We start from the raw sequence: 42,864 nt of genomic DNA, 5'->3' as shown, positions 1-42,864 counted from the left end.
TGGCAGCGCCGTGTAGATCGAGGGGTCGGTCAGGTTTTCAAAGCTGTCGAAGACAGGCAGCCCCGCGTAGAAATTCGGCCGGGCCGCCTCCGTTGCGGCGGGCCGTCCCGCTCTCGCATCCGCGTTTATTGACACCATCGGTCCTCGCGGGTTCGGCGAACGAAACCCGCTTCGCATTATGACGCCGTCGGGCTCCTAGACAAGCCGCTCTCCCTCCGGCGCACCGCGCCCCAGTGCGTCGGGTAGGGGATCGCCCTCGGCCACGAAGCGCAAGGATACCGAATTCATGCAATAGCGCTCGCCGGTTGGCGGCGGGCCGTCATCGAACACGTGGCCGAGATGACCCTCGCAGCGCGCGCAGCGGATTTCCGTGCGCACCATGCCGTAGCCTTGGTCGGTCACAAATGCGAGATGATCCCGGTCGATCGGGTCGAAGAAGCTCGGCCAGCCGGTGCCCGACTCGAATTTCGTGCCCGATTTGAAGAGGGGCAGGCCGCAGAGCCGGCAGCCATAGGTTCCCTTGCCCTTGGCCTCGTTGAAGATGCCGCAGAATGGACGCTCGGTGCCGTGATCCAGAAGAATGCGGCGCTCCTCGTCGTCGAGATCGGCAACGAGCGCCGAATATTGCTCGGGAGAGGGCGGGGAGAGGTCGAAACCGGCCTTGGAGCGGTGGGGGGCGGCCACGGGAGTGGAGGTCATCGGAGAAGTCACTTTCACCAAAGGTGAGGGGTCGACGAAAGGGTCGGGCCGCAGCCGCGCTTTTTCAAGGGGCCAATCGCCCCGAGCGCGCTTTATTCTGCGGCGCGGCGCTGCTAAAAGGCAGCCCATGCCCCAGGCTTTTCATGCTTTACGTGCGGTTGGCGCGCGCATTCTGCGAATTACCGGCCCGGCCCTCGCTTGAGTGCGAAGTCCGGGATTTGAGCCGTGTCCTCAAGAAAAACGCCTGATTGCGCCGCGCTCCAGCGGAACGCCCGAGATCCATTGACCGCCATGACCGACAAGACAGAAACCCCGGCTCGCGACTATTCCGAGACGCTTTTCCTGCCCAAGACCGACTTTCCCATGCGGGCGGGTCTTCCCCAGAGAGAACCGCAGCTCCTCAAGCGTTGGGAAGAGACGAAGCTTTATGAGCGCCTGCGCGAGGTCCAGAAGGGCCGGCCCCGTTTCGTACTTCACGATGGCCCCCCCTATGCCAACGGCAACATCCATATCGGGCACGCCCTCAACAAGATCCTGAAGGATCTTGTGGTCCGTTCGCAGGGCATGCTCGGTTTCGATTCCAATTACGTTCCCGGCTGGGATTGCCACGGCCTTCCGATCGAGTGGAAGATCGAGGAGGAATATCGCGCGAAGGGCAAGAACAAGGACGACGTCCCGGTCGTCGAGTTCCGTCGCGAGTGCCGCGCCTTCGCGGAAAAATGGATCGACGTGCAGCGCCAGGAATTCAAGCGCCTCGCGGTCGAGGGCGATTGGGACAATCCCTACGCCACCATGTCGTTCAATGCCGAAGCCCAGATCGCGCGCGAAATCATGAGCTTTGCCATGAGCGACCAGCTCTATCGCGGCTCCAAGCCGGTAATGTGGTCGTCAGTGGAAAAGACCGCGCTCGCCGAGGCCGAGGTCGAATATCACGAGAAGACGTCGAGCACGATCTGGGTGAAATTTCCGATCACCGACACGATCGACGGCGATCTCGAGGGCGCCTCGGTGGTCATCTGGACGACGACCCCGTGGACGATTCCGGCAAATCGCGCCATCGCCTATGGCGAGAACATCGCCTATGGCCTCTACAAGGTCACCGAAGCCGCGGGCGACAACTGGGCCAAGGTCGGCGATCGCTATGTGCTGGCCGACAAACTCGCGGCCGATGTCTTCGCGGCGGCGCGTGTGACCGCCCATGAGCGCATCAAGGATGTGCTGCCGGTCATGATCGAACGCACGGCGCATCCGTTCCGCGGCCTCGATGGCGCGAATGGCTATTGGGATTTTGCCGTGCCGGTGCTGCCCGCCGATTATGTGACCGACGACGCGGGCACGGGCTTCGTGCACACGGCGCCCGGCCACGGGGCGGACGATTACAACACGTTCATCAAGCACAAGGCGGTGTTCGAGGAATGCGGCACGCCGCAAGTGCCGCACACGGTGTCGCCCGATTCCTCGTACTTCCCCGATATCCCGTTTTTTGCCGGCGAGCGGGTCTATGACGACAAGGGCAAGGATGGCGGCGCCAACGACGCGGTGATCAGGAAGATGGCGGAAGCCGGCGCACTCATCGCCCGCGGCCGGCTGAAGCACCAATACCCGCATTCCTGGCGCTCGAAGGCACCGCTCCTGTTCCGCAATACGCCGCAATGGTTCATTGCGATGGACAAGCCCCTCGACAATCACGGCGACACGCTGCGGCAGCGCGCCCTTCATGCGATCAAGACGGTCGAGTGGGTGCCGGAATCGGGCGAGAACCGGATCACCGGCATGATCGAGAACCGTCCCGATTGGGTCGTGTCGCGCCAGCGCGCCTGGGGCGTGCCGATCGCAGTTTTCGTGCGCAAGGGGACGAGCGAGATCCTGAAGGACGAGCGTGTGAATGCGGCGATTGCCGAAGCGTTCGAGACCGAGGGTGCTGATGCCTGGTACGTGGATGACGGCGCGCGGTTCCTCGCAGCCGGCGGGCACAAGGTCGAGGATTTCGACAAGATCGACGATATCCTCGATGTGTGGTTTGATTCCGGTTGCACCCACGCCTTTGCGCTGGAGAAGCGCGAGGATCTGAAGGTCACCCGCAAGGTCGATGGCGGTCCGGATCAGGTGATGTATCTCGAAGGCACCGACCAGCATCGCGGCTGGTTCCACTCGTCGCTGCTGGAGAGCTGCGGCACGCGCGGACGCGCGCCCTACGACATCGTTCTGACCCACGGCTTCGTGCTCGACGAGAAGGGGCAGAAGATGTCGAAGTCGATCGGCAACGTGGTGGCGCCGCAGAAAGTCATCCAGGATTCCGGCGCCGACATCCTGCGCCTGTGGGTGGCGGCGTCCGATTACTCGGACGATCTACGCATCGGTCCCGAGATCCTGAAGACCTTCGTCGAGACCTACCGCAAGCTCCGCAACACGATCCGCTGGATGCTCGGTTCGCTTGGACATTTCAGCGAGGCCGACAAGGTCGCGGTCGGCGACATGCCGGAGCTCGAACGGTTCGTGTTGCATCGTCTCGCCGAACTCGATGTCGACATGCGCGAAGCGTATCGCAGCTTCGACTACAAGCGCGTCATCGCGCTTCTGAACTCGTTCCTGACCAGCGACCTGTCGGCGTTCTATTTCGATATTCGCAAGGACGCGCTCTATTGCGATCCGTTGTCGAGCAACGAGCGCAAAAGCGCTCTGACCGTGATCGACATCACGTTCCGGGCGGTCGCCACCTGGATTGCGCCGATCCTCGCTTTCACGGCCGAAGAGGCATGGCTCGCTCGCTATCCGCAAGCCGAGTCAGTGCATCTCGAAACCTTCCCGGAAATTCCCGCCGCGTGGCGCGATGATGCACTGGCGGCGCGCTGGGCCAAGATCCGCCGCGTCCGCCGGGTCGTCACCGGAGCACTCGAGATCGAGCGCGCCCAAAAGCGCATCGGCGCGAGCCTCGAGGCGGCACCCGTCGTCTACCTGACCGACGGCAGCCTGCGCGAGGCGATCGAGGGACTCGATCTCGCGGAGATCTGCATCACGTCCGGCATCCGCATTGAAACGACGGAGGGACCCGCCGACGCCTTCCGCCTCGACGATGTGAAGGGCGTGACCGTCGTCTCCGCCCTTGCGGAGGGGCGCAAATGCGCCCGGTCGTGGAAGGTCTCGCCCGGGGTCGGGAGTGATCCCGAATACCCGGATGTGACGCCCAGAGACGCCGAGGCCTTGCGCGAGTGGGACCGGGCGAGGGCTGCCGCGTGACAGTTTCGCCCGCCCGCCTCGGCCTGATTGTGGCGCTTCTGACCCTGGTCCTCGATCAGGCGACGAAGCTCTACACATTGTTCATTTTCGACCTGCCGGTCCGTGAACCGGTGGCGTTGACGCCATTCCTCAACCTGATCGTGGTCTGGAACCGGGGGATTTCCTACGGCCTGTTCCAGCAGCATACGGATCTCGGACGCTGGATCCTCATCGGGGTCTCGATCGTCGCTGCCATCGCTCTCTCGGTGTGGATCCGCCGGACGACGGGTCGCCTTCTCGCGGCGTCCCTCGCCCTGATCGTCGGGGGCGCCATCGGCAACGTCATCGACCGGCTGGCCTATGGGGCCGTCTTCGATTTCATCCAATTCGGGCTCGGCGGCTGGTCCTGGTACGTGTTCAACGTGGCGGATGCGGCCATCGTTGCGGGGGTGGTCGGTTTGCTCTATGACTCCTTCGTGCTGGAACGGCGCCGGCTTGCCTGAGCGAGACGCCGGATCTCGGGGCCGCCTTATGTTCGCCCGAATAGGCGGGCAGGCGTTCAGCCAGAATGGGAATTTCAAGAAGGTGGGTGCCATGAGGGGATTGAAGGTCTTTGGTTGCGCGGGCGCGCTCGCGCTCATGGTCGCGGCCTCTGGCGCGTCGGCTCAGGAAGGCGAGGCCGTCAAGAGCCTCCTCGGCAGCATCGGCATCATCCCCAAGGAAAAGCCACCGATCAACTATAATGAGCGCCCGCCACTCGTCCTGCCGCCCAAGATGGAATTGCGCGCGCCTGCCCCTTCGCGCGGTGCCGAGGCAAACGCCAACTGGCCGAAGGACCCGGATGTGGCGGCGGCTCGCAGGGCCGCAGCGGATGCGCGTGCGCCGGCGACCAGCCGCGATACCTACCGGGCCAATCAGTCTGGAGTGCTTTCGGCCGAGGAAATGCGCGCTGGCCGCAACCCGAACAACTATATTCAATCGCCGCCGCCCCTGACGGGCGGACAGGCCGATAACAGCAAGATGAGCCCCGACGAGCTGCGCTCGTTCCAGGTCGGCCAGGACGTGAAGCTCTCCGGCGATGGCCTCGAGCGTCGCTATCTCACGGATCCTCCGGCGCCGCTTCTGAAGGCGCAGGGCGGGGCGCCGCTCAAGGCCTCCGTTGATGAAATGCCTGTTGTCGATCCCGACAGCCCGCTCGGCTTCATTCAGCAGCAGCAAAAGCGCTGATTTTTTCGATAGCCTGCCTTGTCCTTCGGGCGAACGGTTTTCCGCTTCGCCCGAAGGCGTTTTTGGACCCTGCACGGCCCTCCGAACTGCTTCGCCTGCACCCAAAGGTGCACTGCTTCGCTTGCTTGATCGTCGGATTGCAGTATCTCCCGTAGGAGAACCGCTCCAGCCGATCCGATTCCGCCAAGGTTGAACTGCTATGGATAATGTCCCCCGGCCCAATCGACGCACCGATGCTCCGCCTTTCGGACGCACGGATGGTGGTGGTCCAGAGGTCGCGTCGTTCACGCTTGCGAACGGGCTGGATGTAGTGGTGATCCCCGATCACCGCGTGCCGGTCGTGACGCACATGATCTGGTATCGCAACGGCTCGGCTGATGATCCGCTTGGACAATCCGGCATCGCGCATTTTCTCGAACACCTGATGTTCAAGGGAACGGCAAAACACCCGGCGGGCGAATTCTCCAAGGTCGTATCGAGCCTCGGCGGTCAGGAGAATGCCTTCACGTCGTTCGACTACACGGCCTATTTCCAGCGCGTCACCCGCGAACACCTCAAGACCATGATGGAGTTCGAATCCGACCGCATGACCAACCTGCTGCTCGACGAGAGCGTCATCGCGCCTGAGCGCGACGTGGTGCTGGAAGAGCGCCGCATGCGGGTCGAGACCGATCCGTCGGCGCAGCTTTCCGAGGCGATGGCTGCGGCGTTGTTCGTGCATCATCCCTACGGCATCCCGATTATCGGCTGGATGCATGAGATCGAGGGCCTGAACCGCCAGAACGCGCTCGACTACTACAACCGCTTCTATTCGCCGGAAAATGCGATTCTGGTCGTTGCCGGGGACGTGACGCCCGATGAAGTGCGCCGTCTCAGCGAAGAGACCTATGGTCGCGTTCCCGCACGGGGAGAGCGGCCCGTGCGCTTTCGTCCGCAAGAGCCCGAGCCTGTCGCTGCACGGCACATCACGGTTTCGGATCCGAAGGTCGAGCAGCCCACATTGCAGCGGCTTTACCTGGTTCCGTCCTGCCGCTCCGTCAACGAGGGCGATTGCTACGCGCTCGAACTCCTGGCGGAAGTGATCGGGGGCGGCCCGACATCCTATCTCTATCGCACGCTCGTTCTCGAGCAGGGCGTCGCCGTCAATGCGGGCGCCTGGTACATGTCGTCGGCGATGGAAGAGACACGTTTCAGCGTCTACGCTGTTCCGGCCGAGGGCGTATCGCTCGAGGCGCTCGAACAGGCGGTCGACGCCGCCCTGCGGACGATCTCCGCGGATGCACTCGACGTCGAGGCCATCGAGCGGGCCAAGATACGCCTCGTCGCCGAGACGATCTATTCGACCGACAGCCAGTCTTCGCTTGCGCGCATCTACGGCTCGGCGCTCGCCATCGGCGAGACCATCGACGATGTGCGGTGTTGGCCGGGACAGATCGAGGCGGTGTTGAAGGACGATCTCGCATCGGTTGCCGAGCGGTTCCTCATCCCGCGCCGATCCGTGACCGGATACCTGCAAAAGCCTGCCGCCTGATCGCCTGTTTTTGAGTGAGAGTCCCATGACACCCACCGTTGAAACCCGTTCCGCGTCGCCGACTGTCGTGAAGGCGCTGATATCCCCGGGGGGTGTCGAAGCGTGGCACGTCGAATCCGATGTCGTGCCGCTGATCGCCGTCGCCTTCACGTTCGAGGGCGGCGCCGCGCATGACCCCGTGGACAAGCCGGGCGTGGCGCAGATGCTCGGCCGCCTGCTCGACGAGGGCGCGGGGAATTATGATTCGGATGCGTTCCAGGAACGTCTCGCCGGACGCGCGATCGAACTCTCGTTCAACGCCGGGAACGATGCCATCGGCGGCTCGCTAAAAACCTTGGTGAAACACGCCGATGAGGCGTTCGAGCTGCTGCGCCTCGCCCTTGCGGAGCCGCGCTTTGATGCCGATGCCATCGAGCGCGTTCGCGCCCAGACGATTGCCGGTTTGCGCTACCAGCAGAACGACCCGGGCGTGATGGCCACGCGCCGGTTCTTCGAGGCAGGCTTTCCGGGGCACCCTTATTCGCGCCCGACCTCCGGCACGGCGGAGAGCGTCGCGGCGATCACGCGGGATGATCTCGTGGCGATGCACCGCCTCCTGATCGCGCGCGGCCGCGTCAAGATCGCGGTCGTTGGCGCCATCGATGCCGACCGCTTGTCGGTGTTGATCGACAAGGTGTTCGGCTCGCTTCACGAGGCGAAGCCGCTTCGCATTATCGAACCGGCCTCGCTGGTCGCCACCGGCCAGCGCCTTGTCGCCGATCTCGATGTGCCGCAATCGGTGATCCGCTTCGGGACGCACGGCATCACCTGGTGCGATCCCGGCTTCATTCCCGCCTACGTGCTTAACCACATCCTCGGCGGCGGCGCCTTCACGTCGCGGCTGTTTCAGGAAGTCCGGGAGAAGCGCGGCCTTGCCTACAGCGTGGGCACGTCCCTTGTGAGCTACCGCGCCGCCTCCATGACCTGGGGCTATACGGCGACCAAGAACGAGCGCGTGGCTGAGTGTCTCGACGTCATCGCCTCCGAAATTGCGAGACTTCACGCCGACGGCCCCACCGACGAGGAATTGCAAAAAGCCAAGGACTACCTCATCGGCTCCTATGCGCTGGGCTTCGACACTTCCACCAAGATCGCCCATACGCTGGTGCAGATCGCGTTCGAGGGACTCGGCATCGATTACATCGCCCGCCGCAACGAACTCGTGGCGGCCGTCACGCAGGCCGATATTCGCAGCGCCAGCGATCGAATCTTCGGCACCGGCAAAATGCTGACGGTGATTGCGGGGCGGCCGACGGGGCTCTGAACGGTCCCGCCCTAGCCGCCGCCCTGCCGCTGCCCTAGTGTTCTGGTCCTGTTGAAAGACTTGTCGGAGGCATTCCTGAATGGCGTTGCAGCAATCGATTGAACTCGCCCTTGCATCCAAGATCGGCGCGAGCGGCCTTCCGACCATGGCGCTCGACGCGGCCTTGTCGGCTGTCGAGACCGCTCTGGCGCGGCTTTCGGATGATGACGCGTCCGGCCGCCTGCCGCTGCTCAAGCTGCCTTATGCAACCGACGATCTGGCATCGATCCGGGAGGCGGCGTCCTTCCTGCGGCGCGACGCGACCGATGTGGTGTTCCTCGGCACCGGCGGCTCGAGCCTCGGCGGCCAGGCGCTGGCGCAGCTCAAGGATTATGCGGTGCCGGGTGCCGGACGCTTCATCGACGGCCCGCGTGTGCATTTTCTCGACAATCTCGATCCGATCACCTTCGACCATATTCTGCACAAGCTGCCGCTCTCCTCCACCCGTTTCGTGGCCATCTCGAAATCCGGCGGCACCGGCGAAACGCTGATGCAGACGATTGCGGTGTTGTGCGCGCTCGAGAGGGCGGGGTTGCGCGCCCGGCCCGCCGACACGATCCTTGGACTATCCGAGCCCCGCGTGGCCGGTCGAAAGAACGGGTTGCGCGATCTGCTCGAACCCGAAGGCGTGCGCTTCCTCGACCATGACCCCGGCGTCGGCGGTCGCTTCTCCGTCTTGACCAATGTGGGGCTTCTGCCCGCCGCCGTTCTCGGCCTCGACATCGCGGCCGTCCGACAGGGGGCCGCGGATGCCTACGATCCGCTGCGTGCCGGCGGAAGCGCCAGGGACATTCCGGCAGCGCTCGGCGCCGCCCTCAATATCGCGGTGGGGCTCGAGGGGCGGAACATCACCGTCACCATGGCGTATGCCGACCGCCTCGAACGCTTCGCCCGCTGGTGGGTTCAGTTGTGGGCCGAAAGCATCGGCAAGGACGGCAAGGGCTCGCAGCCGGTCGCGGCCATCGGTCCGGTCGATCAGCACAGCCAGATGCAGCTCTATCTCGGTGGGCCGAACGACAAGCTCTTCACCATCATGACGACCGGCGTCGCCGGCATCGGGCCGATGATGGACGAGAAGCTGTCGAAGCGCGCAGGCGAGCCCGGATTTGCGGGCAGGCGTATCGGCGATCTCGTGGCCGCACAGGGCCGCGCCACCGCCGACACCCTGGCGCGAAACGGTCGCGCCACCCGCACGCTGCATATCGACAAACTGAACGAGCGCTCGCTCGGGGAATTGCTGATGCATTACATGCTGGAGACGATCCTCACCGGCTATGCGCTCGGCGTCGATCCGTTCGATCAGCCAGCTGTCGAGGAGGGCAAGATCCTCGCCAAGCAATATCTGACAGAGGCGAACTGACGAGCGATTCCCTCCCCCTTGCGGGGAGGGTCGGGGTGGGGGTGGAACGACCGGGTTCATCCCGATGAATGTCGGGTTCGGACGAACCGGCCTTCCCTCGACAACAAGGCGACGAGCTCGACTGTCCGACCCCAACCTCCAACTCCTCCCCGCAAGGGGAAGAGAGTCCCTCGTGTCGGCTGGAACCTGCGCGCCCCAACGCCTATTCTCCTCTTCCGAATCGCGTGAGTGTCAACGCCCTATGAACGTCCGCCGCCTCGATCCCATTCTGGTCGACCGCATCGCCGCCGGCGAGGTCGTCGAACGTCCGGCGGCGGCCGTGAAGGAACTGGTCGAGAACGCGGTCGATGCGGGTGCGCGCTCCATCGAGATCGCCATCGAGGCGGGCGGGCGCAAGCTCATCCGGGTGGTCGATGACGGGCAGGGAATGTCGCCGGAGGATCTGGCGTTGGCAGTCGAGCGTCATGCCACGTCGAAAATCCCCGACGGTGATCTGTTTGCCATCAACACGCTCGGGTTTCGCGGTGAGGCCTTGCCCTCTATCGGTGCGGTGGCGCGTCTTGCCATCACGACGCGAACCGCCGAAGCGCAAGCCGCATCATCCATCGTTGTCGAGGCCGGCGTGAAAGGCCCGGTGCGGCCTGCCTCGGCGCCGGCGGGCACGCGGATCGAGGTGACGGACCTTTTCGCCGCGACGCCGGCGCGCTTGAAGTTCCTCAAGAGCGACCGCTCCGAGGCGCAGGCGGTGGCCGAGATCGTGAAGCGTCTCGCCATCGCGCATCCGGCGATCCGTTTCACGCTTGCGGGCGAACACATCACGCCGTTCACCTACGCGCCCGAAGAGGCGAGCGAGCACGGTTTCCTGCGCCGTCTGTCGCGCGTGCTGGGTGCTGAGTTCAACGACAACGCCATGACCATCGGCGTCGAGCGCGAGGGCGTCCGGGTCAGCGGATTTGCCGGATTGCCGACCTATCATCGCGGCACCTCGACCCACATCCATTTCGTCGTCAACGGGCGCCCGGTGCGCGACAAACTGCTGCTCGGCGCGGTGCGCGGTGCCTATGCGGATGTGATGGCGTCGGATCGTCATCCGATCCTCGCGCTGATGATCGATCTCAACCCGCGCGACGTGGACGTGAACGTGCATCCGGCGAAGACCGAAGTGCGCTTCCGCGATCCGGCGTTCATCCGCGGTTTCGTCGTGGGAGCGCTGAAGGAGTCCATCACGCGTTCAGGATTCCGCTCGGCCACCACGGGCGGCATGCGCACGCTCGACAGTCTTCGGCCGCACGGTCCTCATCCGTCGCATCACCCGCTGCACATGAAGGCCGGCCTGCATCGCGGACCATCGATCCGCGCCGCGCACACCTTCGCGGGTTGGCAGGCGCCGGTCGCGCCGACCTATGGCCAAGGCTTCGCCGAGCCGCAACGCGCCTTTTCGGAATTCGCCGCGCCCTCCGCCGACAGCCGCGCGCCGCACCATGAGAACGATTCTGCTATCGAGGCGGCGCCGCTCGGGGCGGCGCGCGCGCAGGTTCACGGCACTTACATCGTCGCGCAGACTCAGGACGGCATCGTCATCGTCGACCAGCACGCGGCGCATGAACGCCTCGTCTACGAGCGCCTGAAACGCGAGCGCGACTCGTCCGGCATCGCGCGGCAATTGCTGCTCATCCCCGACGTCGTCGATCTCGACCCCGTCGATGCCGATCGCGTCGTCGCCGAGGCCGAAACGCTGGCGAGCCTCGGACTGGTGGTCGAGCCATTCGGATCGGGTGCCCTGCTGGTGCGTGAAGTCCCGTCCGCGCTCGCGGGCGGGCGCATCAAGGCTCTGGTGCAGGATGTGGCCGATGCGTTGGCCGAATGGGGCGAGGGGAGCGAGAGCCCGGTGGAGACCCGCCTCGATGCGGTTCTGTCGCGCATGTCATGCCACGGCTCGATCCGCGCCGGACGCCGGTTGAAGCCCGAGGAAATGAACGCGCTCCTGCGCGAAATGGAAGTCACGCCCCTCTCCGGCCAATGCAATCACGGCCGGCCGACTTATGTGGAGCTGAAGCTGTCGGATATCGAGCGGCTGTTCGGGCGGCGTTGATTGAAGGGCTTATCGTTCGAACCGTCCGAACACCACTTGCGTCTCCCCGTAGTCCCGCCGCTCGATCTCGCCAAACCCCTCAGGCAGCGTCAGCGCCGCGCCGTGGGCCTCTTCCACCACCACGAGCGCGTCGCGCGTCAGCCAGCCGCCTTCGGCGCAGGCCGTGAGCGCTTTGGGGGCCAGATCTTTTCCGTAAGGTGGATCGCAGAACACGAGTGAGAACGGTGCATTCGGGGCCGCCGCGCCCATGCGGGTGGCGTCGCGGCGGAAGAGGCGCGTCGCGCCGCCGGCGCCGAGCGCCTCCACGTTTTCGCGGATCAGGCTGCGGGCTTCCGAGCCCTCATCCACGAACAGCGCGAAGGCGGCGCCGCGCGAGAGCGCTTCCAGGCCCATCGCGCCGGTGCCGGCAAAGAGATCGAGAACGCGCGCGCCCTCGATCGCATCGTCATAGCCGTGCTGCAACACGTTGAAGAGGGATTCGCGCAGGCGGTCCGAAGTCGGACGGATCGCGTCCGTTCTCGGTCCCGCCAGCGAACGGCCGCGCCAGCGCCCGCCCACAATTCTCACGGCCTATGCCTCACGGACGACGCCCCTTGGGGCCGCCTTTCGGACCGCCCTTGAAGCCGCCACGAGGGCCGCTCTTGAAGCCGCCGCCGGGGCCGCCCTTCGCGCCGCCTCTCGGTCCGCTGCGCTGAGCGCCATCGCCCCGTGGCGGACCACGGCGCGGACGGTCATCGCCGCCGGCCCGGAACGGGCGGTCGCCCTGGGGCCGAGGACTGCGCGGACGCTCGCCGAACGGACGCTCACCTTGCGGCGCGCGGGGACGCTCACCGCCCTCGGGACGGGCACGGAACGGCCGGTCGCCGGTCGGACGATCGCCGGCTTCGCTGCGGGCCCTGAACGGGCGCTCGCCTTGCGGCTTGCGGGGACGCGCATCGCCCTCGGGGCGGGCGCGGAAGGGCCTATCACCGCTCGGACGATCACCGCGCGGGGCGCGCGGACGCTCGCCCTCGTCGCTGCGAGCGCGGAACGGGCGCTCGCCTTGTGGCGGGCGGGGACGCTCGCTGCCCTCGGGACGCGCGCGGAAAGGCCGGTCGCCACTTGGACGCGCCGGGCGGTCGTCATCCCGGCGCGGCGGACGACCGAGGCTGCTTTCGCGCTCACGCCGTGGCGGGCTGTCGTCGCGCTCGGGACGACGGCGCGGACGGTCGTCGCCTGCGGGAGCCGCGCGGAACGGATCCCGGCGCGGCTTGCGCGGGGCCTCCTCATCCCTCGGCGCGCTCACCAGCCGTTCGACCTTCACTTTGCGGCCTTCGGCGGATTCGATGGCGCCGGCCCGCTGGCGCGGCCGCTCGGCCGCCACTGCACGGGCCGCGCGGGGATCGGCGCCTCGGCGTGGACTTTTCTTGCTCATCGCTTCGTCGCTGTCTGAGGCCCGCCAGATGCTGGTCTTGGGCTCGAGGCGCGAGGGTCGCTTGCGCGGCGCTTCCTCCTCCGCGCCGCGGCGGTCGTCGCCACGGCCCCGGGTGGGGCGATCGCCTTCCGAGCGCGAATAGCGTGGGCGCTCCTCGCCGCGGTCGCCCTCGCGTGGGCGATGGGGGCGGTCCTCGTTGCGGTCACGCGAGGGGCGAGCGGCGCGGTCGGGACGCGCGTCGCCACGGTCCGGGCGATCATCCTTCGCGGGGGTTCCGAAGGGTGCGATGGGCTCACGCACCGGGCTCTCGAAATCGACGCCGGCCTCTTTCGATAGTGCGTCGCCCAGTTGATCGCGCAGGATCTTGGTCTTGACCTCTTCGACCATGCCCTCTTCGAGCTCGCCCAGCTGGAACGGGCCGAAGGAAAGCCGGATCAGGCGGTTCACCTGCAGGCCGAGATGTTCGAGGATGCGCTTGACCTCGCGGTTCTTGCCCTCGCGCAGTCCGAGCGAGATCCACGCGTTGTCGCCCTGCACGCGGTCCAGCCGCGCCTCGATGGGGCCGTATTCCATGCCGTCGACGGTGACGCCGTGGCGCAGGTTGTCGAGATCGGCCTGGTTCACTTCGCCATGCGCACGCACCTTGTAGCGACGCAGCCAACCGGTATTCGGATGGGCGATCACGCGGGCAAGGCCGCCATCGTTGGTGAGAAGCAGAAGACCCTCGGTGTTGATGTCGAGCCGGCCGATCGCCACCACGCGCGGCAGATCCTCCGGCAGGTTGTCGAACACGGTCGGGCGTCCCTCAGGGTCGCGGGCCGTCGTCACGAGGCCGCGCGGCTTGTGGTAGAGCCACAGGCGCGTGCGTTCCTTCATGGGCAGCGGCTCGCCATCGACCGTGATCTGGTCGGACGGCGTCACGTTGATGGCGGGGGATTCGAGAACCTTGCCGTTGAGGGTAACGCGGCCCTCGGCGATCATCGCCTCGACGTCCCGGCGAGAGGCAATCCCGGCGCGGGCGATGACCTTGGCGATCCGATCCTCGATGGGCTCCAGCGCTTGAGCCGCAAGCTGAGCCTCACGGCCGGACGGCGCACGCTCGACAGCCTTGGTCTCGACTCGCGGCGGACGCGTCTCGCTGCTGCGGCCGCGCGCCGGGCGGTCAGTATCCTCGCGGCGCGGGCGGAAGGGCTTGTCGCCCTCGGCCCCGCGCGAGCGGAAGGGGCGTTCGCCGCCTTCCGTGCGAGGCTTGAATTCGCCGCGTGGCTTGAAGGGGCGATCGCCCTCCGGGCGCTTGGCGCCGAAAGGCTTGTCCGGACGATCGCCGCGGGGGCGGGCAAACCGGTCGCCGCCTTCGCGGGGCGCCCATGGCTTGGCGGCGGCTTCCGGGCTGTCGAAAGTTCTCTCGCCACCCTCGCGCGGCGCGCGCGGCCGGTCGTCGGAAGAGCGGGCGCGGAACGGGCGGTCGCCGGCTTCGCGGCGGGGGCGCTCGCCGTCATCGGCCTTGGCGCGGAAGGGGCGCGCGGCGTCGCCTTGGGGTTTGCGGAAGGGTTTGTCGCCGGGTGTTCGGCTGTGGCCAGGGCGTCCTCGCGGACGGCCTTTCTTGCCATCGTCATTGCTGTCGGTCATGGGAGCCTGATAGCAGAGGAGAGAGGGAGAAGCGAGCACGATGGATAAGGCCCGGAGCGCCCAAATGGATCCGATGAGCGCGGCTTTCAACGAGGCCCGTGCGGCCGCCGAACGCGGCGAGGTGCCGGTCGGCGCGGTGATCGTGCGCGAGGGCCGTGTCGTCGCCTCCGCGGGCAACCGGCCGCGCGAGTTGCGAGATCCTTCGGCTCATGCCGAACTGCTCGCCATCCGCAGCGCCTGCGCGACGCTTCACGATGAGCGCCTGACCGGATGCGATCTCTACGTGACGCTCGAGCCCTGCACCATGTGCGCCGCCGCGATCTCGTTCGCGCGCATTCGCCGCGTCTATTTCGCCGCCGCCGACCCCAAGGGCGGCGCCGTTGAGAACGGCGTGCGCTTTTTCCAGCAGCCAACCTGCCATCACGCACCCGAGGTTTACGGCGGTATTCGCGAAGGCGAGGCGGCGACCCTGTTGCGGGCATTCTTCGAGGGGCGGCGGTGAGGCGGCAATCACAGCCTCGTGCTGCCGGGGCGTGAAACCCGAAGCCTCTTCCTGAGGAAGCCGAAGGCTGTCTCGAAGGACGGGGCATCTCCAGAGCGCACTGAACATCCTTCGAGACGCTGCTTTTGCGGCTCCTCAGAATGACGTGACGAGATGAAGCACTCAGGCTCTCAGGAAAGTCTGCAACGCCTCCAGTGTCGCGCCGGGGTTTTCCTCCGCCACGAAATGCCCGGATGACACCCCGATGCCGGTGATGCCGGGTGCGAATGTCCGCCAGATCTCGAGGGGCGGGATGGAGTCGCCGCTGGTTCCGCTCACCAGGTAGAAATCGCTCCAGATCAGCTGCGTCGGGCAGCGGATCGTCTTACCGGCCGCGAGATCGGCCTCGTCGGCCTCGATGTCGCGGGTGGCGCCGGCGCGATAATCCTCGCAGAAGGCATGGATGCGCGATGGCTCGTTGAAGCCGTCCCGATAGGCCGCCATGGCGCGGGGATCGAACGCGCTGAGATCGCCGGGGGCGGACCACGTCTTCATGAGCCCCTCGAAATAGGGGATCGGGTTGCGGCCGATTTCCTCCTCGGGCTTCGGAAACGGCTCTGACAGGTAAGCCCAATGTGCCGCCGGAACCTTGCCGGCCTTCATCTGCGCCCAGACGTAGGAGGTCGGCAGGATGTCGAGCAGCGCCAGCCGTTCGACACGGCCGGGATGGTCGAGCGCCAGGCGATAGCCGACCCGCGCGCCGCGATCATGCCCTGCCACCGCGAAATGGACCGCCCCCAGTTCCTCCATGACGGTCACCACGTCGCGGGCCATGGCGCGCTTGGAATAGGTCTCGTGTGCGGCGTCCCCCTTCGGGGCACTGGACCAGCCATAGCCGCGCAGATCCATGCACACGACCCGGTACGTCTCGGCGAGCGTCGGCGCCAGGCGATGCCACATCACGTGTGTCTGCGGGAAGCCGTGGAGCAGCACGAGGGGCGGGCCGTCGCCGCGGGACCGCGCAAAGATCCGCCCGACCTCCGTGTCGACCCAGTGGGATTCGAAGCCGGCGAAGAGGTCGTCGCTCATGAGGGCGCCCGCGCTGGAGAAGTGATGATCCTCAAACACCCAGAAGAGCAAAGTGTTTCGTCACGACCGTTCGCGCTCCACGGCGCGCCAGCCGATATCGCCGCGACAGAACCCTTCGGCCCAGTCGATCTTTGCCACTGCGTCATACGCGCGCTGCTGCGCCTCGGTGATGGTGCGGCCCATCGCCGTGACGTTGAGAACGCGGCCCCCATTGGCGAGAATACGAGCCCCGTCCTGTCTTGTGCCCGCATGGAAGACGAGCACGTCGCTCATCGCTTCCGCCTCCGCGATGCCGCGAATTTCGGAGCCCTTCTCGAACGGGCCGGGATAGCCCTTCGCCGCCATCACGACGGTGAGCGCGGCCTCATCCGACCATTGCAGCGAAATCGTGCCGAGGACGCCGTCGCTTGCCGCGAGGAGCGCGGTCACGAGATCGGATTTGAGGCGGGGCAGGAGCACCTGCGTTTCAGGATCGCCGAACCGCGCATTGTATTCGATGAGCTGCGGGCCTTTGTCGGTCAGCATCAATCCCGCGTAGAGAATGCCCGCATAGGGCGTGCCGCGCGCCCGCATGCCGGCGAGCGTCGGCTCGATGATCTCGCGCATGACGCGGGCCTGCAACTCGGGTGTCAGGACAGCCGCGGGAGAATACGCGCCCATGCCGCCGGTATTGGGTCCCTCGTCGCCATCGCCGACCCGTTTGTGGTCCTGCGCGGTGCCGAACGGGAGCGCGGTCGTGCCATCGCACAGGGCGAAAAAGCTCGCTTCTTCGCCCTCGAGAAACGCCTCGATGACGACCTCGGCGCCAGCCGTACCGAAGCCGCCGCCGAGCATCATGTCGACGGCTTCCTCGGCCTCCTCGAAGGAACTCGCCACGACGACACCCTTGCCGGCCGCAAGCCCGTCGGCCTTCACCACGATCGGCACGCCGTAGTGGCGGATATAGGTCTTGGCGGTTTCCGCATCGGTGAACCGGCGATAGGCGGCGGTCGGGATCGCAAATTCGGCGCACAGGTCCTTGGTGAAGGCCTTCGAGCCCTCGAGCTGCGCCGCGGCCTTATCCGGGCCGAACGCCTTGATGCCTGCACCCTTCAGATCATCCACCAGGCCCGTAACGAGCGGGCCCTCCGGCCCCACGACCACAAACTCGATTCCGGTGGTGCGGCAGAACCCGATCACCGCCTCATGGTCGGTCACGTCCAGGACTACATTGGTGCCATGCTGTGCCGTGCCGGGATTGCCGGGGGCGATGAACAGCCGGTCGCAGAGGGGGCTGGCGGACAGGCTCCAGGCCAGCGCGTGCTCGCGACCCCCGGACCCAATGAGAAGAATGTTCATGCGCGATCCCCTGCTCGTTCGCAGGAGGGATTAGAATGTCTCGCGCCTGGGCGCAAACCCGATCGAGAGTCGGATTCAGTTTCTTCGAATCTGATCCGGCTCTATCTCTTTTTTTGGGCGCATGATCTTCCGGCGAACCGGTATCCACTTCGCCGGATCAGGCGCTAGATCACAAAGAAATCGTGATAGGTGAGTTTCAGGTACTTGCTCAACACGGCGATCGGCACGGCCTTGTGAATGCCGGTGCCATCGTCGTCGAAGTACAGGACGCCGCTTTTCTTGTCGTAGATGATGTGATCGTCCTTGCTGTCGATCGCCAGCCCCACTGAAAACATCTTCTTGTTGAGCTTGATGGGGTTGGTGGCGGTGCCTTTCCGGCCCAAGGCCTTGAAGACGGAGTTGTCCAAATACATCGAGTCGTCCCGGACGTTGAAATCCGCAATCGTATCGACGTTGGTGCGGCTGCTCGGCTTGTGCGTGAATCCGAACAGATCCCTGCCAATACCGCCGCTGAGATAATCCCTGCCGGTTCCGCCGTTCAGAAAGTCGTTCTCGGCTCCGCCGAAGAGCGTGTCGTTGCCCGTGTCGCCATACAGGGTGTCGTTTCCGGTGCCCCCGTCCAGACTGTCGTTCGAAGACCCGGCGCGCAGCACATCGGCGTCGGCTCCTCCTGACAGCGTGTCCTTGCCGATTTCGCCGTTGAGGGTGTCGTTGCCCGCGTCGCCGCCGAGATAATCGTCTCCGACGCCTCCCCAGAGCGCGTCGATATCGCTGCCGCCAATGAGGGTGTCGTTGCCCGTTTCGCCAAATATCAGGTCGTTGCCGGTGCCGCCATTCAGCCCGTCATTGCCCTCGCCCGCCCAGATCTGATCGGAATCGGCGCCGCCAACCAGCGTATCGTCGCCGCCTTCCCCATAGAGCGTGTCGGCGCCCGAGCCGGCATCGATGCCGTCGTTCCCGGTGCCACCCCAGAGACTGTCGGCATCCGCTTCGCCATAAAGCGTGTCGTTGCCGTCGTCGCCACGCATGACATCGGCGCCGATGCCGCCGAGCAGGCGATCATTGCCGAGACCGCCCCACAGAGCGTCGACGTCGGCGCCGCCGTTCAGCGTATCGTTGCCGTCCTCGCCGCGCAGCACATCGGCACCGCCATTGCCGGTGAGGGAGTTTGCCGCCGCGTTGCCTGTCAGGACGTCCGCATAGGCGGTCGCGGTCACGTGCTCGATCTCGCTGATCGTGTCGATGCCGTATCCCGTGTTCTGGGCGGTCGTGACAGAAAGATCGAGCGTGAGGCCAACCGTAATGCCGGCGATGGTCGAATAGATGAGCGTATCACTGTCGGCGCCGCCGATGATCGTGTCGGCGGAGATTGCATCTTTGGTGATCGTGTCGCTGCCGCTGCCGCCATCGATCAGATTGGTCCCGGCTCCGGCATAGAGCCGATCGCCGCCGCCGCCGCCGTTGAGGGTGTCGTCGCCCAGCCCACCGAACATCGTTTCGGCATTCGCGCCGCCATAGGCCTTGTCGTTCCCCCCATTAAGCGTGATGGTTCCGCTGATAACCCCGGTTTCGCCGCGATAAATGTCGTCGAAATTGCCGAGGGACAGATAGCTTGAAATCGTGCCCGTATTGGTAATGTTGCTCGCGCCGGAAGCCTCGATCGCGCCGATGATCTTGCCGGAATTCACCAGAGTCAGAACATCGGCAGCCGAGGTGCCCGTGGAGAGCAGGGCCTTGGCGGAGCCCCTGATCTCGCCCTCATTGGTGATGCTATTGCTACCGCTGAGCTCGACTCCCCACGTCCCCGTCACGTGCCCGGTGCTGCGGACGGTGAGCGCGCTGGTGCCGAGCAGCACGATCCCGTTGCCGTTGGTTCCGGTGGCGGAGACATTTCCTTCGATGACGATGGTCGTTCCGGCCGCCTTGGAGCGAATTCCGTCGGCATCGGTGCCTTTCGCCTCCAATAATCCGCTGGGCTTGAGCGTCAGGGTATCGCTCGCTTGCAGCTCGAAAGCCGGAACGTCGGTGGCAATGGTGGAAACATCGTTGGTGCTGTCAATCTCGTAGACGGCCATAACAATCCTCGCAGCAAAGCGCAGATGATAATGTCATAACGTAGCGTTTTCAAGCGCCGCATGCGGATAGCCGTTCTGACAAGGGGACCGCCATAGGCGGAAGCCTTTGCAGATCACCCCCGACCCGTTACGTTCCCCCCATGATCGCCGACACCACTCCGTCCAACGCTCCCGAATGGTCCGTTTCCGACCTCGCGGGCGCCCTCAAGCGCACGATTGAAGATTCTTTCGGGCACGTCCGGGTGCGCGGCGAGATCTCCGGATTTCGGGGCCAGCACTCCTCGGGACACGCTTATTTCTGCCTCAAGGACCAGAACGCCCGCCTCGATGCGGTGATCTGGAAGGGCACCTATTCGCGCCTGCGGATCAAGCCGGAGGAGGGGCTCGAGGTCATCGCCACCGGGCGGGTCACGACCTTTCCGGGCAAGTCGACCTACCAGATCGTGGTCGAATCGCTGGAACCTGCGGGCGTCGGTGCCCTCATGGCGCTGCTCGAGGAGCGGCGCCGCAAGCTGACCGCCGAAGGCCTCTTCGAAACGGCGCGCAAGCGTCCACTGCCTTATCTGCCCAAGGTCATCGGCGTCATCACGTCCCCGACCGGCTCGGTCATCCGGGATATCCTCCATCGGCTCGAGGACCGTTTCCCGCGCCGCGTCCTTGTCTGGCCGGTGCGCGTGCAGGGCGAGACGAGTGCGGCCGAGGTCGCGGCGGCCATCCGGGGCTTCAACGCCATGGCGCCCGGCGGCACGATTCCGCGCCCCGACGTGTTGATCGTCGCGCGCGGCGGCGGATCCATCGAGGATCTCTGGGGCTTCAACGAGGAAATCGTGGTCCGGGCGGCCGCCGAGAGCGACATTCCCCTCGTCGCCGCGGTCGGCCACGAGACCGACTGGACACTGATCGATCATGCCGCCGACATGCGCGCCCCGACCCCGACCGGGGCGGCCGAAATGGTGGTGCCGGTTCGCATGGAACTCCTGGCGGGCGTCCATGATCTGGCGCGGCGCCACATGGAATCCGTCCTGCGGATGCTCGATCGCCGGAAAGCGGACCTGCGGTCGGTGGCGCGTGCGCTGCCCACTCCGGACGCGTTGTTCGCGTCAAAACGGCAGAAGCTCGATCTGGCCTCGGCGAAGCTCGGTCCGGCGCTTTGGCGCAATGCGCGCGATCATGAGAACCGACTGAACGAGACCTCGCGCGCGCTCGCTCGCGTCTCGCCGGCGGCGCGCGTCGCAACCATGCGGGCGCGTCTCGACGGCGTGGGGCAAAGGCCGCACGGCGCGATCGGCCGGGTCTTCGAAAGCCGCGCCGTGAAGCTCGGCGAACTCGGCAACCGTCTGAACGCTGCGCGGGCGCTTCTGCTGCGGGCCGAAATCACCCGCATCGGCCAGCAGCGGGAAATCGTCCTCCGGCTGGCGGAACGGCTCGGCCCGGCCTTTGACGCGCAGGTGGCGCGAAAACGCGCGCGCTCCATGGCGTCGGCGCAGCTCTTCGACAGCCTCAACTACAAATCCGTCCTGGCGCGCGGTTTCGCGCTGGTGCGGGATGGGGAGGGGCGTATGCTGCGCTCGGCGCTCGCGGTTTCGGACGGACAGCCGCTCGTGCTCGAGTTCGTGGACGGCACGGCCGACGCGACTGGCGGCCGGAATGGGAAGCCAAAAGCGGCGGGAAAGTCCCGGGCATCGCCGACGGAGCAAGGGGCCTTGTTCTGACCCCGCATTGGAAACATGAAGCGGTCGCTCCCATCTGAGGGAGAGGCCGGTTCCGAGCCGAACATTCTCTTTTGCAAGACACCATCGATATCATGAATAAATTCGAACGCAGCACCGGCGAGGCCGTCGTCCAATATCTCGACGCCGATCTTCGTGTGCTGAAGCCCGGGACTTTCGTGCTCTGCGCCGTCACCGGCAAGCCCATCCCGCTCGACGAGCTGAAATACTGGAGTGTCGAGCGCCAGGAGGCTTATTCGTCGCCGGAAGCCGTTCTGGCCCGGGTCATGGAGAAATCCAACCCATCACGTTGATGCGCTGCGCGTCCGTCGCTCGGCGATGCGCCGGAGCAGGAGATTGCGGAACGCCGCCTCCTCGTCGATCCGGAGCCTGACGGGCAGGGCCGACAGCGCGGGCCATGTCGGCAGGCCGGCGGCGCCGGAGAGGCGCGCCATGTCCTTTTCGGTTGTGACCGGCGTCAGGCCGCGGCTTTCTGCGAGCTGCATGAGCGTGGTGATCTCGGCTGCGGTGTAGGCGTGATGATCCGCAAAGCTGCGCGTCTCCTCCACGACGATGCCGGATGTGCGCAAGGTCTCGAAAAACTTCTCGGGCCGCCCGATCCCCGCAAACGCCAACACGCGCGTGTCTCTCAAGGAGACGAGACATGCCTCGTCGGGGACGAGCCGTCCGGCAAACACACGTTTGCCGTGGCGTTTCGCATCAAGGGTGATGCTTTCCCCTGCTGTGCCCTCGCCAATGATGAGGACCGCGTCGACGGCCGGCCATTGTGCTCCCATCGGCGCGCGCAAGGGACCTGAGGGAATGGCGAGACCATTGCCGATCCCGGCCGCTCCATCGATCACCGCGATCGTGCAATCCTTGACGAGCGACGGGTTCTGCAAGCCGTCATCCATGACGATTGCCGTCGCGCCGCTCTCCACTGCCAGGCATGCGCCGGCCGGGCGGTCGCGCGACACAATGGTGGTGCCGATGCGGGCGAGAAGACGAGGTTCGTCGCCCACATCCTGTGAGGTGTGGCGTGGCTCGACCTGCAGCGGGCCGGCCTCACGTCCGCCATAACCGCGCGACAGGAAGGCCGGGAGTTCACCGGAGGCGGCGAGGATCTCCGCCACGGCGATCGCGGTTGGCGTCTTGCCGGCGCCCCCCGCCGTGAAGTTTCCGATGCAGATGACGGGGAGAGCGGCGATTTCGCCGCATCGGCGCATGCGGCCCGCCGCGATGGCCCCGTAGACGAGGCTGGTCGGCAACAGCAACGCGCTCAGCAACGAAGGTTTTGCGCGCCACCAGAAATCCGGCGCGCGCATCAGCGCCGGGCTCCGAGCTTCGCCTGAACGATGAACGGTTCGATCGACTGCATGGTGCGATCGACCGCGCCCCCGAGCGCCTGCACCGCATCGGATGCGGCGCGCGCCATGTCGCGGGTCAGCGCCGTGTTGCTCAAAAGCCCGCTCACGGCGCGCGCGAGAGAGGCGCTGTCCTTGACCATCAGGGCGCCGCGCGCGGCGCCGATGCTCGCATAGATGCCTTCGAAATTATGAATATGCGGTCCGTGAAGAATCGCGGCGCCGAGCTTTGCCGGCTCGATCGGGTTCTGGCCTCCATGCGCCACCAGCGATCCGCCCATGATGACGATGGGCGAGAGGCGATAGAACAGCCCCATCTCGCCGATGGTATCGGCGATATAAACGTCGGTTGCGCGGTCGGGATGGATGCCCTCCGAGCGACGGCTCGCGCGCAAGCCGCTTCGTTCCGCGATGTCCGCAATCTCCTGACCGCGATGAGGGTGGCGCGGCGCGATGATGGTCAGCAGATGCGGGTGGCGCTGCAGAAGCGCACGGTGGACTGCAAGAATCGCGCTTTCTTCGCCCGGATGAGTGCTGGCGGCAAACCACACCGGCCGCCCGGCAATCAGGCCCGAGAGATGGGCTACGACGCGCGGATCGGCCGGGGGCGGCGGGGAATCGAATTTGAGATTTCCGGTCACGAGGACGCGCGGGGCACCAAGCATCGCAAGCCGCTCCGCGTCATCGTGAGTCTGCGCGAGGCAGATCGCGAAACGGTCCAGAAGAGCGCCGATGATACGTGGTAGTTTCAGCCAGCGCTGGAACGAACGGTCGGACATGCGCGCGTTCACCAGCACGAGCGGAATGTGACGCTGATCGAGGGCCACGATGGTGTTCGGCCAGATCTCGGACTCGGCGACTAGCGTAAGATCGGGATGCCAATGATCGAGGAAGCGGCGCACATAGCGCGGCACGTCGAGGGGGACGAATTGATGCATGGCGCCGGGTGGCAGGCGGCGCGCGATAAGTCCGGCGGAGGTCCGCGTGCCCGACGTGACGAGAACAGCAAGGCCCCGCTGCGTCAGCCGCTCGACCACTGGCAGCAAAGACAGCGTTTCGCCGATGCTCGCACCATGGACCCAGACCAGATGCCCCTCTGGCCGCGCGCGGCTGGGATGGCCCTGTCTTTCACCGAGGCGCGTCCGATCCTCGCGGCCCTGACGCTGGCGCCAATACAGGAGGCCAAGCACGGCCGGCTCGAGAACCGCGGTTGCGGTCCGGTAGGACCTGATCAGGAAAGGGAGCTTCATGGGCGCGAGCTTCTGGCAAGATTGGCCTGCGGCGCCGGCTTTTTGCGGGCGCCCGGATCCTCTGTGCCGACGATCGCATAGGCGCGCTCGTGCACCACGTCGAGGGCGACTTCAACGCGCTGGCGCAGGGTCTCGAGCGCATTCGCATCCGCGTCGCGCGCCACATGGACAGGCTCGCCGATCACGATGGCGCCCCGCCCGAAAGGCAGGCCGAGGCTGGCACGGTCCCAACTCTTGAAGTCGATGCGGCGGCTGGTCACCACCGCCACGGGAACGATCGGCCGGCCGGACATTTGCGCCAGCGTGATGATGCCCGCGCCGCAGGTGCGCGCGATCTTCGGAATATCCGCCGTCATTACCACCATCTCGCCGTCGGCGAGCGCTCGCAGCATGCCGCGGAGCGCGGCTGCGCCGCCCTTCTTGCGAATGTCGCGGCCTCGCGCACCGGAACCACGGATCGCGCGGATGCCGAGATGCCGCAACGCGATGGCGTTGAACTCGCCATCGCCGGAGCGCGACACCAGGCTCGCGGCCTTGTCCTCCGCCCGCTTGGCAAAATGGATCATGAAATGCTGCCCGTGCCACATCGCGGCGATCACGGGCATCTGCGGACCGATGCGGTCATAGGCGTCCGAAGGCTCCATCACGAATCGGTTCGTGCGCTGCACGAACGTCAAATAGCGCGCGACCAGGAAGCCGAGAGCTTCCTGGACGGTTCGCGAGCGTGTGATGCGCTTGAGGAGACCCATCGCGGCGGTTGCGCTCAGGCTTGCGGGTCGAGCAGGCGGTGCAGGTGGACGACAAAATACCGCATCTGTGCGTTGTCGACCGTGGCCTGCGATTTGGCCTTCCAGGCCGCATGAGCGGTGGCGTAGTTGGGGAAAATTCCGACGATATCGAGCTTGGACAAATCCTTGAAATCGTACGAATTGAGGTCTTCCAGTTCCCCACCGAAAACGAGGTGGAGAAGCGGTTTGCCGGGCGTATCGGTCATGGTGTCAGTCTCTATGAGAAATGTTGCAAATGGATCGCGGTCATCGAGGGACCAGAAATTCAAGCTCTCATGGCCTCAATAACGCGCGGATGCAACCATGCCCCAGCGGCAACCATTTCGCCATGCTTCGGATGCGGTTGGTTGTAGGCGACGGGCTCTCCGGCGAGATCGGTCAGTACGCCCCCGGCTTCGCGCAGGATCAGGTCGGCGGCGGCGATATCCCAATCGGCGGACTTCGCCGATACCAGACCGAGGTCGATCGACCCGTCGGCGACCCGCACCAGACGCAAAGCCAGCGATGGGACTTTCGGCAGGTGAATGGCCGGTCCGTGCCGGCGCTCGAATCGCTCAATCAACGGGCGCGGACCGGCGACCCGAAACGGCTCGTCGTTGCCGGTGATCGACAGCATTTCGCCATTGCAGAACGCGCCGCCTCCAGGCGTCGCCTCGTAGAGGCGATTGTGGATGGGAGCGTGGACGATTCCCAGAACCGGCCGCCCATCCTGCACCAGTCCGATGGAGACCGACCAATCAGGATGGCCGGCGGCGAAGGCCCTCGTGCCGTCGATGGGATCGACGATCCACACCCGCCGGCTTTCGAGCCGCACCGGGTCGTCGGCGGTTTCCTCGGACAGCCAGGCGGCGTCGGGTAGGAGCGCCGACAGGTGTTCCTTCAGAAAAGTGTCGACTGCGATATCCGCCTCGGTGACGGGCGAACTGCCTTCCTTGAACCAGACCCGCGCCGCTGTTTCCCTGCCGGCCCGAAAATAGGGCTTGGCCATATCGCCAGCCCGACGTGCGGCGTCGCGGACAGCATGAATGAGGCCGGGATCGAGATCTGGTTGGAAAGCGAGCATGTCAGCCGGAAATGGGGTGTCCCGCGGCGATTACCACAACGCGATCGAAGCAGGGAACGATTTCGGCTTGCCGGACTAAGGTTCTGTTGAGCATCCGGCGAGATAACCCGCCCGCAAGATTTCCTTAACCCAAGCCTTTAAGGGCTTGCGCAGGGTTACGTGCGACATTTTGGTCAGATCAAAGGGTGGTTTCGCTGCGCGACCGTCCTTTTCCGACAAGGTGCCCATGATGACCAAGACTGCATCCTCGACCGGATTTGCCCGCATTCTTGGCGAACGGCACGGCCACGTCACGATGATCGGCCGCTACGGCCGGGCAGCCACCGGCGTTGCCGTCCAGGCCGATCCCCGAAGCGAAGGTTTTCACCTCGTGCTGGTATCCGGCACCAGGGCGTTGATGTCTCTCGGACCTTATGCGGAAAGCGACGTGGTGGCGGAATGGCGCCTGCTCGGCGCCAGAACCGGGCTTCCCCTGATGATGCGGCTCGCCAACGGCTCGACGCTCGCGCTCGTGGCGCAGATCGGCAATGTCAGCGTCGGCGCCGCCGAGCCCGGCTATCGAAAGGCTGCCCTCGCGGGGCGTCGCCCGCGCTTTCTGGCGTGCCGGCGGACCGGCCGGCTGCAGGTTGCAGCACCCGAGACGAGTGCTGCCGATCCGCTCGAAGGGCAGGGGTGATCGTCCGGTCGGTTCGGGTTTAAAATCGCAGCAGGCTATCCAGAACCAGGGCCGCGAACAGCAATAATCCAGCCTCGCGATTGGAGCGGAACAGCCGCAGCGCACCGGCGCCGTCCTCGCGGTCGATTCGGGCGACCTGCCAGCCGAGATGCAGGGCGAACACGCCAAGGCCCGCAAAGCCCATCCAGCTGACACCGGCGAAATAGAATGCCGCGGTCAGGAAGATCACCGTGAGGGCGTAGCAGACTGCAACTCCGAGCCTCACCTGTTCGCCGAAGAAGCGCGCCGAGGATTTGATCCCCACCACCTCGTCGTCCTCGATATCCTGGAGCGCGTAGATCGTGTCGTAGCCGACCACCCAGGCGATGCTGCCCCCGTAGAGCAGGAACGCGGGTGCGCTCAAGGAGCCGAAGGCGGCAGCCCACCCCATCAGCGCGCCCCAGGCGAAAGCCAGGCCGAGCACGATCTGCGGCATCCAGAAGAAGCGCTTCATGAACGGATAAAGGGCAACGATGCCGAGGGAGGCCAGGCCCGTGGCGATGGCGAAGAGGTTGAACTGAAGAAGGACCGCGAGCCCTATCAAAGCCAGCAGGATCAGGAACGCGACCGCGCCTTTGATGCTGACCTGCCCGGAGGGCAGCGGCCGCTGGCGGGTGCGCTCGACCTTGGTATCGAGATCGCGATCGACGATGTCGTTATAGGTGCAGCCGGCGCCTCGCATGGCGACGGCGCCGATCAGGAAAAGCGCGCAATGAAGCGGGTCGGGCCAGGGTTGCCCTGCCGCGATGGCCGCCAATGCGGCCGACCACCAGCATGGCAAAAGAAGCAACCACCAGCCGATGGGCCGCTCGATGCGGGCGAGCCGCAGATACGGCTTCAGGGCTGCCGGCGCGAGCCGATCCGCCCAGTGTCCCCGGACGGCATCGGGAAGCGAGGAGGCGCCTGGGGGCCGCATGGCAGAGCCTGGGTTAGAGAGCGCCTTTCGGCATGGTGTAGGAGCCGGTCAGGCCATTGCCGCCGAGAAGACCGCCGCCGCGTTCCTGAGATTGCTTGGCCTGCTTCTCCATCTGGGCCACCTTGGCGGCAGCCGCGCAGGCCTTGCCCTTCATGTCGACGGCGCGCTTGTGATCTTCGGTGAAGCTGTTGGCGAACACGTCGGGGACTTGGCACCAATCCTTGTTGGCCGTGATCCATTTCACCCCGGCATCGCCATTGTTCACGAGCTTGGTGAAGACGCCGCAGGCGGCCCGCGGATCGATGGTCTTCTTCTTGCCACCGCCGCCGAGTTTATTGATCTGCTCGATCAGGCTCTGGCGCTCGCCGAGAAACTTCTGGGCATCCTGGCAATTGCTCGACTGCGCGGAGGCAGGAGCGGTCACAAATACACCGGCGGCCGCCATGGCGGCGACAACATACGAACGGACGTGCATCATGGGCAAAATCCTCGGTCAGGAGCACGCGACGTCTCGCGCGCAGTCGCTCTGTTAACAGAATCGATGCCCCTAGGCCAAGCGGCGAATAGCCGTATCGCCCCAGGTTGTGTTCGAACGCACAGATTGCGTGCCCGTGTGGCGAAAAGCGGGCGGGTCCCAGCTGGCCCTCGATCCCGGGCAAACCGCCTGTGCAGCGCGATCAGGTGTGATAGGTCTCTCGGCCACTTTTACGGGGGTCCCATGGCTTCGTATGATTTCAACGCTCCGCGGCTCTATGTCGACGCTCCGCTCGCATCCGGCAACCGGATTGCGCTTGATCGGGCCCAGGCCAATTACCTGTTGAACGTGCTGCGACTCAAGGCGGCCGATTCCGTGCTGATCTTCAACGGGCGCGACGGCGAATGGCGGGCGGAAATCACTGTGGAAGGCCGCAAAGCAGCCGATTTGATCGGTGTCGAGCAAACCCGCCCCCAGGTGGCTCCGCCGGATCTGATCTATGCCTTCGCGCCGCTGAAACATGCGCGTCTCGACTACATGGTCCAGAAGGCGGTCGAGATGGGAGCAGGAATCCTGCAGCCGATCCGCACCCGCCGGACGCAGAGCACGCGCGTTAATCTGGAGCGCATGCGTGCCAACGGGATCGAGGCGGCCGAGCAATGTGGAATCCTGACGCTGCCGGAAGTCCGGGAAGAGCAGAATTTCGCCAGCTTTGTCAGCGCTCTAGAGAGCGACCGTCTGGTGGTCTTCTGCGACGAGGAGGCACCCATTTCGAACCCTGTCGCGGCCCTTAAGGATAGGCTCGAAAACGACGGGAACCGGGGTGGTGGATGCGCCGTTGTCGTCGGCCCCGAAGGGGGCTTTACCGCCGAGGAGAGAGCACTTGTTGCCGCCCACGAAAGATGTGTTCGCGTATCGTTGGGACCCCGAATCCTTCGCGCCGATACCGCCGCTGTCGCCGCACTCGCGTTGGTGCAATGCGTGGTGGGCGATTGGACCTGATCCGATCCTGCGAAAAGCGCCGCCTTCGACAAACCCGTAGTCCCCAGACGCTTGCCGGTTTCGTGGTCCCTGGCCCCAATCTGGCCTCAATTCGGACGACGGTGGGGAATGTTGAATCGCCGCGATGGGGAACCTATATATTCGCCCAATAATAAATAATTCGAGGGAGCTCATTTGATGAGCGAAGATTATAAGTTCGGTATTGAAGAAGAATATTTCATCAATGACGCCGTGAAACGAGATGTTGCCCGCGGCCGTATTCGGGAATTCTTTCAGAGTTGCAGCGAACATCTATCGGAGGATATCCAGCCCGAGATGCTGGAGCCGCAGGTCGAGATCGCAACCACCCCGATCTTGGATTTCGCGGACGCACGGTCCCAGTTGGTCAACCTGCGCAGTTCGGTCGGCGCCATCGCGCGGGAACACAACCTCTCGATCATGGCGGCGGGTACCCATCCGCTGGCGGTGTGGTCGCGCGTCCGGCCGACGCCGCAGCCGCGCTACGGCAAGGTGATGCACGACCTCCAGATGGTCGGTAGCCGCACCGTGGTGTGCGGCATGCATGTTCACGTGGAGGTTCCCGACCTGTCGGCCCGCGTCGACCTGATGAATCGGATGCAGCGCTACCTGCCGCTTCTGCTGGCCTTGTCGACCTCGTCGCCGTTCTGGCAGTCCCAGCGCACCGGATTGCTCGGCTACCGGCTCGCCGCCTATCGGGAATTGCCGCGCACCGGGTTTCCGGAGCTGTTTCATGATGCCGCCGATTATCAACGTTACATCGATACTCTGATAGAAGCGCGCGCGATCGAGAATTCGAGCTACGTCTGGTGGATCATCCGGCCGTCGCTGAAGCACCCGACCCTCGAATTGCGCGTGGCCGATAGCTGCACCCGGGTGGATGACACGCTTGCCATCGCGGCCCTCTATCGCTGCCTTGTGCGCCGGCTCGTCCGCGACCCTGCTCTCAATGCGGGGCAGACCGGCGCGTCGCGCGCGATCAACGAGGAAAACGGTTGGCGCGCCCAGCGCTACGGGATTCACGGCAGTTTCGTCGACGAGGCGACCCGCAGCGCCATGCCTGTCCGGCAGATGCTGGACGAGACACTCGCCCTCGTGGCCGACGACGCCAAGGCATTGGGATGCGAGCGGGAGCTCGATCTCTGCCGCTGGATCATCGCGCGCGGCACCAGCGCCGACCGCCAGCTCTCCCTCTACACCGAGGCGCTCGGGCGGGGTCTTTCGGGCCGGGATGCTCTCGGCGAGGTGGTCGATTGGCTGTCGGCCGAGACCGTCGGCGAAGGGATCGTTCGCCACTAAGGAAGGCTTTGTCGCTCGTCCTCATTGCAGCTTGCTGCCCGCGCCGCTATCTACACCAAACTTGGTTTCAGCGCGGGCTCGCCCGCGCCTTTTTTCATGAGGTGATGCATGGCGCGCGACGTTTCCGACGCGACCCCGATCGGCGCGCGGTCCGAGCTCGTTGATTGGGTCGCCTCGGGCGAGAAGCCCCGCGACACCTGGCGTCTCGGCACCGAGCACGAGAAGGTTCCGTTCTATACCGCCGACGCTTCCCCGGTCCCGTATGACGGTGAATCCGGCATCCGGGCATTGCTGGAGGGTCTGCAGGCGCGCACCGGTTGGGAACCGATTGTCGAAGACGGCCATCCGATCGGATTGCTCGACGAGGTCGGCGGCGGGGCGATTTCACTAGAGCCCGGAGGACAGTTCGAGCTCTCGGGTGCGCCGCTCAAGACGGTCCATGAGACCGTGCGGGAAACCGCCCAACACCTCGTCGATGCCAAAGCCGTGGCGGAAAAGCTCGGCGTCGGCTTTCTGACGCTCGGCATGAGCCCGCTCTGGACACGGGCTGAGACGCCCGTGATGCCGAAAGCGCGCTACCGCATCATGACCAATTACATGCCGAAAGTCGGCAAGCTCGGTCTCGACATGATGTACCGCACGTCGACCGTGCAGGTGAACATGGACTACGAGTCCGAAGCCGATATGGTCAAGAAGCTGCGCGTATCGCTCGCGCTGCAGCCGGTCGCGACCGCGATCTTTGCGAACTCGCCGTTCACGGACGGCAAGCCGAACGGTTTTCTCTCCATGCGGTCCGAAATCTGGCGCGACACCGATCGCGACCGGACCGGGATGATGGATTTCGCCTTCGACGACGGCTTCGGTTACGAGGCCTATGTGGATTGGGCGCTCGACGTGCCGATGTATTTCATCAAGCGCGGAGCGGTCTATCACGATGTTGCCGGTGCATCGTTCAGGGATCTGTTTGCGGGCAAGCTCGCACAATTTCCCGGTGAACGCGCGACGCAATCGGATTGGGCGAACCACGTCTCGACGATCTTCCCGGAGGTGCGCCTGAAGCGCTATCTGGAAATGCGCGGGGCGGATGTCGGCGGACCGGACCACATCGCTGCGCTCGCGGCCTTCTGGACCGGAATTCTATACGACCAAGGCGCGCTCGATGCGGCGTGGAATCTCATCAAGAACTGGAGTGCTGCAAATCGCAACGGCGTGCGCGCCGAAGTTCCAAGGCTTGCTCTTCAAGCGTCCATCGGCGGCCGTTCCCTGCGCGAGGTGGCGCGCGATGCGCTCGAACTGTCGCGGGCGGGCCTGAGACGCCGCGCGTTTCTCGATGAGACGGGCCGGGACGAAACACATCACCTGGATTACGCGCAGCACATCGTCGAGTCCGGAAGGACACCGGCCGAACTTCTGCTCGAAAAGTATCACAGTGCGTGGAGCGGCTCGGTGCTTCCGGCTTTCCGGGAATGCGTGTTCTAGGCTGAGGAAATCTTACGCGGCCTTCGCCACAGCGACCCGGTTCCGGCCGTCAAGCTTGGCGTCGTAAAGCGCGCGGTCGGCCATCGCGACGAGATCCTTCGGGCCGGTACTGATGGCTTCCGATGCGGGAAACAGCGTCGCGGTGCCGATGCTGATGGTGACCACACCGGCGGAGGTGCCGTGCTTATGCGGCATGCCCAAGGTTTCCACGCCGGAACGGATGAGCTCGGCGACCCGCGCCGCGCCCTTGGCGCTGGTGACGGGCAGCAGCACGACGATTTCCTCGCCGCCATAACGCGCGACCAGATCACCCGGACGCCTCACCGCATTCTTCAGCACGTGCGCGACCGAGCAGAGGCAATGATCGCCCGCCTGGTGACCATAGGCGTCGTTGAAGGCTTTGAAGCAGTCGATGTCGATCAGCAGCAGCGACAGGGGAGTATCCTCGCGCGCGGCGCGAAGCCATTCGCTTTCCAGATGACTGTCGAAGGTCCGGCGGTTGGCCAGACCGGTCAGCCCGTCCGTTGCGGCCAGAATGGAGAGTTCCGCTTCGGCGCGATCGCGTCGCCGCAATTGGCGCGCGAGACCCCATCCCAACGACGCGACCGTCGCGACGAGCACTGTTACGGCAATGATCCGATAGACGAAGTCCTGATACCAGCTGGCCAGCGATTCCTCGCGCCCGGCCGCGGCCAACACCACGACTGGAAAATGGTCGCCGCGGCGGTAGCCGCTGAGACGTTCGACGCCATCGACAGCCGAGCGATAGCTGTAGGAGCCGGCGGGAGCCTGCGGCAGGTGCCGGGTGAAAAGAGGATCGGCCGAGCCATTGCCGCCAATGGCGCTCTCTTTGACCGGATAACGCGCGACGAGAATGCCGCCGGACGTGAAAAGGACGAGCGATCCCTGCTTGCCGACATCGAAGCGTGCGTAATAATCGGAAAAATAACGCGACTCGATACTTGCCACGACGACGCCGCCGAACTCCTCGCCGGGTTCGTCGAAACGGCGCGAGAGGGTCAGCACCCAGCCGCCGTCCAAGGGATCGCGAATGAACGGGCCGAAGTACCATCGATGGCTTTTGCTGTTGCGGTGGTGCTCGAAAAAATCCTGCCCCGCCGCATTGACGTCCTTCGGCTCGACCTCGAGAGAGCTCGTGCGAAGCTCCCCGTCACGTCCGTAGATGGCCAGCGCTTTCAGCCGCGGCAATGTCTTGATCCGCTCAGTGAGAAAGTCGCGTAGCCGAACCGCCCGGGCCGGCGTCATCTCGCTTGCGGTGGCACGGTCGACAAGATCGACGAGCACCGCATCGGCAAGTTCGAATGTGTCTTCGGCATGCTGCGCGAGCGAGCGGGCAAGGGTTGCCATCGTGCTCTCGACGCGGGCCAGTTCGCCCCGGCGCTCGCTCCAGTCGCGCCACCCCTCGAGGGAGATGATCACCAGGCAGACGACCACCACGAAACTCTTGAGCCAGGTGGCTGACGAGACGGTGGCGATCGTGCGTGCCGGAATCATGTGGGGCTGGATTCTTCCCGATGTTTAGGTGGCGGCAAATTTAAGGCCCAGAATGCCCGCGATGATCAGGCCGATGCATCCGACGCGGATTGCCGTGGCGGGCTCACCGAACAGGTAGATCCCCAGGATTGCCGTGCCGACGGTGCCGATCCCGGTCCAGATCGCATAGCCGGTGCCGACCGGCAGCGCGCGCAGCGCCAGCCCCAGGAGGATGACGCTGATGACCATGCTGATGGCGGTAAGAACGGACGGCGTCAGCCGCGTAAATCCGTCGGTGTATTTCAGCCCGATCGCCCAACCGATTTCGAACAGACCGGCGAGCACAAGATAAGTCCATGCCATGACAGGACCTCCGTCATTGGCAGGGCCGTCCCTACCGATCATCGGGAAACAGGGGGTCGTCCCCTTGCCCCTCCAGCTATAGAGGATTGTGCCAAGGGGCTCAATATGGCGGTGGGTTGCCGATCATGACGGAGCGGGCCAAAGGCCGGACGAGACCGGCTTGAGATAGACGCGCGCGAGAGGGAAATCTTGCGGCACGATCACATATCCGTGAACGGCGTGGCACCTATTCCGCGGACGCGTCAGCGTTGCCTTTCCGCCCGAGCGCTTCAAGCGGGTGAAAGGGCGCGTAGATCTGGTGTTTCCACGCATCGCCGCACTGCACGCAGATCGAGCGGACCCAGTAATCGCTGTTTTCGAGCCGCTTCAGCAGCTTTTCTTGCCGCACCCGAGGATCTTCTGCCTTGTCGGAGCCGGACGGGCGCACTTTGAGGACCAGCGGTTTGCTGTCCGATGGTGCTTGCGCCAAAGCGGGGCCGCAAATGGCGGCTGCCAGAGCGGCGGCCGCCAGAACGGGTCGAATGGTCATCCGGGTGCTAAAGATTTTCATGCTCCCAGACAAGCGCACGTAAGAGTGTTTCGTCAAGGAGAGGATCATCCGCTCAAGCCATCGGCACTCAGCTTTTCGGGCGTTTTCCCTCGAAGCCGCGAGGCTTTCCGGTATCGCCGAATTTAGCAGTTTTGGGTTTGCCCTTGAAGTCGTCCCTTGCGATGGATTTGTAGCCAGCCTTCGCTCCGTCCTTGAAGCTCGGCTTGCCGCCTTCCTTGAACTCGCCCTTGAACTCGCCTTTCGGCTTGCCCTTGTAGGGCGGCTTCGGGCCGTCGTTGAACGCGCCTTTCGGCCGGTCCTTGAACCCACCCTTCTTCGGCGGGAATGGCTTCTCGTCACGGCCCTCGCTGCGGCCGGCGCCTTCGCGGGCGGCGCCCGGCGCTCCGGCGGGTTCGATCTTGATGTCCTCGTCGTTGGTTTTGCGCACGGCGGTGGTGAATTTCGCCGCCACCGACTTGGCAATCTCGAACTTGGTCTCGCTGTCGAAGATGCGGATCGTGCCGATCTCTTTCTTGGTCACGTGCCCGAGGCGGCAGATGATCGGCAGCAGCCAGCGCGGATCGGCGTTGTTGCGGCGTCCGACGCTCATGCGGAACCACACCATCTCTTCGCCGCCGCCGAAGCCCTCGTCGCGGCCGGCGCGCGTTTGGCGGAACTCGCGTTCTCCCTCTCGCGCCCTTTTGTCCAGGCGTTCGCGCGGCCCGCGATCGGCGCTGACGTCGACCATCTCCTCCGGCGCCGGCAGACGCGCGCGGTGGAAGCGTGCGAATGCGGTGGCGATCTCTTCCGGCGAACGTTCGGCAAGAAGCGCGCGGCCCATGGCCACGTCTTCGTCCATGGCTTCCTCGGTGAAAGCCGGATCCTTCATGACCCGCTCGCGATCGCGCTGGCGAATGTCTTCGGCGGAGGGCGGCCCTGCCCATTCCACATCGACGCCGGCTGCCTGGACGAGGCCTTCGGCCTTGCGGCGACGGGTATAGGGCACGAGCAGCACGCAGATGCCCTTGCGGCCCGCGCGGCCCGTGCGGCCGCTCCGGTGCAGGAGCGTTTCGTGGTCGTTCGGCAATTCGGCGTGAATGACGAGACCGAGATCCGGCAGGTCGATCCCGCGCGCCGCAACGTCGGTTGCGACGCAGACGCGCGAGCGGCCGTCGCGAAGCGATTGCAGGGCGTGATTGCGCTCGCTCTGGCTCAATTCGCCCGAAAGCGCCACGGCCGAAAACCCGCGCTCCAACAGGCTCGCCTGCAGATGGCGCACGGCTTCGCGCGTGTGGCAGAACACCATCGCGGCGCGCATTTCGTAGAAGCGCAGGATGTTGACGACCGCGTGCTCGATCTCGTTCGGAGCGATGCGGATCGCCCGGTATTCGATGTCGCCATGCGGCTGGTTCGACACCAGCGTATCGACGCGCAGGGCATCGCGCTGGAACTTGCGCGCCATGGCGGCGATGTTGCGCGGAATGGTGGCCGAGAACAGCAGCGTGCGGCGCTCGGTCGGGGTCGCGTCGAGAATGAACTCGAGGTCTTCGCGGAAGCCGAGATCGAGCATCTCGTCGGCCTCGTCAAGAACGACGGCGCGCAGCTTCGAGGTGTCGAACCGCCCGCGTTCGATGTGATCGCGCAGGCGACCGGGGGTGCCGACGACGATGTGGCAGCCATCCGCCAATGCGCGCTGTTCACGGCGCACATCCATGCCGCCGACGCAGGATGCGACGCGGGCGCCTGCGGGGCCATAAAGCCAGATCAGTTCCCGGTGGACCTGCAGCGCCAGTTCGCGCGTCGGCGCGATGATCAGCGCCAGCGGCTCCTTCGGCTGGTCGAAACGCTCGGCTTCGCCCATCAGGGTCGAGGCGAGGGCGAGACCATAAGCGACGGTCTTGCCGGACCCGGTCTGCGCGGAGACGAGCAGATCCCGCTCTTCCGCCTCGGGCTGGAGCACGGCGGCCTGAACGGGGGTCGGTTCAAGATAGCCTCGATCGCTGAGAGCACGTTCGAGGCTGGGATTTGTTTTGGGAAACGGCATATGAGCGCGGCGGAGCCGCTCCTTGTCAAAGGAGCTGTGTCAAGCTCCGGGATGTCATGCGCGAAATTACGCGTCGTCGGTATCGTCGTCCATCTCGTCGATGAGGGCGAGGAACATCACGTCGATGCCGTCCTCTTCGTCATCCTCTTCGTCGAGATCGTCATCGTCTTCCATCGCCTCGTCGAACGATTCGATTTCGTCGTCGGTGGCGCGGCGAATTTTCAGGGGAGCGGACCCGTCCCAAAGCGGCTTGCCCTCGCTCGAGAACGACTTGAGGTCGTCCTTGAAGTCCTCGCTCATGAACAGTTCATGCGCCTGGTCCTGGTCGGCATTGGTGATGGCTACCGCCTTGCCGGCGATTTCAAGGATGTACATGGCTCTTCCTTCTGGTGTCGGGGCGTTCTCGAGGCTTAACGCCGATGCACGCCATTCCGGTCAAGTGCCGCCGACAATGGGCTGGCTCATTTTCGCTACATACAGGGTGAGATGGGTTCTGAACAGGGTCTCGGCGGGACCTTTTTCAGCAAAAGAGTGTTCCCGCGCCTGTATCGTTGCGGAATTGCATCAACGCTATAACGTCTGGCAAGCCAGCGGGACCACCGTGCGGAACGTTGGGCGCGGCCTGTCGTTGGTCCGGCACAACTGGATCGATCGGGTGCGCGAATGTTGACCAAGGCCGATCTCGAGGCGCCGGCACAGCTCGCCTATGTGGCGCAGGGCGAAAAGATCGATGCCGCGCGCATCGATTGGGCGGGCGGCGAGGAGATCGCGACCTTGCGCGAAGCCCTGCATCGGGCGGTGTCCGAGGAGGCCCCGCCCGCGCGGCACGCAGTCATCCGCGCGAAATCCGGCCAGATCGTCACACCCGATCAGCTCGACGAACTCTGGGACAGCATCCAGGGACCGTGAGCGAACGACCTCTCCCCGTTCCATCCTCCCACCTCATCCTGAGGAGCCGCAAAGCGGCGTCTCGAAGGATGTTCCAGTGGTCGCTGGAGACGCCCCGCCCTTCGAGACGGCCTTCGGCCTCCTCAGGGTGAGGCTTGCTTATCAGGGTTGCCCTTGTCACGGCCCGGACGCTTGGCTAACCAGCGGTGATACGGTCCGGAAAGGCATTCCTTGCAACAATTCGACGTGGTGGTGATCGGCGCGGGCGCCGCCGGGATGATGTGCGCGATCGAGGCGGGGAAGCGCGGGCGCTCCGTGCTGGTGATCGATCATGCGCGTGCACCGGGCGAGAAGATCCGCATCTCGGGCGGCGGGCGGTGCAATTTCACCAACCTCCACGCGAGCCCGATGAATTTCTTGTCCGCCAATCCGAGCTTCTGCATCTCGGCGCTGCGGCGCTACACGCAAACGGACTTCATCGCGCTGGTCGAGCGGAACGGCATCGCCTGGCACGAGAAGACGCTCGGACAATTGTTCTGCGACGGCTCCTCGCGCCAGATCGTCGACCTGCTGGTATCGGACATGAGAAGCCACGGCGCAGAATTGCGCCTGTCCACCAGCGTTGAGCGCATCGACAGGAACGCCGAGGGCTTCGCGCTCGCGCTGTCGGATGGCGCCGTGCAATGCGCCTCGCTGGTGGTGGCTTGCGGCGGCAAGTCGATCCCCAAAATGGGCGCGACGGGCTTTGGCTACGACATCGCGGCGCAATTCGGCGTGTCGGTCACCGAGACGCGCCCCGCTCTCGTGCCGCTGACGCTGGAACCCACGATGCTGGCGCGCCTCGCGCCGCTTGCGGGCGTGGCGGTCGATGCGGTGGCGGCCTGCGGCAAGACGCAATTCGCCGAGGCCATGCTGTTCACCCATCGCGGCCTCTCCGGCCCCGCCATCCTGCAGATCTCGTCCTATTGGCGCGAGGGCGAGGAGATCGGCCTGAACCTGCTGCCCGCGCGCGACCTGTTCGAGGAATTGCGCGCGGCGCGGGCGGCGAACGGAAGGCAGGCCCTGCACACGGCGCTCGCGGCGCATCTTCCCAAGCGCCTCGCGCAGGCGATTGCCGAGAGCGAGGGCGCCACCGGCAACCTTGCGGATTTCTCCGACAAGGCTCTTCGCCGCGTCGCCCAATCGGTCAATGACTGGCGCTTCAAGCCCGCGGGCTCCGAGGGCTACCGCACGGCGGAAGTGACGCTGGGCGGCGTCGATACCCGCGATCTCGATTCCCGCACCATGGCGGCGCGGACGGTGCCCGGCCTCTATTTCATCGGCGAGGTGGTGGACGTTACCGGCTGGCTCGGCGGCTATAATTTCCAATGGGCGTGGTCATCCGGCTGGTGCGCCGGGCAGGCCGCATGATCCGGCAAAGTGGGAACCGGTTTGCCGAATAGATTATGCGGTGCAGGAACAAGCATGATCCGGCAAAGTGGGAACCGGTTTGCCGAATAGATCATGCGGTGCAGGAAATCGCATGCAAAGTGGGCCGCAAAAATCAGCCGGTCGAATCCCGCTGCTCCACGCGTTCCTCGGCGACTTCCTCCGCGATGATGCGCGCGCCCCGTGACGAGGTGAGATAGGCCCAGAGCCAGCGCATCACCACCAGAAAGCGGTTCTGGAAACCCACCAGCAGGTAGATGTGGACGATGCCCCACAGCACCCAGGCGGGAAAGCCACGCAGGTGCGTTCCGTCGAAATCGATCACGGCGGAATTGCGCCCCACCACCGCGAGGTTGCCCCGGCTGCGATAGCGGAACGGGCCGGGAGCCTTGCGGCCTTTAAGCCGCGCCAGAAGCGCCTGTCCGAGATAGCGGCCCTGCTGGTCCGCCACCTGCGCGAGGCCGGGGAGCGGCCGCCCATTCGGTCCATCGAGCAGCGACACGTCGCCCAGCACATACACATGCTCGAGCCCCGGCACGCTGAGATCCGGGTTCACCCGCACCCGGCCCGCCCGGTCGGTCTCGATCCCGAGCCAGCGCCCGACCGGTGAGGCCTCGACCCCCGCGCCCCAGATCTTCACGCTCGCGGGCAAAAACCCGTCCTTCAACGTCACGCCCTGCTCGGAGATGTCCTCGACCGGCGTCCCGGTGCGGATCGTCACGCCGAGGCGCTTCAGCGCCCGCTCCGCATAGACCGCAAGATCCTCCGGGAAAGCGAGGAGGATGCGGGGCGCCGCCTCCAGCAGCACGACCCGCGCCTCCGCCGGGTTGATGTGGCGAAAGTCCTTCACCAAGGCGAGCCGCGCCAGTTCGGCGACGGCGCCCGCCATCTCGACCCCGGTCGGCCCGCCGCCGATCACCGCGATGGTCATCAGGCGCTCGCGTTCAGTCGGGTCGGCCTCCATCTCGGCGCGCTCGAAGGCCATCAGCACCTGGGTGCGGATGCGCCGCGCATCCTCCAGCGTCTTCAGGCCCGGCGCGAAACGCTCCCATTCGGGATGGCCGAAGTAGGAATGCGTCGCCCCGGTCGCCAGCACCAGTTCGTCATAAGGAATCGCCCGCCCATCCACCCGCACCTGGCGGGCGTTGGTGTCCACGCCCTCGACTTCGCCCAGCAGCACGGTGATGTTCTGATGCCGGCTCAAAACCCGCCGGATCGGTTCCGCAATCTCGCCCGGCGACAGAACGGCGGTGGCGACCTGATAGAGCAGGGGCGCAAACAGATGGTAATTGCGCCGGTCGATCAGCGTAACGGCCACATCGGACCCGCCGAGCTGCTGGGCACAGGCGAGGCCGGCGAAGCCTGCGCCGACGATGACGATGTGGGGGGTGGGGGGAGGGATGCGCTGGGTCATCAACTTCTGCTTCGTGCCACGAGCGGTCATTGCGGCGCGTTTCTCTAATGTCTGGTTCGCGCCGCAACCCGTCATTCCGGGCAGCTTTACAAGCGACCGAAAGCGGACATGCTACTGACGAACGGTAGGCAAAGAGTCGGGAAACGGACCGAACGTTGATGCAATTGGCCACCTCGCGATTTTTTGGGATCCTTGGGGGTCAACGATAAACAACCAATTCCATGTGAAAGCGCCGAGATTCTTGCTACCACTTATTTTACGGGACTATCTGGGGGACGAATGTTCGAAATCAGTCAGCATGACGGCAGCCTGCTTCAAAAGGCTGTCAACGATGGTAGCGCGGTCTTGCTGCTCGGCGCTGGGGCCTCCGCCACATCATTGAATGCGCAGGGGCAGACGGTCAAGTTAGGGAAAGATCTTGCGGGCGAACTCGCCGGAATGGCGGGGTTTCCTTACGCGAACGAAGATTTGCCTGATGTCATCCAAGCTGTAGGCCCGAGAGTAAGCGAGGTGCAGCTTCATCAGCTATTTCGGAAAGAGTTTACTCGTATCGCCCCCGCTGACGAGTTGAAAGAGCTTTTTCAGTACAGCTGGCGCCGGCTGTATACCTGGAACATAGATGACGCGATTGAAAATGTTAAATATGCCGTGCAGCTTCGACGCTACTACAGTGGACTGAAAGACAGCGTAGCTATCGACGAAGGGATCGAATATCTCCATATTATTCACCTGCATGGCGAAGCCACCAAGCCAGAACACGGCTTTATATTCAGCCCCTCCGAATACAATCGGAGACTTAATAACGACAAGCATGACTGGTATCGACAAGCCGCAGCCGACTACGCCTCACATGTCCCAGTCTTCATTGGCAGTACTCTAAACGAGCCAATTCTTTCGGCAGAGCTTGACCGCGCACGCCCGAATGCGGAAGCATCATTGGGCACGGCCTTTCTGATCACGCCTGATCAGTTCACTGCACTTCAAAAAGCTGCCTACCAAGCTCGTAACATCGTTGTGCTTCAGGGCACTTTAGCTGATTTTATCGAATGGCTCCGCAAAACTATCGGCCGCGGCATGAGCCCGTTGGAAATTAGCGAGGAGAGAAATTCATTCACTAAGGCGGTCGCATCCAGGATGTCTCCGACGCGAGCAGAGATTAGTACGGCCAATTCCATTCTGGTCCATACTTGGCAGGATGCCAAAAACAAAGCGGATGAACTGCAAGGCTTGAAACGCCAGCAAGCTGCCCGAGCCTTCCTCGAGGGAGAGCCTCCAAGCTGGAAAATCGCCGCAAGCGACATACCGGTTTGGCTCAGTGCAACAGATGAGTTGTACGCGGCACTTTCGTCCTCCATTGACGCTGGAGACCGAATGTTCCTTGTTTATGGCCAATCGGGTAGTGGGAAGACAACTGCGCTTCTTCAGGCACTCCTCCGATATGTTCGAGAGCATGATGGAAGGGCTGTCTACGAGCTAAAGGGCGACGTGAAATCTCTGCGCTCGTCACTTGAGCTGATCGCTCGGCTTCACAAGGACGATCACGCTATCGTCTACGTAGGCGATGCCTTTATTTACGGCGACGCGCTTGGCGAGGATGCATCAGCCCTTCCGCGAGGTAAGCTTACTCTTATCACAAGCGCCCGATCAAATGAATGGAGACACCATATAGAACGGCGCGTTGGCGATTTTACAACATCATTTGAATTTCAACGATTTGTCAAAAAGGACTATCCGGCCCTTATTGAAAGGTTAATTCAATATGTTCCCTCGCCGAGGTTCCTAAAGATGAACCCGGGCGAGCGAACGCAGAAGCTTGCAGCTTCACAAGAGCAACTTCTTATCGCTCTAAAGGAGACAACTGCTTCCGACAAATTCACAAAGGTCATCACTGACGAGTATGAGACGCTTCCGGATAATGACACCAAGGCGCTATTCCTGATTGTCGGTCTCGCAACAATCTCGCGAACTGGTATTGCCCGGGCAGCAGCGCGTGAAGCTTACAATCGGCTTCGAGTAGGATTATCATTCGAGGGCGCAATGCGACAGCTTGAGGGCATTGTAAGTGAAAATGCTACGGGGCGTCTCGTTGCGCGCCATGAGTTATATGTCCGGCACATCGTCGAGAACGTCGCGGATTTCTCAGTTGTCGTGAATGCCGCAGTTGAATCGCTGAGGACCTATACGAAGTATGCCTTGCCGGTTGTAAAAAATGTAGATCGGTTAGATGGCTTACTCTTCAAATTCATTCTCAATCACAATTTTATCGGCGAGTTGGCTCGTCGCCGAAATGAGGTCGAGGAAGGTCTGCGGGTATTCGAAAGTTTTGAGATTGAGTTTCAGTTGGATGGTCATTTTTGGCTGCAATACGGTCAATATCTTGGCATGTTCGGCGAACTCGAACGGGCATTGCACGCTCTGGAGAAGTCAATTGCGGCCTATCCTGAAAACATTTTTGCAGTCCACGCTTTAGCCGACCTCCAATTACGAGTAGCGCTCAATCGAAATATTTACGATGCAACTACAGTCGCACTGATCGGTGATGCCGTGGAGACATTGGAAGGACTTCACACTGCGCAAAGCGTTGACACCGACTTTTATCCAATTGTGACGCTCGTTGAAAGGCATTTATCCGCGCTAATTAAGTATGATCAGGGAAAAGCCGCTTTGTCCGCTGCCCAGCGGTATTTCCGGCTCATCGAGGCGATGCGCCGCACTGATGGGCAGATTGATCGGGCAAGAGAGCGCCTCGCCCACTACATCACGCACGGTACGTGGGAGAAAAGCAAACCCTCACAAAACGGCCGACCGAAACATCGCAGGCGCGCTGCGTACGGGCGATAAACTCATCGCAAGCACGAGAGTCGGACAGTATTTCTCCCTTGACAATCAGCGTCGGGCGAGTGTCTCCGTAAAAGGTGGCCTCGCGTTACCGCATGTGGTGAATTGTGGGGGCCGGTCGTCGCGACACTCGGCGAAAGTCCGCTTGCCCAACGTTAGTTACTTTGAGCTGACGTTCCGCTCCCGGCCCTCTCCAGACGTTGAGACTGACCCGACGCAACGTCCGAGATGGGTCAGAAGCCGACCTTGGGCCACTACCCCGCACCCCCTCCCCATGCTATCCCCATCCCAGAGC

General features: G+C 64.3%; 36 protein-coding genes. 17 read left to right on the top strand and 19 right to left on the bottom strand.

Translation table 11 applies throughout. From position 1 onward, the window contains the following. Positions 1-195 precede the first annotated feature (195 nt). On the bottom strand, positions 196-699 hold the full coding sequence (msrB, locus tag FEZ63_RS17800) for a peptide-methionine (R)-S-oxide reductase MsrB (RefSeq protein ID WP_150946980.1): 504 nt from the start codon (positions 697-699) through the stop codon (positions 196-198). Positions 700-990: 291 nt separating this feature from the next. Between msrB and ileS the strand changes: the two genes are divergently transcribed. From ileS to mutL, 7 genes are all read left to right on the top strand, one after another. Continuing rightward, positions 991-3,936, top strand: coding sequence for an isoleucine--tRNA ligase (gene ileS, locus FEZ63_RS17795; RefSeq protein ID WP_150946978.1), 2,946 nt, complete (start codon positions 991-993; stop codon positions 3,934-3,936). Beyond that, positions 3,933-4,418, top strand: coding sequence for a signal peptidase II (lspA, locus tag FEZ63_RS17790; RefSeq protein ID WP_150946975.1), 486 nt, complete (start codon positions 3,933-3,935; stop codon positions 4,416-4,418). Before ileS ends, lspA begins: the two co-directional genes overlap by 4 nt. Before the next feature lie 28 nt (positions 4,419-4,446). Continuing rightward, positions 4,447-5,142: a hypothetical protein gene (locus FEZ63_RS17785; protein ID WP_150946972.1), complete on the top strand. Its 696-nt coding sequence runs from the start codon at positions 4,447-4,449 to the stop codon at positions 5,140-5,142. A 199-nt stretch (positions 5,143-5,341) separates the two neighbouring features. Then, positions 5,342-6,673, top strand: coding sequence for a M16 family metallopeptidase (locus tag FEZ63_RS17780; RefSeq protein ID WP_150946970.1), 1,332 nt, complete (start codon positions 5,342-5,344; stop codon positions 6,671-6,673). 25 nt (positions 6,674-6,698) lie between these two features. Next, positions 6,699-7,976 (top strand): M16 family metallopeptidase, encoded by a 1,278-nt coding sequence (locus FEZ63_RS17775; RefSeq protein WP_150946968.1) that lies wholly within the window; start codon positions 6,699-6,701, stop codon positions 7,974-7,976. 79 nt (positions 7,977-8,055) lie between these two features. Continuing rightward, entirely contained in the window at positions 8,056-9,375 is a 1,320-nt protein-coding gene (locus tag FEZ63_RS17770; RefSeq protein ID WP_150946966.1) for a glucose-6-phosphate isomerase, read from the top strand. A 241-nt stretch (positions 9,376-9,616) separates the two neighbouring features. After that, complete coding sequence (gene mutL / locus FEZ63_RS17765) at positions 9,617-11,467, top strand: DNA mismatch repair endonuclease MutL (protein WP_150946964.1); 1,851 nt, start codon at positions 9,617-9,619, stop codon at positions 11,465-11,467. Between the two features lie 9 nt (positions 11,468-11,476). Here mutL and rsmD read toward each other — a convergent pair whose 3' ends face one another. Next, the gene (gene rsmD, locus FEZ63_RS17760) at positions 11,477-12,034 is read right to left on the bottom strand and encodes a 16S rRNA (guanine(966)-N(2))-methyltransferase RsmD (protein ID WP_150946962.1); all 558 of its coding nucleotides are present in this window, start codon (positions 12,032-12,034) and stop codon (positions 11,477-11,479) included. 10 nt (positions 12,035-12,044) lie between these two features. Further along, the gene (locus FEZ63_RS17755; RefSeq protein WP_150946960.1) at positions 12,045-14,510 is read right to left on the bottom strand and encodes a pseudouridine synthase; all 2,466 of its coding nucleotides are present in this window, start codon (positions 14,508-14,510) and stop codon (positions 12,045-12,047) included. A gap of 73 nt (positions 14,511-14,583) precedes the next feature. Here FEZ63_RS17755 and FEZ63_RS17750 point away from each other — a divergent pair, with 73 nt between their 5' ends. Continuing rightward, a complete protein-coding gene (locus tag FEZ63_RS17750; RefSeq protein ID WP_201274194.1) occupies positions 14,584-15,012 on the top strand; it encodes a nucleoside deaminase in 429 nt (142 codons plus the stop codon). A 162-nt stretch (positions 15,013-15,174) separates the two neighbouring features. Here the strand turns inward: FEZ63_RS17750 and FEZ63_RS17745 are convergent, their stop codons facing one another. From FEZ63_RS17745 to FEZ63_RS17735, 3 genes are all read right to left on the bottom strand, one after another. Next, the gene (locus FEZ63_RS17745; RefSeq protein ID WP_150946956.1) at positions 15,175-16,080 is read right to left on the bottom strand and encodes an alpha/beta fold hydrolase; all 906 of its coding nucleotides are present in this window, start codon (positions 16,078-16,080) and stop codon (positions 15,175-15,177) included. 60 nt (positions 16,081-16,140) lie between these two features. Next, the gene (gene purD, locus FEZ63_RS17740) at positions 16,141-17,418 is read right to left on the bottom strand and encodes a phosphoribosylamine--glycine ligase (protein ID WP_150946954.1); all 1,278 of its coding nucleotides are present in this window, start codon (positions 17,416-17,418) and stop codon (positions 16,141-16,143) included. 164 nt (positions 17,419-17,582) lie between these two features. Continuing rightward, positions 17,583-19,493 carry a calcium-binding protein gene (locus FEZ63_RS17735; protein WP_150946952.1) on the bottom strand — a complete coding sequence of 637 codons (1,911 nt, stop codon included), beginning with the start codon at positions 19,491-19,493 and terminating at the stop codon, positions 17,583-17,585. Between the two features lie 140 nt (positions 19,494-19,633). Here FEZ63_RS17735 and xseA point away from each other — a divergent pair, with 140 nt between their 5' ends. Both xseA and FEZ63_RS17725 read left to right on the top strand, forming a co-directional pair. After that, positions 19,634-21,205, top strand: coding sequence for an exodeoxyribonuclease VII large subunit (gene xseA, locus FEZ63_RS17730; protein WP_150946950.1), 1,572 nt, complete (start codon positions 19,634-19,636; stop codon positions 21,203-21,205). Between the two features lie 92 nt (positions 21,206-21,297). Next, complete coding sequence (locus FEZ63_RS17725; protein WP_150946948.1) at positions 21,298-21,516, top strand: DUF2093 domain-containing protein; 219 nt, start codon at positions 21,298-21,300, stop codon at positions 21,514-21,516. On the opposite strand, the gene lpxK is transcribed toward FEZ63_RS17725, so the two are convergent. The 5 genes from lpxK to FEZ63_RS17700 are packed head-to-tail and all read right to left on the bottom strand — an operon-like array spanning position 21,508 to position 25,667. After that, entirely contained in the window at positions 21,508-22,527 is a 1,020-nt protein-coding gene (gene lpxK / locus FEZ63_RS17720; RefSeq protein ID WP_150946947.1) for a tetraacyldisaccharide 4'-kinase, read from the bottom strand. The genes FEZ63_RS17725 and lpxK overlap by 9 nt on opposite strands. Then, a complete protein-coding gene (locus FEZ63_RS17715; RefSeq protein WP_150946945.1) occupies positions 22,527-23,816 on the bottom strand; it encodes a 3-deoxy-D-manno-octulosonic acid transferase in 1,290 nt (429 codons plus the stop codon). Before FEZ63_RS17715 ends, lpxK begins: the two co-directional genes overlap by 1 nt. Continuing rightward, entirely contained in the window at positions 23,813-24,565 is a 753-nt protein-coding gene (locus FEZ63_RS17710; RefSeq protein WP_150946943.1) for a lysophospholipid acyltransferase family protein, read from the bottom strand. Before FEZ63_RS17710 ends, FEZ63_RS17715 begins: the two co-directional genes overlap by 4 nt. Positions 24,566-24,579: 14 nt before the next feature. After that, positions 24,580-24,810, bottom strand: a complete 231-nt coding sequence (locus tag FEZ63_RS17705) for a DUF4170 domain-containing protein (protein WP_150946941.1) — start codon at positions 24,808-24,810, stop codon at positions 24,580-24,582. Between the two features lie 59 nt (positions 24,811-24,869). Beyond that, positions 24,870-25,667 carry a 3'(2'),5'-bisphosphate nucleotidase CysQ gene (locus FEZ63_RS17700; RefSeq protein ID WP_150946939.1) on the bottom strand — a complete coding sequence of 266 codons (798 nt, stop codon included), beginning with the start codon at positions 25,665-25,667 and terminating at the stop codon, positions 24,870-24,872. Between the two features lie 226 nt (positions 25,668-25,893). Between FEZ63_RS17700 and FEZ63_RS17695 the strand changes: the two genes are divergently transcribed. Further along, positions 25,894-26,343, top strand: a complete 450-nt coding sequence (locus tag FEZ63_RS17695; RefSeq protein WP_150946937.1) for a DUF6101 family protein — start codon at positions 25,894-25,896, stop codon at positions 26,341-26,343. A 19-nt stretch (positions 26,344-26,362) separates the two neighbouring features. On the opposite strand, the gene ubiA is transcribed toward FEZ63_RS17695, so the two are convergent. After that, a complete protein-coding gene (ubiA, locus tag FEZ63_RS17690) occupies positions 26,363-27,298 on the bottom strand; it encodes a 4-hydroxybenzoate octaprenyltransferase (RefSeq protein ID WP_150946935.1) in 936 nt (311 codons plus the stop codon). 13 nt (positions 27,299-27,311) lie between these two features. Beyond that, positions 27,312-27,776 carry a hypothetical protein gene (locus FEZ63_RS17685; RefSeq protein WP_150946933.1) on the bottom strand — a complete coding sequence of 155 codons (465 nt, stop codon included), beginning with the start codon at positions 27,774-27,776 and terminating at the stop codon, positions 27,312-27,314. Between the two features lie 240 nt (positions 27,777-28,016). Here FEZ63_RS17685 and FEZ63_RS17680 point away from each other — a divergent pair, with 240 nt between their 5' ends. The 3 genes from FEZ63_RS17680 to FEZ63_RS17670 all read left to right on the top strand — a co-directional run bounded on the left by FEZ63_RS17680 (position 28,017) and on the right by FEZ63_RS17670 (position 31,571). Continuing rightward, on the top strand, positions 28,017-28,775 hold the full coding sequence (locus FEZ63_RS17680; RefSeq protein ID WP_150946931.1) for a 16S rRNA (uracil(1498)-N(3))-methyltransferase: 759 nt from the start codon (positions 28,017-28,019) through the stop codon (positions 28,773-28,775). 177 nt (positions 28,776-28,952) lie between these two features. After that, on the top strand, positions 28,953-30,092 hold the full coding sequence (locus FEZ63_RS17675) for a carboxylate-amine ligase (protein ID WP_150946929.1): 1,140 nt from the start codon (positions 28,953-28,955) through the stop codon (positions 30,090-30,092). A 108-nt stretch (positions 30,093-30,200) separates the two neighbouring features. Continuing rightward, positions 30,201-31,571: a glutamate--cysteine ligase gene (locus FEZ63_RS17670; protein ID WP_150946927.1), complete on the top strand. Its 1,371-nt coding sequence runs from the start codon at positions 30,201-30,203 to the stop codon at positions 31,569-31,571. 12 nt (positions 31,572-31,583) lie between these two features. Here FEZ63_RS17670 and FEZ63_RS17665 read toward each other — a convergent pair whose 3' ends face one another. From FEZ63_RS17665 to FEZ63_RS17645, 5 genes are all read right to left on the bottom strand, one after another. Continuing rightward, a complete protein-coding gene (locus tag FEZ63_RS17665; protein ID WP_150946925.1) occupies positions 31,584-33,086 on the bottom strand; it encodes a sensor domain-containing diguanylate cyclase in 1,503 nt (500 codons plus the stop codon). 24 nt (positions 33,087-33,110) lie between these two features. After that, on the bottom strand, positions 33,111-33,428 hold the full coding sequence (gene sugE, locus FEZ63_RS17660; RefSeq protein WP_150946923.1) for a quaternary ammonium compound efflux SMR transporter SugE: 318 nt from the start codon (positions 33,426-33,428) through the stop codon (positions 33,111-33,113). A 226-nt stretch (positions 33,429-33,654) separates the two neighbouring features. Further along, positions 33,655-33,978 carry a hypothetical protein gene (locus FEZ63_RS17655; protein WP_150946921.1) on the bottom strand — a complete coding sequence of 108 codons (324 nt, stop codon included), beginning with the start codon at positions 33,976-33,978 and terminating at the stop codon, positions 33,655-33,657. Positions 33,979-34,045: 67 nt separating this feature from the next. Further along, on the bottom strand, positions 34,046-36,001 hold the full coding sequence (locus tag FEZ63_RS17650) for a DEAD/DEAH box helicase (protein ID WP_150946918.1): 1,956 nt from the start codon (positions 35,999-36,001) through the stop codon (positions 34,046-34,048). A gap of 66 nt (positions 36,002-36,067) precedes the next feature. Then, positions 36,068-36,376, bottom strand: coding sequence for a hypothetical protein (locus FEZ63_RS17645; RefSeq protein ID WP_150946916.1), 309 nt, complete (start codon positions 36,374-36,376; stop codon positions 36,068-36,070). Positions 36,377-36,664: 288 nt separating this feature from the next. On the opposite strand from FEZ63_RS17645, the gene FEZ63_RS17640 reads away from it, so the two are divergent. Together FEZ63_RS17640 and FEZ63_RS17635 are read left to right on the top strand one after the other, a co-directional pair. Then, a complete protein-coding gene (locus FEZ63_RS17640; protein ID WP_150946913.1) occupies positions 36,665-36,910 on the top strand; it encodes a hypothetical protein in 246 nt (81 codons plus the stop codon). A gap of 210 nt (positions 36,911-37,120) precedes the next feature. Then, entirely contained in the window at positions 37,121-38,299 is a 1,179-nt protein-coding gene (locus tag FEZ63_RS17635; protein WP_150946911.1) for a BaiN/RdsA family NAD(P)/FAD-dependent oxidoreductase, read from the top strand. A 133-nt stretch (positions 38,300-38,432) separates the two neighbouring features. On the opposite strand, the gene FEZ63_RS17630 is transcribed toward FEZ63_RS17635, so the two are convergent. Then, entirely contained in the window at positions 38,433-39,731 is a 1,299-nt protein-coding gene (locus FEZ63_RS17630) for an NAD(P)/FAD-dependent oxidoreductase (RefSeq protein WP_150946909.1), read from the bottom strand. Between the two features lie 279 nt (positions 39,732-40,010). Here FEZ63_RS17630 and FEZ63_RS17625 point away from each other — a divergent pair, with 279 nt between their 5' ends. After that, the gene (locus FEZ63_RS17625) at positions 40,011-42,572 is read left to right on the top strand and encodes a P-loop NTPase (protein ID WP_150946907.1); all 2,562 of its coding nucleotides are present in this window, start codon (positions 40,011-40,013) and stop codon (positions 42,570-42,572) included. Positions 42,573-42,864 lie beyond the last annotated feature (292 nt).

The organism is Microvirga brassicacearum (assembly GCF_008757455.1).
Taxonomy (GTDB): domain Bacteria; phylum Pseudomonadota; class Alphaproteobacteria; order Rhizobiales; family Beijerinckiaceae; genus Microvirga; species Microvirga brassicacearum.
This window is presented reverse-complemented; position numbering and strand designations above follow the sequence as displayed.

Excerpts from the sequence above, each read along its gene's own strand:
- msrB (WP_150946980.1), bottom strand. The coding sequence starts at position 699 with ATGACCTCCACTCCCGTGGCCGCCCCCCACCGCTCCAAGGCCGGTTTC.
- ileS (WP_150946978.1), top strand. The coding sequence starts at position 991 with ATGACCGACAAGACAGAAACCCCGGCTCGCGACTATTCCGAGACGCTT.
- FEZ63_RS17785 (WP_150946972.1), top strand. The coding sequence starts at position 4,447 with ATGTTCGCCCGAATAGGCGGGCAGGCGTTCAGCCAGAATGGGAATTTC.
- FEZ63_RS17780 (WP_150946970.1), top strand. The coding sequence starts at position 5,342 with ATGGATAATGTCCCCCGGCCCAATCGACGCACCGATGCTCCGCCTTTC.
- FEZ63_RS17775 (WP_150946968.1), top strand. The coding sequence starts at position 6,699 with ATGACACCCACCGTTGAAACCCGTTCCGCGTCGCCGACTGTCGTGAAG.
- FEZ63_RS17770 (WP_150946966.1), top strand. The coding sequence starts at position 8,056 with ATGGCGTTGCAGCAATCGATTGAACTCGCCCTTGCATCCAAGATCGGC.
- mutL (WP_150946964.1), top strand. The coding sequence starts at position 9,617 with ATGAACGTCCGCCGCCTCGATCCCATTCTGGTCGACCGCATCGCCGCC.
- FEZ63_RS17755 (WP_150946960.1), bottom strand. The coding sequence starts at position 14,510 with ATGACCGACAGCAATGACGATGGCAAGAAAGGCCGTCCGCGAGGACGC.
- FEZ63_RS17750 (WP_201274194.1), top strand. The coding sequence starts at position 14,584 with ATGAGCGCGGCTTTCAACGAGGCCCGTGCGGCCGCCGAACGCGGCGAG.
- FEZ63_RS17745 (WP_150946956.1), bottom strand. The coding sequence starts at position 16,080 with ATGAGCGACGACCTCTTCGCCGGCTTCGAATCCCACTGGGTCGACACG.
- purD (WP_150946954.1), bottom strand. The coding sequence starts at position 17,418 with ATGAACATTCTTCTCATTGGGTCCGGGGGTCGCGAGCACGCGCTGGCC.
- FEZ63_RS17735 (WP_150946952.1), bottom strand. The coding sequence starts at position 19,493 with ATGGCCGTCTACGAGATTGACAGCACCAACGATGTTTCCACCATTGCC.
- xseA (WP_150946950.1), top strand. The coding sequence starts at position 19,634 with ATGATCGCCGACACCACTCCGTCCAACGCTCCCGAATGGTCCGTTTCC.
- FEZ63_RS17725 (WP_150946948.1), top strand. The coding sequence starts at position 21,298 with ATGAATAAATTCGAACGCAGCACCGGCGAGGCCGTCGTCCAATATCTC.
- lpxK (WP_150946947.1), bottom strand. The coding sequence starts at position 22,527 with ATGCGCGCGCCGGATTTCTGGTGGCGCGCAAAACCTTCGTTGCTGAGC.
- FEZ63_RS17715 (WP_150946945.1), bottom strand. The coding sequence starts at position 23,816 with ATGAAGCTCCCTTTCCTGATCAGGTCCTACCGGACCGCAACCGCGGTT.
- FEZ63_RS17710 (WP_150946943.1), bottom strand. The coding sequence starts at position 24,565 with ATGGGTCTCCTCAAGCGCATCACACGCTCGCGAACCGTCCAGGAAGCT.
- FEZ63_RS17705 (WP_150946941.1), bottom strand. The coding sequence starts at position 24,810 with ATGACCGATACGCCCGGCAAACCGCTTCTCCACCTCGTTTTCGGTGGG.
- FEZ63_RS17700 (WP_150946939.1), bottom strand. The coding sequence starts at position 25,667 with ATGCTCGCTTTCCAACCAGATCTCGATCCCGGCCTCATTCATGCTGTC.
- FEZ63_RS17695 (WP_150946937.1), top strand. The coding sequence starts at position 25,894 with ATGATGACCAAGACTGCATCCTCGACCGGATTTGCCCGCATTCTTGGC.
- ubiA (WP_150946935.1), bottom strand. The coding sequence starts at position 27,298 with ATGCGGCCCCCAGGCGCCTCCTCGCTTCCCGATGCCGTCCGGGGACAC.
- FEZ63_RS17685 (WP_150946933.1), bottom strand. The coding sequence starts at position 27,776 with ATGATGCACGTCCGTTCGTATGTTGTCGCCGCCATGGCGGCCGCCGGT.
- FEZ63_RS17680 (WP_150946931.1), top strand. The coding sequence starts at position 28,017 with ATGGCTTCGTATGATTTCAACGCTCCGCGGCTCTATGTCGACGCTCCG.
- FEZ63_RS17675 (WP_150946929.1), top strand. The coding sequence starts at position 28,953 with ATGAGCGAAGATTATAAGTTCGGTATTGAAGAAGAATATTTCATCAAT.
- FEZ63_RS17670 (WP_150946927.1), top strand. The coding sequence starts at position 30,201 with ATGGCGCGCGACGTTTCCGACGCGACCCCGATCGGCGCGCGGTCCGAG.
- FEZ63_RS17665 (WP_150946925.1), bottom strand. The coding sequence starts at position 33,086 with ATGATTCCGGCACGCACGATCGCCACCGTCTCGTCAGCCACCTGGCTC.
- sugE (WP_150946923.1), bottom strand. The coding sequence starts at position 33,428 with ATGGCATGGACTTATCTTGTGCTCGCCGGTCTGTTCGAAATCGGTTGG.
- FEZ63_RS17655 (WP_150946921.1), bottom strand. The coding sequence starts at position 33,978 with ATGAAAATCTTTAGCACCCGGATGACCATTCGACCCGTTCTGGCGGCC.
- FEZ63_RS17650 (WP_150946918.1), bottom strand. The coding sequence starts at position 36,001 with ATGCCGTTTCCCAAAACAAATCCCAGCCTCGAACGTGCTCTCAGCGAT.
- FEZ63_RS17645 (WP_150946916.1), bottom strand. The coding sequence starts at position 36,376 with ATGTACATCCTTGAAATCGCCGGCAAGGCGGTAGCCATCACCAATGCC.
- FEZ63_RS17640 (WP_150946913.1), top strand. The coding sequence starts at position 36,665 with ATGTTGACCAAGGCCGATCTCGAGGCGCCGGCACAGCTCGCCTATGTG.
- FEZ63_RS17630 (WP_150946909.1), bottom strand. The coding sequence starts at position 39,731 with ATGACCCAGCGCATCCCTCCCCCCACCCCCCACATCGTCATCGTCGGC.
- FEZ63_RS17625 (WP_150946907.1), top strand. The coding sequence starts at position 40,011 with ATGTTCGAAATCAGTCAGCATGACGGCAGCCTGCTTCAAAAGGCTGTC.